Below are 56,900 nucleotides of genomic sequence, written 5' to 3' on the forward strand. Positions count from 1 at the left end.
CGATCGCGTCCGGGCCCGACGGGACCGTGGACCTGACGACTACCGACTGCCGGACGACGTGGCGCTGGCACACGTCGACACGTTCGAGGAGCCGACGTTCGACGAGTACCCAATGCGCATCGTGGCCGGGGACCTCGAGTACCGGCACGTCCGACCAGGCGAGACGAACCGCCTGCTGGAGTTCTGGGCGGACTCAGCAGAGAACGCCGCGCGCCCGCAGGACCCCGCGCACGCCGTGGACGCCCTGCTGGCGCGCGATCCGGCGTCGGTCGTCGTGGCCGAGCTGGCAGGGCAGATCGTCGGCACCGTGATCGCCGGCTGGGACGGCTGGCGTGCCCACCTGTACCGCCTCGCGGTGCATCCCCGAGCGCGGGGACGAGGCATCGCGCGGACCCTCCTGCGACATGCCGAGGAGCGGTTCGTCGCCCTCGGTGCGACGCGTCTCGACGCCATGGTGCTGGACGCGAACGCGTCGGGTGCCGCCGTGTGGCGGGCGGCGGGGTACCGGCCACAGGGGGGGGGGGGCCGGGGGGGCAAGCCGGGCAGCGACCGCTGAGGACGCAGAACTCGTTGCAGTCCGGGTCGCGCATGACGACCCAGCTGACCTTCCCCTGGCCGATGTCGGTGCGGGTCGCGCCGAGCGACTCGAGCCGGGCGACCTCCTCGAGCTGATCGCCGAGCGGCCGTAGGTCGAGGTGCCAGCGGTTCTTCGGCGGCTTGTCCATGACCGGGGGACCACCCCACGAGATCTTCGTGCCGCCGTGCGGCGACTGGATCGCGGTCTCGTCGCCCTCGTCCCAGACGAGGATCCAGTCCAGCGCCGCCTGCCAGAATTCGCCGGCGGCACGCGTCCCGTCGCACGCGAGCGCCCCGATCGTGCCGCAACCGGCCGTGAAGCGGTTGCCCGCCGGGAGGACGCAGAACTCGTTGCCCTCCGGGTCGGCGAGCACCTCCCAGGTGACGTCCGCACGGTCCTGACCCACGTCGACCCGACGGGCCCCGAGGGCGACCAGGCGGTCGATCTGCGCCTGGCGGTCGTCGCTGACGTGCGGGGCGAGGTCGATGTGGAGACGGTTCTTGACCTCTTTGCCCTCGGGCACCGGGACGAACACCAGCCCGGGCGGGGTGGAGGCCCAGCGGTCGGCCGCGATCGGATCCTCCGACATGTCCCGTGGGACTACGGCGACCTCGTGCTCGTCCTCGTAGACGATGTGCCAGTCGAGCACCTCGGCCCACCAGCGGGCCTGGGCGGCGATGTCGTGGCAGTCGATGACGATGGTGTACCAACGCAGGTTCATGCCCCCAGCCTCCCAGCGGATGCGGACGATCTGCGTCCTGCTCTGGGACGACCGCGCGCGCCGGCCCTGGAGGTCCAGGGCCTGCGCGCACGGCATACGGCAGGTCAGGCGGTGGCGTCGCTGTCCCCGACCGTGGCGCGGCCCGCCTCGAGCCGGGCGACCGGCACGCGGAACGGCGAGCAGGACACGTAGTCCAGCCCCACGGAGTCGAAGAAGTGGATCGACGCGGGGTCTCCACCGTGCTCGCCGCAGACGCCGAGGTGGATGCCGGGGTTGCCCGCGCGGCCGCCCTCGGCGCCGAGCTGGACCAGCCGACCCACGCCGGTGCGGTCGATCGTCTCGAACGGCGACACCGTGAAGACGCCCTTGTCCATGTAGTTGGTGAAGAACGCCGCCTCCACGTCGTCGCGCGAGAAGCCCCAGGTCGTCTGGGTCAGGTCGTTGGTCCCGAACGAGAAGAAGTCGGCGGACTCGGCGATGCGCTCGGCCGTGAGGGCGGCGCGCGGCAGCTCGATCATGGTGCCGATCGGCATCTGCAGCTCGACGCCCTGCTGCTCGGCGACCTCGGCGATGATGCGCTCGGCCTCGTCCCGGATCAGGTCCAGCTCGTTGATGGAGCCCACGAGCGGCACCATGACCTCGGGCCGGGGGTCGCCCCCCGCCTGCTTGCGGATGGCGGCGGCCTCGGCCAGCGCCCGCACCTGCAGCGCGAACAGACCCTTGACGGTCAGGCCGAGGCGGACGCCGCGCAGACCGAGCATCGGGTTGGACTCGTGTTGCTTGCGCACGGCCGTCAGCAGCTCGACGTCGCGCGCGTCGGGCTCGCCCTTGGCCTCGGCGACCGCGACCTTGACGGACAGCTCGGTCAGGTCGGGCAAGAACTCGTGCAGCGGCGGGTCGAGCAGGCGCACCGTCATGGGCAGCCCGTCCATCGCCTCCAGCATCTCGACGAAGTCCTGGCGCTGCAGCGGCAGCAGCGCGTCGAGCGCCGACTGCTTGTCCTCGTCGGACGTGGCGAGGATCATCCGCTCGATCAGCACGCGGCGGTCCCCGAGGAACATGTGCTCGGTCCGGCACAGGCCGATGCCCTGGGCGCCGAGCTGCCGGGCGCGGCGGGAGTCGTCGGCGGTGTCGGCGTTGGTCCGGACGTCGAGGCGGCGGACCTTGTCGGCGTGGGTGAGCAGCCGGTCGACCGCCTTGACGAGCTCCGTGGTCTCGTCGTCGAGACCCTCGACACCCCGCTCGATCCCCTCCTCGAGGTAGCGCATGACCGGGCTGGGGACGACCTCGAGCTCGCCCTCGAAGACCTCGCCGGTGGCGCCGTCGATGGAGAGCCAGTCGCCCTCGCCGAAGGTCCGGTCGCCGACCACCATGGTCTTGGCGTTGGCGTCGATCTGGAGCTCTTCGGCCCCGCACACGCAGGTGCGGCCCATGCCGCGCGCGACGACGGCGGCGTGGGAGGTCTTGCCGCCGCGGGCGGTGAGGATGCCGACGGAGGCGATCATGCCCGACAGGTCGTCGGGGTTGGTCTCACGGCGGACGAGCAGGACCTTCTCCCCCGCCTCGGCCTTGGCCACGGCGGCCGCCGAGTCGAAGACGATCGTGCCGACCGCTGCGCCCGGGGAGGCTGCCATGCCCCTGGTGAGCAGCGTGCGATCCCCGTCGGGGTCCAGCTGCGGGAACATCAGCTGGACGAGCTGCTCTCCGGTGACCCGCTCGAGGGCCTCGTTCATCGTGATGAGCTGCTCGTCGACCAGCTGACCCGCGATGCGGAAGGCCGCGTTGGCGGTGCGCTTGCCCACGCGGGTCTGCAGCATCCAGAGCTTGCCCCGCTCGACCGTGAACTCGACGTCGCACAGGTCGCGGTAGTGCGTCTCGAGCAGGTGGAGGTTCTGCTCGAGCTGCTTGAACGGCTCGGGGTGGTGGGTGCCCATGTCGGCCAGGGACATGGTGTTGCGGATGCCGGCGACGACGTCCTCGCCCTGGGCGTTGATCAGGTAGTCGCCGTAGTGGCCCGAGTGACCGGTGGAGGGGTCGCGGGTGAACGCCACGCCGGTGCCGGACGTGTCGCCCATGTTGCCGAACACCATGGTGCAGACGTTGACGGCGGTGCCGAGGTCGTGCGGGATGCGCTCGCGGCGGCGGTAGAGCCGGGCGCGCTCGGTGTTCCACGACTTGAACACCGCGATGATCGCCATGTCGAGCTGCTCGCGCGGCCACTGGGGGAAGTCCCGGCCGGTCTCGTCGCGGACGATCTGCTTGTACTCGTCGACCAGCTCACGGAGCGCGTCGACGCTGAGCTCGGGGTCGGTCTTGGCGCCGTGCTCGTCCTTCTTGGCGTCCAGGGCGTCGGCGAACCGGCTCGACTCGATGTGCATGACCGTGGCGCCGAACATCTGGATGAGCCGGCGGTAGGAGTCCCAGGCGAACCGCTCGTCGCCGCCGATGCGGCCGAGCCCCTCGACGGAGTCGTCGTTGAGACCGATGTTGAGGACCGTCTCCATCATCCCGGGCATGGAGAACTTGGCTCCGGACCGCACGGACACGAGGAGAGGGTCGTCGGCGTTGCCCAGCCGACGACCCATCTTCTGCTCCAGGAGGCGGAGCTCCTTGGTGACCTGGACCCCGAGCTCCGCGGGGGCCTGGCCCTGCTCCAGGTAGGCCCGGCAGGCCTCGGTGGTGATGGTGAAGCCGGGTGGCACCGGGAGGCCGAGCTTGGTCATCTCGGCGAGGTTGGCACCCTTGCCCCCGAGCAGGTCCTTCTGGTCCTTGTCACCGTGCTCGAAGTCGTATACGTACGTCGTCATCGATCGTCCCCTTTGACAACCTTCTGGTCACGAGCCGTCGGTGCTCGCCCTGGTGGCCCCAACCTAGCCCGGTCCTCGCAGGCACCCGAGCCGGGGGTCGGTGGTGCAGGTCACATCGCGTCAGAGGACGCCGGGACCGGGCTCGCCCTCGCGCCAGTGCCGTCGGCAGAGCACGCGGTAGGTCGCGCCCGCGCCCCCGCCCAGGTCGCCCACGGCCACCTGCGAGCCCGACCGGATGACCTCGCCGCCCTCGATGCGGGCGTTGACGCGGCCCGCCTGGCCGCACCAGCACAGCACCTCGACGAGGTCGAGGATGTCGTCGGCGAGCTCCACGAGCCGCTGCGAGCCGGGGAAGGTGTGCGAGTCGAAGGCCGTCAGCAGCCCGAAGCAGTCGACGTCGACGGCCATCTGGTCCACGAGCAGGGCGAGCTCGTCGACCTGGCCCGGGGTGAGGAACTGGGCCTCGTCGACGATGACGAAGCCGCGAGCAGGGAGGGCCTCGCCGACGGTCGCGACGAAGTCGGTCTCCTCGGTGAACTCCCGCGCAGACACCGACAGGCCGAGCCGGGACGAGAGGGTGCCGGACCCCGCGCGGTCGGCGGAGGTGAAGATGAGGCCGGGGCGGCCCGCCTGCCGTCGGTGGAAGCCGACCTGGATCGCGAGCGCCGACTTGCCCGCGCCCATCAGCCCCGCGTGGAAGCGCAGGCGACCGACGGCGGGCGCCAGGTGGCAGATGCCGAAGAGCGGGTTCTGGTCCGGGCTCGGGCGGACCGCATCCTCGTCGTCCATGTCCTCACCGTCGTCACCGTCGATCATCAGCTCTTCCTCGCGGGCCAGGTCAGCAGGGGTATGGCGGTCTCCTGCTCGGTCACGGACCCGTGCACGCCGAGCAGACCCATCAGCTCGGGACGCATGATGCGCGAGTCGACCACCGCCATCGACCCCGTCATGGCGACGACCACGTCACCGATGCGCGGCACGACCGCCGGGCCGACCACGCCGAACCAGCCCTCGTCGACGACCTGCTCACGCGTCCTGACGAGCGCGTCGTCACCGAGCCGGGCCGCCCAGCGCTCGACCATGGCGGCGACGGACGAGGCGCCGGGGTCCTCGGCATACAGCTGGAGGGAGCGCGGCTCGCCCCCGACGTGGCGCACGCCGGCGGCCAGGTCCGGCTCGGCCGCGACGTCGAGGCGACGGTCGAGGGGCACGTCGACCATGCCGTGGTCGGCGGTGACATGCAGGGCGCAGTCCTCGGGCAGCAGCCGGCGCAGGCGGGCGAGCTGGTCGTCGACGTGCTCGAGCTCGGCGGTCCACTCGGGCGACTCCCAGCCGTGGACGTGGCCGGTCTTGTCGAGCTCGCCCCAGTAGAGGTAGACGAGGGTGCGAGGCGCCGCCGCCGCGGTGCGCGCCGCGACCTCGACCCGCGCGTCCAGGTCCTTGGCACCGAGGAAGGCTCCGCCGCGCAGCGCCGCGTTGGTCAGCCCGGACCCGTCGAAGTAGTGCGGCCCGATGCGGGTCACCGCGACGCCGGCGCGCTCGCAGCGCTGCAGGACGGTGTCGTGCGGCTGCCACACGAAGGGGTCGACGCCCTCGTCCCAGGCCAGCTCGTTGAACGTGCGGTCCTCGCCCGGCACGAGCACCTGGTAGCCGACGAGGCCGTGGGCGCCCGGCGGCAGGCCGGTGCCGAAGGTCCCCATGCTCGTGGCCGTGGTGGAGGGGAATCCCGCCTGCAGCCCCGGCGAGCCGGTCATGGCGCCGCGCAGGAACGGCGCGTGCCCGCGGCGCGCCTCGAGCAGGTGGCGGCCGAGCCCGTCGACGAGCACCACCACGGCGCGCCGCGAGCGCGGGAGCGTCAGTCGCCCCACCTCGCGGGGACCCAGGTCCACCCCGAGGGACCGTGCCACCCCGGGCAGCACGTCGGCGAGCCCCAGGCCGGTGTAGGCGTCCGCCAGCCGGGCCACGACCTCCCGCCGCACGTCAGCGACCCGTGGCGAGGGACAGCGCGCGCGCGAACGCCCGGGCCTGCGCCACGGCCTCGGGGCCGTCGGCGTCCGAGCTCACGCGGAACGAGATGTCGTCGCTGGAGATCGTGCCCTCGTAGCCGTGGTCGGCGTCGCACTCCGGGTTGTCGCAGTCGGCGGGCATGAGGTCCACGCGGTTGACCGCGCCCCACCCGAGCGAGACGGTCACCTCTCCCCCGAGGCTGCCGGGCCGGTATGACGTCGCCGACGCCACGACGTGCGTGAGCATGACCCCGCGGACCGAGGACAGCGGCACCGACTCGGAGGTCGCCGTCACGACGGTGTCGACGGGGCGGTCGGCCGCGCGTCCGGTGCGGGGCACCCCGGCGGACGAGGCGGCGTCGACGTGGTCGTCCACGTGCCCCACCACGAGCCGCGAGGGCGTCAGCACGAGGACCGTGACGTGGCGCAGGATCCCGTCGTGGTCGAAGGTCGTCTCCTGGTGGACCAGGTGCTCGACGACCTCCTCGCCGCAGGCGGCCTCGGCGACGACGTCGGCCACGAGGGCCGGGTAGTAGCCGGCCCGCTCGATGTCACGCCGCAAGGAGTGCGGGAGCAGGTCGGCCGGGGTCTGCGAGGCGCGAGGCATGGCCGCCATTGTGGCACCTGCGAGCCGTCAACCCGTCATGGCTCGACGGTCGGAGTCCGTGCGCAGCCCGGGCCGGGCCAGCGTGATCTCGGCGCCCAGCACGTCGACGCCGCCGGGGCGGGCGTTGAGGGGGTTGAGCTCGAGGGCGGCGACCTCGGGGAAGTCGTCGGCGAGCACGGAGACGCGTCCGACGACGTCCTGCAGCGCCGCCAGGTCGACCGGCTCGGCGCCGCGGTGCCCGTCGAGCATCGGGAAGGCCTTGACCGTGGTGACGAGCTCCCTGGCGTCGCGGTCGGTCAGCGGGGGGATGCGGTGGCTGACGTCCCCGAGGAGCTCGGTGGGCGCGCCGGCGACGGAGAAGCTCACGACGGGTCCGAAGAGCGCGTCCTCGGTGGAACGGACCACGCAGGCCACCCCGGGCCCGGCCATCGCCTGGACGACGAGGGCGAGGTCGCCGAGGGAGCCGAAGCGCGTGACCAGGTGGCCGTAGGCCTCGCGCACCTCCTCCTCGTCGTCGAGGTCCAGCCGGAGCGCGCCGAGCCCCGGCGAGTGCCGCAGCACCTGGGAGACGGACTTGATCATGACGGGATAGCCCACGACGGCGGCGGCCGCGACCGCCTCGTCCGGCGACAAGACCCGCACGCGGCGCCATACGGGCACGCCGTAGGCCGCGAGGAGGTCGTGGGCCTCGTCGTCGGTGAGCGCCCGGCCTTGCGGCGCGTCCTGCAGGACGCCGTCGATCACGGCGAAGGCTGCGTGCCGGTCGATGTCGTCATAGCTCACCCGCTCGCCCTTGTCGGCCTCGCGCCAGGCGGCATACCGGACGGCCTGGTCGAGGGCGAGGACGGCGTCCTCGGGCATGGGGTATGCCGGGACCGACCCCACGTGTCCGGGACCCTCACCGGTCCGGGGGTCCGCGACGCCCCGCATGCCGAGAAAGGTGCCGAGGACCGGCTTGTCGCTGCCGGCGGCCACCTGCGCGACGGTGCTGACGATCGACTCGTCGGCGGTGACCAGCGGGGGGATGAAGCAGGTCAGCACGGCGTCGACGGCGGGGTCCTCGAGCGCGGAGCGCAGCGCCTGGGCGAAGGCCTCGGCCGTCGCCTCGGGAGCCAGCGACACCGGCCCGTGGGTGACCTCGAGCCCGCGGTCCAGGCAGGCGTCCCCGGTGAGGGCGCCCAGCGCGTGCGCGTTGCCGACGATCGCCACCCGACGCCCCCGGGGCAGCGGCTGGGAGGTCACCAGCGCGGCCACGTCGAAGAGCTGGTGGACGTTCTCGACGCGCATGACCCCGGCCTGGGTCATCATCGCGTCGAAGGCCTCGCGGGGCACCCGGGTGGGACGCACCGGGTGGCCGGGCGGGACCGAGTAGCCGGAGTACCCCGACTTGACCACGATGACGGGCTTGGAGGCCGCGAGCTGGCGGGCGATGCGGGAGAACTTGCGGGGGTTGCCCACCGACTCCAGGTGCATGCCGACCGCCTCGGTGCCCGGGTCGTCGATGAAGTACTGCATCAGGTCGTTGCCGGAGACGTCGGCGCGGTTGCCCGCGGACGCGAACACCGAGACGCCGAGGTTGCGCCTCTGCGCGGCGTCCAGGACCGCCACGCCGAGCGCCCCGCTCTGGGCGAACAGCCCCAGCGTGCCCGGCTTGGGGAGGCGGGGTGCGACGGTGGCGTTGAGGTGCAGGGCGTTGTTGGCGACGCCGATGGTGTTGGGTCCGACGACGCGCAGACCGTTGGCGTGGGCGTGCTGCAGGAGTGCGCGCTGCCGCTCCTGTCCCTCGGGGCCGGACTCCGCGAAGCCGGAGGACGCCACGACGAGGGACTTGACGCCCGCGGCGGCGCAGTCGTCGACGACGCCCAGCACCTCGGACGCCGGGACGGCCACCACGGCGAGGTCGACGGGCTCGCCGATCGCGCTCACCGAGGGGTGGCACGGGACGCCGAGCACCTCGGACGCCGTCGGGTGGACGGCGTGCAGGACCCCGGTGTAGCCGCCGCGCAGGAGGTTGTCGAGGATCAGGTGACCGAGTGCCTCGACGCGGGGGCTGGCCCCCACGACGACGACGGATGCCGGCTCGACGACGGTGCGGATGCTGGCCGCCTCGGAGCGGTGCTCGCGCGAGAGCCGGACGAGCTCGGAGCGCACGGTCGGCCGGATCTGGAAGGTGACGGCGATGACGCCGTCGTCGAAGTGGTGCTTGACCTCGTAGCCGGCGTCGGTGAAGACCTTCATCATCTTGCGGTTCTGCGGGAGGACGTCCGCCACGAACTCCTCGACGCCGAGCTCCTGGCCGATGGCTGCGAGGTGCTCCAGGAGCACCGAGCCGATCCCCTTGCCCTGGTAGTGGTCGGAGATGTTGAAGGCCACCTCGGCCACCCCCGGGCGGATGGTGTCGTAGCGCCCGATCCCGATGATGTCGTCGCGCACCGTGGCCACCAGGGCGACCCGGTCGACCTGGTCCACCTCGGTGAAGCGCGTCAGGTCCTTGGCGCTGATCTCCTTGATGGGCGCGAAGAACCGCAGGTAGATCGACTCGGCCGACTGGCGCGAGTGGAAGGCCTGCACCCGGTCCCGGTCGTCGGGGCGGATCGGGCGCAGGTGGCACACCGACCCGTCCCGCAGGACGACGTCCGCCTCCCACGAGCTGGGGTCCGAGACCCCGAGCCGACCGGGTCCGTGGCTGCCACGCTGCGCGCTCATGCGGTCAGGATCCCACGTCGCGCGTCAGGGCGCGCCGGCGACCTGGACCTTGCGCCACGTCAGGCCGTCGTGGCTGCCGAGGTAGTAGACGCCCCGCTCGCCGCGCGGGACGGCCAGGAAGCCGCCGGCCTCGTGGCGCAGGGCCACCCAGCCGTTGCGCGCGGCCGGAGGCTTCGTGGGTGCCGCGAACGTGGCGCCCCCGTCGCGGCTCGCCTGCAGCACGTATGACGTGGGGGACGCCGCGACGACGTGCTGGTCGTCGGACGGCGCCACCAGGGCGTTGGCCGGCACGCCCTTGGCCGGGTCCATCGCGGTGAAGTCCCAGGTCCGCCCACCGTCGGCACTCATGACGAGGCTGAGATCGGCCGAGCCGGCAGCAGACCCGATGGAGCAGCGGGCGTAGAGGTACTCACCGGCCGGGCGCGAGACCTGCAGGCCCATCGAGTTGGGGCAGCCCTCGTCGATGGCGGTGAGCGGCGTGGCCGCGCCGGTCGCGGACACGGAGGCGGCCTGCATGCCCTGCGGGCCTCGGTCGGTGCCCACGACGCCCGACACGAGCACGTTGCCGTCGTGCCAGCCGAGGTCGACGCGCTGCACCGGGGCATCGCCACGCGTCGTCGGCACCCGGACGTCCACCGGCACGGTGCCGTCGAGCTCGGCGCGGCGCACGAGCACCGCCTGGCCGCAGGCCCGGGCCCCGCACTCGTCGACGGCGGCCACCGCGACCTCGTCGTCGGTGGCCTCGACGGCGAGCACGATCGCGCCCGGGTGGGCGGCGGGGCTCCACGTGCGCCCGCCGTCGGTGGTGCGCAGCAGCGCCCCGCCGTAGACCCAGCCGTTGAGATCGTCGGCGAAGACGACCTCGGAGAGCGTGCGGGGGGTAGGCCGCGCGGAGGCGTCGGCCCGGTCGAGCACGGTGTGCTGGGGGAAGACAGCCGCCACGCGCCAGCTGCGCCCGCCGTCGGTGCTGGTCGCGAGGACCGGGCAGGTGGTCGCGCCGGCGCAGCTGCCGCTGCCCAGGGCGTGCAACGGTCCGGGGGCGGTCGTGCCCGGCTTGCGCGCCTGGGTCACGGCTCCGACGTCGAAGCCCGCCGGGACCCGTTGCCCCACCTGGGCGGTCGAGGCGTCGCTCGCCGGGGCCACCGAGGAGGACCGGTCAGGAAGGAGGCCGCCCTGCTGGGCGACCACCACACCGCCGACGACGGCCGCGGCGGCGGCGGTCGCGGCGATGGTCTGCCACCGCCCACGAGGGCGGCGAGCCCCCCGACCCTCGCGGGCGATGCGCTGCCAGCGCAGGTCGTCGGCCGTCAGCGGGGTGATGTCCTCGCGCTGGTCGCGGAAGAAGTCGGCGACGGGATCGTGCTGGTCGAGCCGGCCGTCCTCGTCACGGTAGGGCTCGTCGCGGTAGGGGTCGTCGCAGTAGGGGTCGTCGCGCTCGCCGAAGGACTCGCCGAAGGGATCACGACCGCGAGGGTCCCGGGTCGACGGGCTCATCGGACTCCCTCCAGGATCGGGGCGAGGCGGGCCCGCGCGTCGTACAGGTCGCGCTTGACCGCACCCTGGGACTTGCCGAGCTGTTCGGCGACCGTGGCCACCGGCAGGTCCGCGAAGTAGTGCAGCATGACCGCCATCCGCAGCCGGTCGGGCAACGACTGGACGGCGTCACGGACGGTGAGCGTCGTCGAGTGGTCATTGTCCACGGTGGTCGTCTCGTCGCCGACCTTGCCGTAGGCGATCGCCTCTCGACCGCGCTTGCGCCAGTGGTCCCGCACGAGATTACCCGTGGCGGTGTAGAGCCACGCGCGCGGCTCGTTGACGGTGTCGATGTGGCGCAGCAGCTAGACGAACGCCTCCGTGGCGAAGTCGTGCCCGAGGTCGGGGTCGCCGACGAGCTTGGTCGCCCAGCCTGCGAGCATGCCGTAGTGCGCGCGATAGATCTCGCGCACGGCGTCCTCGGTGGCCGTCTGCGGACGCGCCACGATCCTCCCTCCCCGCACCCGGGGCACGTCGAGGGCGATCGTTGCTGTGGTCATGCCCCTTCGACGTCCCTGTCCCCTCACGGGTTGGGTGCCGATCCAACGCGGTCACTATGTCACGCTCTGGTGATGGACCACGGCACCCTCGTCACCACGCGCCGGATGCGCCGTCGCTTCGATCCTGACCGTCCGGTCCCGCGCGAGGTGCTCGTCCGCGCGCTGACCGAGGCGACGCACGCGCCGAGCGCCGGCTGGGCCCAGGGCTGGGACTTCGTGGTCCTGGCGCGGCGGCCGGACGTCGACCGCTACTGGGAGGCGACCCGTCGACCCGGACCGCCCGACGCGTGGCTGCGCGGCCTGCTCACGGCGCCCTGCCTGGTCCTGGTGTGCAGCGACCCCGAGAGATACCTCGACCGCTACGCCGAGCCGGACAAGGGGTGGCAGGACCGGTCCGTCGACCGGTGGCCCATCCCCTACTGGGACGTCGACGCCGGGATGGCGGCCCTGCTGGCCCTGCTGGCGGTTCACGACGAGGGGCTCGGCGGACTGTTCTTCGGCGTGCCCGGCGACCGCCATGACGCCGTGCGGGAGGCGTTCGGCATACCGGCCGACCGGCGCCTGGTGGCGACGCTGGCCCTGGGACATCCCCACCCCGACGGCGACCGCGGGACGAGGGGCAGCGCGTCCCGGGCGCGTCGGCCCGTGTCCGAGGTGGCCCACGACGGCACCTTCGGGCGGCCGTTCCTCGCCGAGCGGCCCACGTCGACCGGGTATGCCGGGCCGAGCTGACCACCCACCACGGAGTCCGGTTGCCCCTGATCGGACATCGCTAGCGCCCGGTCGGACACGATCCTCGTGCTCGATCGCCGCAAAGCGCGCCAGCCTCCCGTGTTTGTTCGCGACATCTCTGGCAGAACAAACACAACCGGGTATACGGTTGCGGCATCCGGGAGCCACGGCCGTCTGGCCGGGTCCGCGGTGCTCCGCCCGTCGTCGACGACGAGCGGGCCTGGCCCGACGAAGGAGAGGCCGCCTGTGCACCAGCACGAGCGTCACCAGCTGATCGTGGAGCGATCACGCTCGCAGTCCCGCGTCGAGGTCGCCGTGCTGGCGGCCGAGCTCGACGTCACGCCCGAGACCATCCGGCGCGACCTGACGGTCCTGGAGCGCCACGGCCTCGTCCGTCGCGTCCACGGCGGGGCGATCGCCATCGAGAAGCTCGCGTTCGAGCCCACCACCCAGATGCGCTCGGAGCAGCGGACCGCCGAGAAGTCCGCCATCGCCCAGCGCGCCCGCGAGCTGGTCCCGGTCGACGGCAGCATCCTCCTGGACGCCGGCACGTCCACCCTGGCGCTCGCGCACCTGCTGCCCACCGGCGGCGAGCTGACCGTCGTCACGAACTCCCTGTCGATCGCCCAGGCGGTCAGCACGCGCGAGGACATCTCGCTCTATCTCCTCGGAGGTCGCGTCCGCGCCAAGACGCTCGCGTCCGTCGGCTCCTGGTCGGTCGACGCGCTGCGCGACATCCACGTGGACGTCGCCTTCATCGGCACCAACGGGCTCACCCCGGACGAGGGGCTCACCACGCCCGACCCGTCCGAGGCCACCGTCAAGCGCGCCATGGTCACCGTCGCCCAGCGTGTCGTCGTCCTGGCCGACCACAGCAAGATCGGCGTCGCCCACTTCTCGCGGTTCGGGCGGCTGAGCGACGTCGACACCATCGTCACCGACAGCGGCCTCGACCCCGAGACCGCCGCAGAGCTCGAAGCCCACGGCCCGGAGGTGGTCCGCGCGTGATCCTGACCCTGACACCCAACCCCAGCGTCGACCGCACCATCGCGGTGACGACGCTGCAGCGTGGCGCCGTGCAGCGCGCCACCGACTCGCGGCTCGACCCGGGAGGCAAGGGCATCAACGTGTCCCGGGCCCTCGCGGTCAACGGCACCGACACGATCGCCGTGCTCCCGGTCGGCGGCCCCCAGGGCCAGATCATGCAGACCCTGCTGCGCGAGATCGCCCTGCCCGTCGAGGCCGTCGAGATCGCGGGGAGCATCCGCGCCAACGTCGGCATCGTCGAGCCGGACGGCACCACCACCAAGGTCAACGAGCTCGGGCCGGCGCTGTCCGAGGACGAGGTGGCGGCGCTCCTGGCCGCCGTCGACCGCGCCGCCGGCCGGGGCCTCACCTGGCTCGTGGGCTGCGGCTCCCTGCCCCAGGGCCTGGACCCCGCCTTCTACGTCGACCTGGTCCGCCGCGGCCACGAGGCGGGTGCCAAGGTGGCCATCGACTCCAGCGGCCCACCGATGGCCGCGGCCGTCGCCGCCTCCCCCGACCTGATCAAGCCCAACGACGAGGAGCTCGAGGAGCTCGTCGGCCGCCCGCTGGCGACCGTGGGCGACGTCGTCGACGCGTGCCGCACCCTGATCGCCGGCGGCGTCGGCAGCGTCGTGGTCAGCCTGGGCAGCAAGGGCGCCCTCCTGGTCACCCCCGACGAGGTCGCGCACGCCGCCGCCACCATCACCAACCCGCTGTCCACCGTGGGCGCCGGGGACTCCCTGCTCGCGGGCTACCTGCACGCGCTGAGCCGTGGCGACACGCCGTCGGCGGCGCTGCGCACCGCCGTCGCGTTCGGGTCGGCCGCGGTCTGCCTGCCGGGCACCGAGGTGCCGACTCCCGAGGATGTTGCGAGGATCGACGTCAGGGTCAGCGACCCGGTCGACCTCAACCTGTCTCTCTGAGACGCCGCTCACCAGACCCCACCCCATCAAGGAGAGATCATGTCCCTCATCACCGATAAGCAGGTCGTGCTGGACCTCCGCGCCACCGACCGCACCGACGCCACCCGGACCCTGGGCGAGACCCTCGTCGCGGAGGGGCGGGTGACCGACCTCGAGGGCTTCCTCGACGACGTGCGCAAGCGCGAGGAGCAGATGGCGACCGGGCTGCCCGGCGGCATCGGCATCCCGCACTGCCGCTCCACGCACGTGACCGAGCCCTCGCTCGTCTTCGGGCGCTCCCGCGAGGGCATCGACTGGGGGTCCGAGGACGGGCCCGCCACCTTGATCTTCCTCATCGCGGCGCCCGAGGGCGGCGGCGAGGACCACCTCAAGATCCTGGCCATGCTCGCCCGCAAGCTCATGCGTGCCGAGTTCAAGGAGTCCCTGCGCAACGCCGTGACCCCGGCCGAGGTCGTCCAGATCGTCCGGTCCGAGGTCGAGCAGTGAGGCTGGTCGGCGTCACCAGCTGCCCCACGGGCATCGCGCACACCTACATGGCCGCCGAGGCCCTCGAGCAGGCGGCTCGCGAGGCCGGCCACGAGATGGTCGTCGAGACCCAGGGCTCGGCCGGCTCCGAGCCGCTGGACCAGGCCGTCATCGACGCCGCCGACGCCGTGATCTTCGCCCACGACCTCGAGGTCAGGGACGCCGGCCGGTTCGCCGGCAAGCCGACCGTCGACGTGGGCGTCAAGAAGGCCGTGTCCGGGGCCCCTGCCCTGGTCGCCCAGGCGGTCGAGGCCGCGGAGCAGGCTCGTACGGCGGCGCCCGCCGTCTCGGGTGGCTCGGCGTCCGGCGACACGTCGGGTGGCGCCCGCTCGCTCTCCCTGGTCGGCGTGACCAGCTGCCCCACCGGCATCGCCCACACCTACATGGCCGCCGAGGGCCTGGAGCAGGCGGCCAAGGAGGCCGGCCACACCATGGTGGTCGAGACCCAGGGCTCGGCCGGCTCGGAGCCGCTGGACCAGTCGGTCATCGACGCCGCCGACGGCGTGATCTTCGCCCACGACCTCGAGGTCAGGGACGCCGGCCGGTTCGCCGGCAAGCCGACCGTGGACGTGGGCGTCAAGAAGGCCGTGTCCGACTCCCCCGCCCTCATCGCCGAGGTCGAGCGGCTGGTCGCCGAGCGAGGGAGCTCGACGGCGTCGGCCACCCCGACGGCCGCTGCGAGCACCGCCGCGACGACGGGGGCGACGTCCGCCCGCGAGACCGAGCGCGTCGGCACCGGCACCAAGATCCGCCAGTGGCTGATGACCGGCGTGTCCTACATGATCCCGTTCGTCGCGGCGGGCGGCATCCTCATCGCCCTGGGCTTCATGCTGGCCCAGCTGTTCGGCGGCAAGCAGGGCGCCATCGACGTCACGTCGATGTACACCCTCAACCCGGCCGGGGCCACCGACAAGGTCACGGTCCTGCAGAACGCCTTCAACCCCGGCAACGGGATGCACTGGGCGGCGCTGCTGTTCCTGATCGGCGGGGCGGCCTTCAACTTCCTGGTGCCGATCCTGTCGGGCTTCATCGCCTACGGCATCGCCGACCGGCCGGGCCTGGTCCCGGGCATCGTCGGCGGCTTCATCGCCAACACCATGGGCGCCGGCTTCCTCGGCGGCATCGTCACCGGCTTCATCGCCGGCTTCGCGGCGCGCTGGATCGCCGGGTGGAAGGTCCACAAGGGCATCCGCGGCGTCATGCCGGTCGTCGTCATCCCGTTGCTGTCGACCCTGATCACCGCCGGCGCGATGATCCTGATCCTCGGCCGCCCGATCAAGGGCCTGATGGACTCCCTGAGCAGCGCGCTGACCGGCATGTCCGGCTCCAACGCGATCCTGCTCGGTCTCATCCTCGGCCTGATGATGGGCTTCGACCTGGGCGGTCCCGTCAACAAGGTGGCCTACACCTTCGGCACGACCGGCCTGTCCGCCGTGGCGGCCGGGGCGACCGACGCCCCACAGCTCAAGATCATGGCTGCGGTCATGGGCGCGGGCATGGTCGCACCGTGGGGCATGGCCCTGGCGACCGCCCTGCGACCCAAGCTGTTCACCAAGGCGGAGCAGGAGAACGGCAAGGCCTCGTGGCTGCTCGGCGCGTCCTTCATCTCCGAGGGCGCGATCCCGTTCGCGGCCGCCGACCCGTGGCGCGTCATCCTGTCGTCCATGGTGGGGTCGAGCATCACCGGCGCGCTGATCATGGCCTTCGGCTCGGGCAGCCGTGCGCCGCACGGCGGTCTGTGGGTCACCCCGCTGATCACCAACCCGCTGATGTTCCTCCTCGCGGTCATCGTCGGATCCGTCGTCACCGGGCTGCTCGTCGTCGCGCTCAAGGGCGCCGACAAGAGTCGCCGGGCCGTGGCGGACACCCCCGCGGCGCGGGACGCCGTCGCCGCCTGATCCGCCCGCACCACCCGCACCGCCACCACCGCACCGCTGCACCACCCTCACTGGTGCACCAGCTCCACCAGCTGCACGAGCCCGGTATGACGGGGACCACGTTCCCGGCATACCGTGAGTCCCACGACCTGACCCCCGCACAACTCAGAAGGATTGATCCTCATGGCATCTCGCAACGTCACCATCGCCTCCTCCGTCGGCCTGCACGCCCGCCCGGCCTCGATGTTCGTCCAGGCCGCCACGGCCACGGGCCTGCCCGTCACGATCGCCAAGGAGGGCCAGACCCCGGTCGACGCCCGCAGCATCCTGGCCGTCATGGCCCTGGGCGCCAAGCACGGCGACGTCGTCACCCTGTCCGCCGAGGGCGACGGCGCGGAGGACAAGCTCGGCGAGCTCGTTGCCCTGCTCGAGCGCGACCTCGACAACGAGTGATCTCGCGATGACCGACGCCCCCCACCGCCAGCTGAGCGGCATCGGCGTGAGCGTGGGCACGTCGGCCGGACCTGTCGTCCAGGTCCGGCCGGCGCCCACGGCCCCCGCCAACGAGCCGGCCGCAGCCGACCCTGCCGCCGCCAAGGCCCAGGTCCGCGAGACCATGGAGCAGGTCGCGGCCGGGCTCGAGGCCCGCGCCGCCAAGGCCGACCCCAAGGCCGCCACGATCCTGCAGGCCACCGTCATGATGGCCCGCGACCCCGGCCTCGCCGGCGGGATCGACACCCAGCTCGACGCCGGCAAGGGCCCCGCGACCGCCGTGACCGCGGCCGTCGAGGAGTTCTGCACGATGTTCGAGTCGCTCGGCGGCTACATGGCCGAGCGCGTCACCGACCTGCGCGACGTCCGTGACCGCACGGTCGCCCGCCTGCTGGGCGAGCCGGAGCCGGGAGTCCCCCAGTTCGACGAGCCGAGCGTGCTGGTCGCCCACGACCTGGCTCCCGCCGAGACCGCGACCCTCGACATCGACAAGGTGCGCGGGATCGTCACCGAGGCCGGCGGGCCGACCAGCCACACCGCGATCCTCGCGGCCCAGCTGGGCATCCCCGCCGTCGTCCGGGTGCAGGGCGCCCTGCAGATCCCGGCCGGCACCGTCGTGGCACTGGACGGCGGGGTGGGCGAGGTCATCGTCAACCCCACCGACGACGAGCAGGAGCAGCTCGCCGAGCGGTCCCGCCGCCGGGCGGCCGCCCTGTCCAACGTGAGCGGCGTCGGGGTCACGCGCGACGGCACCAAGGTCGCGCTCCTCGCCAACATCGGCACCGCCGAGGACGCCGAGAAGGCCGGCAAGATGGACTGCGAGGGTGTGGGCCTGTTCCGCACCGAGTTCCTCTTCCTGGACCGCGACGACGCGCCCACGCTGGAGGAGCAGACCGCGACCTACACCCGCGTCTTCGAGGCCTTCCCCGAGCGCCGCGTCGTCGTGCGCACGCTCGACGCGGGGGCCGACAAGCCGCTGGCCTTCGCCGACCTCGGCGAGGAGGAGAACCCCGCCCTCGGCGTGCGCGGCCTCCGGCTGCAGCGCGAGCGCCAGGACCTGCTGGACACCCAGCTCCAGGCTCTCGCCGCGGCCTACCAGGCCACCGGGGCGGACGTGCGCGTCATGGCCCCGATGGTGGCCACCCGCGAGGAGGCCCGCTGGTTCGCCCAGCAGGTCAAGGCCGTCGGGCTGCCCAAGGGCGGCACGATGATCGAGGTCCCGGGTGCGGCGATCCGCGCCAAGGACATCCTCGAGGTCTGCGACTTCGCGTCCCTCGGGACCAACGACCTGTCGCAGTACACCATGGCCGCCGACCGCATGCAGGGCGCCCTGGCTCCCCTGCTGAGCCCGTGGCAGCCCCCGCTGCTCGACCTGGTCAAGATGGCCTGCGAGGGTGGCCGCGCGACCGGCAAGCCGATCGGCGTGTGCGGCGAGGCCGGCGGCGACCCGCTGCTGGCGCTCGTGCTCGTCGGTCTCGGGGTCTCGTCCCTGTCCATGGCCACGCCCAAGCTGGCGGCCGTGCGCACCGCGCTCAGCCTCCACGAGCTCGGGACCTGCCAGCGGATGGCGACGGCGGCCCTCAAGGCTCGCTCGGCGCGCAAGGCCCGCCAGGCCGTCCTCGACCTGGCCGACCCGATCATGATCGACCTGCTCTGACGGTCTGATCAGCCGGCCCTGCCGGTGCGAGGCCCGGTGCGCTACCCCCTTGGCGCACCGGGCCTCGTGCTGCCGGCGTCCCCCTCGTCCATCGTGTCGGCCGGGTCCACCTGCTGCACAACGTCCGCGGCGTCCGTCGGGTATCGGTAGACCGCCAGGCTGTCGGTGCGGTGGTAGCCCAGGCTCTCGTAGAGGCGCAGCGCCCCCGTGGGGTTCTCGGCGTCGACCCCGAGCCCGGCGGACGCCATGCCGGAGCCTGCGAACCTGCGCATCGATTCCTGCAGCAGCGCGGACGCCACGCCTCTCCCCCGGTGGCTGCGCAGCACCGTCAGCTGCTCGGTCCACCCCTCGGTGTAGCCCTGGGCGGCCCAGTCCTGCTCGTAGGCCGAGCTCATCGCCAGGCCCACCATGGCCCCCGTGGCGTCGTCCACCGCCAGCACCGACCAGTCCGGGCGGAAGCTCGCCGACGTCAGCTGCTCCTGCCACATGTCGGGGGTCGTGCCGGCATAGGCCCAGTGGTCGCGGAAGCCCTCGTCCAGCACCGCCAGCGCCTCGTCCGAGCGAGACGGGTCCCAGTCGAGCAGGCGCACTCCTCGGGCCGACCCGACCGACCCGACCGGCACGACCGGCACAACCGGCACAACCGGCACGACCGGCACGACCGGCACGGGAGTGTCCAGCCACCGCCCCATGCCGAAGAAGTACCGCACCGCCTCCAGCCCCGCGCGCTCCGCCAGGTCGCGCAGCTCGGTCTGGTGGACGGGGGCCGACAGGCGCATCTGGAGCGGTCCGTGGCCCTCCCTGCGGGCGGCGCGGTCCCAGGCCACGCCGTGCGCCAGCTCCCACCGGAGCAGGGCCGTGCCGATGCCCTCGCCGCGCCGGCTCGGGTCCACCACTCCCCCGAGGTGCACCCGGCGGACCTCCGTGATCGACCGGTTGCACCCCGACCACCCGACGGCCACGAGGGCACCGCCGCCGTCGTGCCCGAGGATCAGGTCCTCGTCCGGGACCGACCGTGGGGAGTCCCAGTACTCTTCGATGTCGCTCAGAGACATACGCTCGGGATTGCGGTCGTGGGCCTCGGCCTCGGCATAGAGCCGTGCGATCGCCGGCACGTCGGCGCGATCACCACGACGCCAGGTGATGCCGGGCAGGGCATCCAGGTCCGCCAGGGCGGTCTGCTCGGCAGGGATGGCAGTCATGCCTCGATCCTGCGCCGCGGCCCGGGACCGCACAACCGCCTTTCCTCGGCGCCCGATCCGGCGGGCCCGGCGCGCCATACGGCCCGTCACCCGACCCCCGGGGCAGGATGGGGCGGATCCGCTCGCGAAGGAGATTGCACCTGATGGCGCGTCGCACGACCGCACCGACCCTGGACGACGACTTCGTCGAGAACATCATCGACATCGACGTCTCCGACGAGATGCAGCAGGCGTTCCTGGAGTACTCCTACTCGGTCATCTTCAGCCGGGCGCTGCCCGACGCGCGCGACGGCCTCAAGCCGGTGCAGCGACGCATCCTCTACGGCATGCACGAGCTGGGGCTGCGCCCCGACCGCGGCCACGTCAAGTCCTCCCGCATCGTCGGCGAGGTCATGGGCAAGTACCACCCCCACGGGGACACCGCGATCTACGACGCCCTCGTGCGCCAGGCGCAGCCGTTCACGATGCGGCTGCCCCTGGTCGACGGGCACGGCAACTTCGGCTCCCTCGACGACGGTCCGGCGGCCAGCCGCTACACCGAGGCGCGCATGGCCCCGTCCGCGCTGGCCATGCTCGCCAGCCTGGACGAGGACACGGTCGACTTCGTCCCCAACTACGACGAGCAGCTCACCCAGCCCGGGGTGCTGCCGGCGGCCTTCCCCAACCTCCTCGTCAACGGTGCCTCGGGCATCGCGGTCGGTATGGCGACCCAGATGCCGCCGCACAACCTCGTCGAGGTCATCGGCGCGGCCTGCCACCTCATCGCCCACCCGGACTGCTCGCTCGACGACCTGATGAAGTTCGTGCCGGGTCCGGACCTGCCCTGCGGGGGCCGGATCATCGGCCTCGAGGGCATCCGCGACGCCTACCTGACCGGACGCGGCAGCTTCAAGACGCGCGCCACCTGCCGCGTCGAGAGCATCACCGCCCGCAAGAAGGGCATCGTCGTCACCGAGCTGCCCTATCTCGTCGGCCCGGAGAAGGTGCGCGACAAGATCAAGGACCTCGTCCAGTCCAAGAAGCTGCAGGGCATCAGCGACTTCAAGGACCTCACCGACCGCAAGCACGGGCTGCGGCTGGTCATCGAGATCAAGAACGGCTTCAACCCCGACGCGGTCCTGGAGCAGCTCTACAAGCTGACGCCGATGGAGGACTCCTTCGGCATCAACAACGTCGCCCTCGTCAACGGGCAGCCCCAGACCCTCGGGCTCAAGGACCTGCTGCGGGTCTACGTCGACTTCCGCACCGACGTGGTGCGTCGCCGCTCGCAGTTCCGCCTCGGCAAGAAGGAGGACCGCCTGCACCTCGTCGAGGGGCTGCTGATCGCGATCCTCGACATCGACGAGGTCATCCAGGTCATCCGCACCTCCGACGACGCGGGCATCGCGCGGGCGCGGCTCATGGACGTCTTCGAGCTCTCCGAGCCTCAGGCGACCTACATCCTCGACCTGCAGCTGCGCCGCCTCACCAAGTTCTCCCGCATCGAGCTGGAGAACGAGCGCGACGAGCTCCTGCGCGAGATCGCCGAGCTGCGCGAGCTCCTCGGCGACGAGGCGCTGCTGCTCCGGCTGGTGTCCACCGAGCTGGCCGACGTCGCCAAGCAGCACGGCACGCCGCGCCGCACGGTCCTGCTCGAGTCCGCCGGCACCCCGGCGACCTCGGCCACGCCGCTCGAGGTCGCCGACGACCCCTGCTACGTCCTGATGTCGTCCACCGGGCTGCTGGCCCGGACGTCGGACGCCGGTGGCCTGTCCAACGAGGGCGGTCGGTCCAAGCACGACGCCGTGGTGGCGGCCGTGGCGACGACCGCGCGCGGCGAGGTGGGCCTGGTCACCTCGACCGGTCGGGTGGTCCGACTGTCCGCCCTCGAGCTGCCGACCCTGCCACCGACCAACGGCGCCCCGTCGCTGTCGGGCGGTGCGCCCCTCGCGGCCTACGTCGAGCTGGGCAAGGACGAGGTTCCCCTCACGATCATGTCGCTCGCCCCGGAGTCCCGCGGCCTGGCCCTCGGCACCGCCCAGGGCGTGGTCAAGCGGGTGACGACGGACTACCCCGGCAACCGCAAGGAGTGGGAGGCCGTCTCGCTCAAGCCGGGCGACCGCGTCGTCGGCGCGGTCGAGCTGCGCACCGGGGACGAGCACCTGTGCTTCGTGACGACGGACGCGCAGCTGCTGCACTTCCCGGCCTCGGTGGTCCGGCCCCAGGGCCGCACCGCAGGCGGTATGGCGGGAATCCGCCTGTCCCCCAAGGCGTCCGCGCTATGGTTCGGCGCCATCGACCCGTCCGCCGAGACGGTCGTCGTGACCGGGGCGGGATCCGCCGGAGCCCTTCCGGGCACGGAGACCCCATCGATCAAGGTCACCCCTCTCGGCGAGTACCCCGCCAAGGGCCGCGCCACCGGCGGGGTCCGCTGCCAGCGCTTCCTGCACGGCCAGGATCAGCTGGTCCTCGCCTGGGTCGGCGCCCTGCCCGCGCGGGCCTCCGGGCCCAACGGCGTGGCGGTGCCGCTCCCCGAGGCGACCGGCAAGCGGGACGGCTCCGGGCTCCCGGCCAAGGGGCCCATCGCCGGGATCGGCGGGCCGCTGCCGACCGAGTCGCCCGTGAGCGCCGGGGCCGCCGCCGCGTCGTCGCCGACGAGCTCGGACGCCGCCGGCACGGCCGAGGGTGGCGAGGGGCTCTTCGACCTGCCGCCCAACACCGGGCCGACCCGCGAGCGGGTCGTCGTGGACCGGGACGACTACGACCCCGACAGCCTCGACGACGTGGTGCAGACCTCCACGGAGTGACCCGCCGGCTCGCCGGTGGTCATCGATCCGACCTTGCGACCTTGCGACTCTGCGACCTTGCAACGCCGCGACGCGCGCAGCGGTCAGCCGTATGGAGCACGCGCGGCCGGCGAGGAGCAGCGACACCAGGATCGCGATGATCACGGTGTTGAACGCGAAGGCCACGAGCGCGTGGACCATCATGGCGCGGCGCATCTGCCTCGTCGTGACCGAGACGTCGGTCGTCCCGAAGGTCACCTGCCCGTTGAGCGAGTGGTAGAGGTAGTCGCTGAAGGCTCGCTCCTCGGTGCCCGGGAACTCCAGGCCGCCCTCCGTGAGGTCCAGCCGCGCGTAGTGCAGGGCGTAGGACAGCACGACGTTGCACCAGGACACGACCACCGCCACGATGCACCCCACGAGGGCCCAGGGGATCGCGCGCGCGTGCGGGTTGGTCGCGAGGACGAGGCACACCCCGAGCGCGAACACCGAGAGCTGGATCGACCACGACGGAGCGGACCCCACCCCGAAGGACCGACGCATCAGTCGACGCGCCACCCCTCGCGTCGCTCCGCGTGCACCGAGGCCAGGACCTCCCGCCGCAGGTCGGCGCCGCCCAGCCCGTGGAAGGCCCGCCAGGTGAGCCAGGTGTAGACGAGGATGAAGGCGATCATGGCGCTCAGCGGCATCATGATCACGAACTCGTCCACCTCGATCCCCAGCCGGCCTCTCGTCAACGGGCCGACCACCACGAAGGGTGCGAACGCGCCCATCGCGATCAGGCTGCGGGTGGTGTCCGAGGACAGGCGGGCGGGTCGGGACGGCGCGCTCATGGCTCACGACCCTAGCGCGCTGGTCACACCTGCTCGTCGACGTAGAACCGGTGCGCCGGGGCGGGGTCGTTGCCGCAGGAGTCGTAGAGGCGCTCGCCCGTGGGCTCCTTGTGGACCCGCAGCCGCCACGCGCGACCGTCCTCGTGCGCGACCCTGACCTGCGCGTCCCACTCGTCGCCGCTCTCGATCCGGCTCGTCAGGGCCCTCAGCGTCGTCTCCTGGGTGCGCGCCCGGACCCAGGCCTCGGCGGCCTGGACGGGCAGGTCGAGGTGGCTGCGGCCACGGTCGTGCGCGGCGTCGAGGGCGGCGGGGCACAGCTCGCGCCGCGCCTCGGCGTCGACGACCTGGACGGCGAGCTCGCCGGTCAGCCGGGCGATCGTGTGTCCGCTGGGCAGCGCGATGCCGGTGGCGGCGAACCGGTGGCCGCCGGTGTGGGTGCACTCCCACACCTGGCCGGGGCGGTGCCGCGCACCCTCGAGCACCACCGGCCTGCCCCGCACGGCGCAGCACACGTCCCGCTTGCCGTTGGTGCAGACCAGGAGGATCCCGGCGTCGGTGCGGTGCAGCCCGGGCAGGGCCTGCAGCACCGCGTCCGGTCCCTGGTCGACCAGGGCACCGAGGTCCAGGCCGAGCAGGTCGGCGGGGTCGACGATCGCCCCGGCGAGCAGCCAGGGGCCACCGGACGCGCCCCGCAGGTCACCGGCGACGAAGACCTGGCGCGGTGCCCCGTCGGCCTGGGACCGGCGGTCGGACACCGAGCGGATGAGCACCAGACGCCCACCGGCCAGGGCACAGGCACCCTCCAGCCGGTCCCCCAGCGCGGGGTCGAGCCAGGACTCGGTGAACGCATCCCTGCCCCACGGGCCGGGCTGCTCGAGGGCGATCCAGAAGTCCGCCATCGCGGCGGTCCCGCCCACCGGGTGCCCGGCCCCCTCCCAGGACAGCGAGCAGGCCGTCTCCGGCAGCTTGGAGGTCGGGTCAGGGCGCTCTGAGGTCACCCGCCCACCCTATGACGGAGAGCGCGGTCGTCGGCCGCCGTCACGACGCGCGTACCTCGGGCAGGGCGGCCATCGACCCCCGCAGGTGGGCGTCGAGGTCGGGGTCGTCCGCCGCCGACGAGCGCAGCCTTCCCGCCGTGTGGTCGCCGTAGGCCGGCAGCTCCAGGTGCCCGTGGCCCGAGAGCCCCACGACCACGACCTTCTCCTCGCCCGACTCCGCGCAGCGACGCCCCTCGGCGACGAGCTCCGCGATCGCGTGGGTCGACTCCGGCGCCGGGATGATCCCCTCGCACCGGGCGAACAACGCGCCGGCGTCGAAGCACTCGGCCTGCTCCTTGGCCACCGCCTCGAGGTGCCCGTGGTGGTAGAGGTGGCTGACCAGCGGCGCCATCCCGTGGTAGCGCAGCCCGCCCGCGTGGATCGCGCTCGGCATGAAGCCCGACCCGAGCGTGTGCATCTTCATCAGCGGCGTCATCCCCGCGACGTCGCCGGAGTCGTAGGCGTAGGTCCCGCGCGTGAGGCTCGGGCACGCCGCGGGCTCCACGGCCCGCAGCGCGGGCGTCATACGGCCGGCCCAGGTCTCCCGCAGGAAGGGGAAGGCCAGACCGGCGAAGTTGGACCCGCCCCCGGTGCAGCCGATCAGCAGGTCGGGGGTCTCCCCGACCTTGGCCAGCTGCAGGAGGGTCTCCTCGCCGATGATCGTCTGGTGCAGCAGCACGTGGTTGAGCACGGACCCGAGGGCATAGCTGGTCGTGGGGCTCTGGACCGCGGCCTCCACGGCCTCGGAGATCGCGATGCCCAACGATCCGGTCGTGCCCGGGTGCGAGGCCTGTATGACGCGCCCCGCCTCGGTCAGGTCGCTCGGGCTGCGGTGGACCTGCGCCCCGAAGGTCTCCATCATCAGCCGCCGGTAGGGCTTGGAGTCGAAGCTGCCCGCGACCTGCCAGACCTCGCACTCCATGGCGTACTGCGCGCAGGCGAACGCCAGGCTGGCGCCCCACTGGCCCGCGCCGGTCTCGGTGGTGAGCCGGGTGATGCCTGCCTGGTGGTTGTAATAGGCCTGAGGCACGGCGGAGTTGGGCTTGTGGGAGCCGGCGGGCGAGACGCCTTCGTACTTGACGTAGAGCCGGGCAGGGGTGCCGAGCTCGCGCTCGAGACGGGTCGCCCGGATCAGCGGGCTCGGCCGCCACAGACGATAGACCTCCTGGACCTCCTCCGGGATGTCGTAGTAGCGCTCGGTGCCGAGCTCCTGCTCGATCAGGGCCGGCGGGAAGAGCGGCGCGAGGTCCTCGGGGCCGACCGGTTCGTGGGTGCCGGGGTGCAGCATCGGTGGCAGCGGCTCCGGGAGGTCGGCGACGATGTTGTACCACCTCGTCGGCATCTCGGACTCGGCGAGGGTGATCCGGTGCTGCGGTGCGTCCATGACCGCAATCTAGCGACGACCGCGCCCGCCCGCGAGACATGTCTCGGTCGGGCGGGCGTGGTCGCTTCGTCGTGGTGGACGAGGCGATCAGGTCCAGGGACGGCCCTCGCGCTGGCGGTTGAGCTCGTCGTGATGGATGCCGAGCTCCTCGATGTGCTCGGGCTTGTTGGTGCGACCGGTGCCGATGAACCGCGTCGACAGCCAGTGCAGCAGCCAGAGCACGACACCGACGACCAGCAGCACCGCCGCGACCTGGTAGTCCTTGGGGTCGCGCTTGGACAGCGGGGAGGCGAGGAAGCCGCACAGGACCGCGCCGATGACGGGGATGACCGTCGGCGCCTTGAAGTGCCGGTGCTCGACCTTGTCGCGCCGCAGCACGAGCACGGCGATGTTGGTGATGGTGAACACGATCAGCAGCAGGAAGGACGTCGTGCCGCCGAGCGCCTTGAGGTCGGCGAACCAGACCAGGCCGAAGGCCAGCACCGTGGTGAACAGGATGGCCACCCACGGCGTGCGCCGCTTGGGCAGGATCCGCCCGAGGGTGACGGGCAGCACGCCCTCGTGCGCCATGCCGTAGAGGAGGCGCGAGGCCATCAGCATGTTGATCAGCGCGGAGTTGGCGACGGCGAACATCGTGATGACGGCGAAGATCGCGATCGGGAAGGCCGGCGCTCCCGCCTGGACGACCTTGAGGAGCGGGGTCTCGCCCTCGCCGAGCTCGGCGGGCTTGACCAGCGTGACCGAGGCGATGGCCACCAGCACGTAGATCACGCCCGTGATCGACAGGCCGATGAGCATCATCTTGGGGAAAGTCTTGACGGGGTCCTTGGTCTCCTCGGCCATGTTGACCGAGTCCTCGAAGCCCACCATGGCGAAGAACGCGAGGGCCGTGGCGGAGGCGACCGCCGTGAAGAGGTTCGAGCCCTCCTTGACGTTGAACTGGGTGAGGGTCGCGGCGTCGCCCTTGCCCTGCATGATCGCCCACACGCCGATGGCGATGATGATGAGCAGGCCCGACAGCTCGACGATGGTCAGGACGACGTTGACCTTGACGCTCTCCCCCACGCCCCGCAGGTTGATGATCGCGACGAGGGCCATGAAGCCGAGGGCGGCGAGCAGGAGCATGGTGCCCCCGGACTCCCAGCCGAAGTGGGCCGCCTTGTTGAGGTTGCCGGCGAAGGCCTGGGCTGCGCTGGAGGCCGAGGTGAGACCCGAGCACATGACGGTGAAGCAGACCAGGAAGGTCAGGAAGTGCACCCCGAAGGCCTTGTGGGCGTAGACCGCGGCTCCACCGGCGCGGGGGTACTTCGTAACGAGCTCGAGATAGCTGAAGGCGGTCAGCATCGCGACGATGAAGGCGCACAGGAATGGAAGCCAGACCGCCCCGCCGACCTCCTTGGCCACCTTGCCGGTCAGCGCGTAGACGCCGGTGCCGAGGATGTCGCCCACGATGAAGAGCAGCAGCAGACCGGGTCCGATCGCGCGGTTCAGCTCGGGCTTGCCCTCGCCGGCGCTGGGTTCGGCCGTGCCGGTCATCGGCGACGTGTCGTTGTCACTCATGGCGGACACGATCACTGACGAAACAGGTTTCGTCCAGCCAGGATCGCCCCGGATGCCCAGATCGTGACCGTATGACGGCTCAGGCGTCGATGCGCTCGGCGTCGAGGGAGTGCGCGGAGTCCACGATGAAGTCCTTGCGCGGCGCGACCTCGTTGCCCATGAGGAGCTCGAAGACGCGCTCGGCCGCCTCGGCGTCCGCGAGGGTCACGCGGCGCAGGGTGCGCTGGCGTGGGTCCATCGTGGTCTCGGCCAGCTGGTCGGCGTCCATCTCGCCGAGGCCCTTGTAGCGCTGCATCGGCTGCTTGATCCGGCGTCCCTTGCGCTCGAGCTGACGCACCGTGGTGCGCATCTGCTGCTCGTTGTAGGTGTAGATCAGCTCGTTCTTGCGCGAGCCCGCCCCGACGACCTCGATGCGGTGCAGCGGCGGGACCGCGGCATACACCCGGCCTGCCTCGACCAGCGGACGCATGTAGCGGAAGAAGAGCGTCAGCAGCAGCGTCCGGATGTGGGCGCCGTCGACGTCGGCGTCGGTCATCACGATGACCTTGCCGTAGCGCGCCGCGTCGAGGTCGAAGCTGCGGCCGCTGCCGGCGCCGATGACCTGGATGATGGCCGCGCACTCGGCGTTCTTGAGCATGTCGCCGACCGAGGCCTTCTGGACGTTCAGGATCTTGCCGCGGATCGGGAGCAGGGCCTGGTGGTCGGAGTCGCGCGCGAGCTTGGCCGTGCCCAGGGCGCTGTCACCCTCGACGATGAACAGCTCCGAGCGCTCCACGTCGCTGCTGCGGCAGTCCGCCAGCTTGCTCGGCAGGGTGCTGGTCTCGAGGGCGTTCTTGCGGCGCTGCGTCTCCTTGTGCTGACGGGCCGAGATGCGGGACTTCATCTCGGAGACGACCTTCTCCAGCAGAAGGCTGGCCTGGGCCTTCTCCCCCCGCTTGGACGAGGTCAGCAGGGCGGTCAGCTCGCGCTCGACGACCCGGGCGACGATGGCGCGCACCGCGCTGGTCCCCAGGACCTCCTTGGTCTGCCCCTCGAACTGCGGCTCGGCGAGGCGCACCGTCACGACGGCCGTGAGGCCGGCGAGGATGTCGTCCTTGTCGACCTTGTCGGTGCCGACCTTGAGCCGCCGGGCGTTGACCTCGAGCTGCTTGCGGAACACCTTCATCAGGGCCTGCTCGAAGCCGCTGACGTGGGTGCCGCCCTTGTGCGTGTGGATGATGTTGACGAAGGACTCGGCGCGCGTCTCGTAGCCGGTCCCCCAGCGCACCGCCACGTCGACGGTGCACTCGCGGGTCATCTCCGTGCTGACCATGTGGCCGCGGGCGTCGAGCTGCGGCACCGTCTCGGTGAACTCGCCGCTGCCCTGCAGCCGCCAGACGTCGGTCAGCGCCGGGTCCGAGGCGAGGAACTCCGCGAACTCGCTGATGCCGCCCTCGTTCTGGAAGGTCTCCTCGTAGACACCCTCGCCGTCGAGGTCGCGCTCGTCGCGCACCGCGATGGCGAGCCCTGGGACGAGGAAGGCCGTCTGCCGAGCCCGCGAGACGAGGTCGGCGCGGTCCAGGCCGGCGTTCTTGAGGAAGATCTGGTGGTCCGCCCAGTAGCGGACCCGGCTGCCCGTCACGCCCCGCTTGGCCTTGCCGACGACCTGCAGCTCCGAGGTCTGCTCGAACGGCGTGAAGGTGTTGTCCGGACCCGGCGCACCAGCGTCGTCGAAGGTGCCGGGCTCGCCCCGCCGGAAGCTCATCTGGTAGGTCTTGCCGCCGCGGTCCACCTGCACGTCCAGCCGACTGGACAGGGCGTTGACCACGCTGGCGCCCACGCCGTGCAAACCGCCCGAGGCGGCATACGACCCGCCACCGAACTTGCCGCCCGCGTGCAGCTTGGTGAAGATCACCTCGACGCCGGACAGGCCGGTGCGGGGCTCCTTGTCGACGGGCATGCCGCGTCCGTTGTCGCGCACCACGACCGAGCCGTCGCGCCCGAGGACGACCTCGATGTGGTCGCAGTGGCCGCCCAACGCCTCGTCCACGGCGTTGTCGATGATCTCCCACAGGCAGTGCGTCAGGCCGCGGCTGTCCGTCGACCCGATGTACATGCCCGGCCGCTTGCGGACGGCCTCGAGGCCCTCCAGGACCTGGAGGTGGCGGGCGGAGTAGGTGTCGCTGCTCGTGCCGACCGTGCTGGCTGCGCTGGCTGCGCTGGCTCGGCCTGCTCGGCTCGCTGGGCTGGCTGGGCTTGCTGTGGTCGTGGCGTCTGGCACGCTCGGCAGGGTACCCGCCGGGTATGACACCCCCGTGAAGACTCGCCATGCACCGCTCGTCCGGGGAGGTCGGGCCACGGCTGGCGCTCCGCCCAGCGAGAAATGCGCGGGTGGGAACGAATGCACGTGCTTGACTGTTGTCACCGCCGTAGAGGCCGCACCCACAGCCGTCCGGGAGCGACCCCCACTGACGTGAAAGAGAGGCCCATCGTGACCACCGCACTGGCACCGACCGAACTCACCGCAGCCGACCGCTGCGACCGTTGTGGCGCGCAGGCCTACATCCGAGCCCGTCTCGCGTCCGGAGGTGAGCTGCTCTTCTGCGCCCACCATGGTCGCGAGCACCTGGATCGCCTGCGTCCCCTGGCTACCGACATCGACGACCAGACCGACCGGCTCCACGCGTCGTCGACCAGCTGACGGCGCCGCACCACCGTCCGCGAGGACGGCACGACGAGACCCCCGACCGACGACGGCGGGGGTCTCGTCGCGCTGCCCCTAGGCTGGGCACGTGACCACCACCCTGACCGTCCTGCTCGCCGTCTGCGTCGTGATCGGGCTGCTGGGGATCGTGATCCCCGTGCTGCCCGGCCTGCTGCTCGTGTGGGGCGCCGTCCTGGTGTGGGCCGTCGTGACCCAGACGTGGTGGCTCGCCGTGCTGGTGACGGTGCTGTATGCCGTGGGCCTGGCCCTGCAGTACGTCCTGCCCGGGCGCCGGTTGCGCACCGGCGGGGTCCCGACCCGGTCGCTGGCCGCGGGCGTCCTCGTGGCGGTCGTGGGCTTCTTCGTCATCCCGGTCGTGGGGGCCGTCGCCGGCTTCGTGCTCGGCGTCTTCCTGTCCGAGCTGCAGCGCCTCGGCTCGACGGGCGCGGCCTGGCCGTCGACCGTGCACGCGCTCAAGGCGGTGGGCCTGTCGATGCTGATCGAGCTGACGGCCGGCCTGCTGATCAGCGCGTCCTGGGCCGCAGCGCTCATCTGGGCCTAGCAGAGGCCTCGTTCAGAGCTCCCCGCGGTCTAGAACTCGCCGCGCTGACGACGCTCGTCCCACCGCTGCTCCAGCCGCTGCATGAAGGTCCCCGACCGGGGGGTCCGGTCTCGGGGCAGGCGCCCGGCGGCACCCGGTGCCCGGTCGGCACGCCTCATCTTGGTGGCGCCACCGGCTCGACCGACGCCCGGGCGACCGAAGCGCCTGCTGGTGCGCTGCTGCACCGTGCCGTCCTCGCCCACCGCTCCGAGCTTGCGCCTCGGTGAGGCCAGGGCGTAGAAGCCGGCCGCCACCATGATCAGGAACCCGATCACGCCGATCCATACCTGCTGCTGCGTCACGCCGAGGAGGACGACCCCGAGACCGGCGAGGACGCCGATCGCGCCGAGGATGTAGCGCCGACGGCGCCCTGGCGTCGAGCTGGCGCTCGCGAGCTGGGCCGCGAAGCGCGGGTCCTCGGCATACAGCGCCTGCTCCATCTGCTCGAGCAGCGCCTGCTCACGCTCTGAGAGCGGCATCTCGCTCCCCTCCCTCGGGGTCGTGCGGTCGTGAGGTCCTCGAGGCCGGGTCGCGCGGCGCGGGTGCGCCGTCAGAGCGGTCTCCGTAGGACTCAACGAAGATGATCTCAGGATAGATCCCGGCGAGGGGTTGTGGTAGATCCGTCCCCAGGTCGGACCAGACTCGCCGGACGCACCGCACCGGCCCCGAACCTCGCGCTCGCCCGGTCGACCGCACGCTCGGCGTCCCGCCACCCGTGCTCTCGCTCGTCCAGCAGGCCCTGGCGCGGCACCAGGCCGGCGTCCTGGAGCCCCTCGAGCCGGACCCCGACGAGGCGGATGCGGGCGCGCTGCAGCCCCAGCGCGTCGAACAGGTCGCGGGCGGTGCGATAGACGTCCTGCCCGACGTCGGTGTGCTCGCGCAGGGTCTTGGAGCGGGTGATCGTGGTGAAGTCGGCGAACCGGACCTTGATCGAGACGGTGCGCGCCATCATCCCCTGGGACCGCAGCCGGGCGGTGGAGCGGTCGGCGAGCTTGAGCAGGTGCCGGTGGATCTCGACCGGGTCGTCGATGTCGTGGCCGAAGGTCTCGTCGGCGCCGACGCTCTTGTCGACGTGGACCGGGGTGACGCTGCGGGGATCGCGCCCCCATGCCAGCTCGTGCAGCGAGGCGCCCATCGCTGGGCCGAGGGCCCGTTGCAGCGTCGCGACCGGGGTGTGCGCGATGTCGGCCACCGAGCGCAGCCCCAGCCGCAGCAGGGTCTCCTCGGTGCGGTCGCCGACCCCCCAGAGCGCGGCGACCGGCAGCTGGTGCAGCGTCGCCACGACCTGGTCGACCGGCACGACGCGCAGGCCGTCGGGCTTGGCGAGGCCCGACGCGAGCTTGGCGACGAACTTCGTGGGGGCGACGCCGACCGAGCAGGTGATGCCCTGCTCGTCGGTCACGGCGTCACGGATGTGGTGGGCGATCTGCGTCGGGCGTCCGTGGGTGTGGACCGACCCCGACACGTCGAGGAAGGCCTCGTCGACGGACAGCGGCTCGACGACGGGGGTGACCGAGCGGAAGACGGCCATGACGCCGCGCGAGACCTCGGCGTAGCGCTGGTGGTCGGGCCGCAGGACGGTCGCCCGGGGGCACAGCCGACGGGCGCGGGCCATCGGCATCGCCGAGGCGACGCCGTAGCGTCGCGCCTCGTAGGTCGCCGAGAGCACCACCCCTCGCGTGCCGCCACCGATGATGACGGGCGTGCCGACGAGGTCGGGATGCTCGAGCAGGGTGACGGAGGCGTAGAACGCGTCCATGTCGACGTGCAGGACGTGGCACCCGGTGTCGTCGAGGGCCCCGGCCTGCGCCTCCTGGTCCTCGAGGCGGAACTGCCGCCGGCTCACGGCGTGCCCGTCTCAGTGCCGCGCGGCGATGACGTGCAGGGCCGCGCCGAGCTGGGCGAGGATCGCGAAGTCCGGGTGGCTCGCGGCCGCGCGCTCGAGGTCCAGCAGCGCCATGCGGTCGGCCTCGGAGTCCACCAGGGCGGAGGGGACGAGGTCGCTGAAGATGCGGACGCCGTGGGTGTCGGTGATCTCCAGGCCGGCGGCCTCGACGAGCGCCGAGACCGAGGACAGGTCGAACCGGCGGGGCAGCGGGTCGGGCGCTCCCCACGTGCCCTCGGGCGTGGTGAGGGCGTGCTGGGCCTGACCGAACTGCCCGGCGATCGCCCGGGCGAGCACCACGGCGAGCCGCTGGGCGACGACCAGGCTGAGCACGCCGTGGGGCGCGAGGGCGGCGCTGATCTGCGCGAGGGAGTCGCTCGGGTCGTCGACGAACTCCAGGACGCCGTGGCAGCAGACCAGGTCCGCGGTGCCGACATCGTGCACCTCGCGGAGCGTGCCGGCGTCGCCCTGGACCCCACGGACGCGGTCGTCGACGCCGGCCTCGCGGGCGCGCCGGCCGAGTGCGGCGAGAGCGTCCGGGCTGGGGTCGACGACGGTGACCTCGTGCCCGAGCCCGCCGAGCGCGACGGCGACCCCGCCGGTGCCGCCACCGAGGTCGAGGACCCGCAGCGGCCGGTCGAGCTGGGCGGACAGGTCGTCGGCGACGGACTGGACGGCCTCCCACACGGCGGCGGTGCGCAGGTTGGTCTCGACACCGGTGCCGCGGGAGCGGCGGGCCGCGGGTCGGTCCGCGTGGTCGGGCATCGCTGGGCTCCTTCGGGGCGGGGTGCGCGCGGACGCGCCGTCTCGTCCACCCTAGTGCCCCGAGCTGCCCGGGCTGGAGTGCCACAGCTTGCGCGGCGGCGTGCGGTGGGCCTCGCCCTGGTCGCCCCCCGCGGGCTTGATGTCGGCATAGGGCGACTGCTCGAACCCCGAGGCGTGGCGCAGGACCCGACGCGTGCGCTGTCCCTCGGTGCCGGTCGCCCGCTCGGCCTCGGCCGCCAGCTCGCGGGCCTCGGCGTCGACCTGGGCCAGCAGGTCGTGCACGCCGCGCGGCCCGTCGCGCAGCCACGCGTCCCACAGCGCTCCGAGCTCCCACGCGCCGGTCGCGCGCAGGGAGATCCCCCGGGGGCCGGTGCGGCGCACCTCGCCGCGGACGAGCAGCATCCAGGAGTGGAAGACGGTGGAGGCGTAGGGACCCTGGACGTCCTCGAAGAAGGTCGCGTCGACCGGTCCGGTCGTGTCGTCGAGGGTGAGGAAGACGACGCGCCGTCCCGAGCGGACCGGCGGGGTCTGGGTGGCGACCTTGACCCCGGCGACGTGCACGACGGCGCGGCTGCGGCAGCCCAGGAGGTCCGCCGACCGCACCACGCCGAGGGCCTGCAGCATCGGGGCGTAGGGCTCGAGGACGTGCGCGGTCGCGTCGAGGCCCAGCACGTCGAGCTCGGCGCGCACCCGCTCGGTCTGGGTCATCTCGGGCAGCCCGCTGCCCGCGGTGAGCGTGGGCTCGTCCCCGAGGTCGAGGGCCAGCTGGACGGGCTGCTCCCCGGCGGGCGCCACGGGGGCGTGCTGCCGGGACTGACGCGCGGCGGCGGCGCGCACGTCCGGCGCGGCGGGCCTCAGGTCCGCGCGCTGCCGGTCGAGGTCATGCAGCCCACCGGCCGATGACGCGGCGGGTCGGTCGATGGCGGCGGGTGCGCTCCCCCGGCGGCCACGTGGTGCCCTGCGCGCGGTGGCGCGGCTGTAGCGCTCGAGCTCGGCCACGTGCAGGAGCAGGTCGCGGCGGGTGACCTTGCCGCGACGTCCGAGCCCGGCGACCGCGCGATGGCCCGACAGGCCGTAGAGGGAGTCGAGCGCCCCGGCCATCACCAGCCGCTCGAGGACCGGGCGCGAGGGCTGGGCGCGGTTCCACACGTCGGCCAGGGTGACGTAGGGCCGGCCGGCGACGAGGCGCTGCACCTCGGCCTCGCGGATGCCCTTGACGTCCGAGAGGGAGAGCCGGATGCCGTAGACCCGCCCGTCGGGCAGGTCGGGGTGCGCGGGCCGGGACCGGGACTGCTGGTCGAGGATCTGCGGCGGCGGCTCGTCCCACGGCGCGACCTTCTCGACGCGATAGGTGTCGTCGGAGGCGTTGACGTCCAGGCCGAGGACCGCGATGCCGAGGTTGCGGGCGTCGTCGAGGATGAGCCGTTTGGGATACATCCCCGGGTCGTGGGTGAGCACGCCGGCGAGGAAGGCCGCCGGGTGGTGGGTCTTGAGCCACGCGGACTGGTAGGTCGGCAGGGCGAACGCCGCCGCGTGCGCCTTGCAGAAGCCGAACGACGCGAAGGCCTTGAGGACGGCCCAGATGCGGTCGACGTCCTCCGGGGCGTAGCCGCGTGCCGTGGCTGCCGGGCGCCACCACGCCTCGACCTCGACCTGACCCTCAGGTGATCCCATGGCGCGACGGACCTCGTCCGCCTCGGCGAGGGTCACCCCGGCCGTCTCGGCGACGATGCGCAGCACCTGCTCGTGGAAGACCACCACCCCGGCCGTCTCGCGCAGCGCGGGCACGAGGGTCTCGTGCAGGTGGTCGGGCTCGGACCAGCCCTGCCTGGCTCGCAGGAAGGGGGTGATCATGTCGGACTTGACCGGGCCGGGGCGGAACAGCGAGATGTCGATGATGATGTCGTCGAAGCTCTCGGGCCCGAACTTGCCGATGAGCTCGCGCTGCCCGGGCGACTCGATCTGGAAGCAGCCGAGGGTGTGGGTGCTGCGGATCAGGCGGAAGGTCGCCTCGTCGTCCAGCGGCACCTGACGCTGGTCGTCGAGCTGGATCCGGACGCCGTCGACCCGCTCGACCTCGGCCACCGCGTGGGCCATGGAGGACTGCATGCGGATGCCGAGGACGTCGAGCTTGAGCAGCCCCATCGCCTCGACGTCGTCCTTGTCGAAGTGGCTCATCGGGAAGCCCAGCCAGCTGGCCTCGACCGGCGTGCGGTCGAGCAGCCCCGAGTTGGACAGCACCACCCCGCACGGGTGCAGCGCGATGTGGCGGGGCAGCCCGTCGACCCGCTCCACGAGGTCGAAGAAGGTCTGCAGCCGCGGCGCGTCCAGGCCGCTCGCCCGCAGCTCGGGCAGGTCGGCGATGGCCGACCGGGCGTCCCGGGCCCGGATGTGGGGAAAGGCCTTGGCGATCGCGTCGACCTCGTTGGGCGGCATGCCGAGCGCTCCCCCGACGTCCCGGACGGCGTGGCGCACGCGGTAGGTGTCCATCATCGACACGCAGGTCACCCGGTCGCCGCCGAAGCGGTCCAGGATGCGCTCGTAGATCGCGGTGCGCCGGTCGGACTCCACGTCGATGTCGATGTCGGGCAGCTGGGCGCGCAGCGGCGAGCAGAAGCGCTCCATCAGCAGGTCGTGGCGGATCGGGTCGACGCCGCTGATCCCGAGCAGGTAGTTGACCAGGCTGCCGGCGCCGGACCCGCGCGCCGCGACCCGGCCGTCCATGTCGCGGATCAGGTCGCACACGGTCGCGACGGTGAGGAAGTAGGTCGGGTAGCCGAGGCCGGCGACGACCCCCAGCTCGTCGTCGAGCCTCGCCTCGATCGCCCGCCGCCCGCTGTCGCTCGCGTCGGGATAGCGGGTCAGCAGCGCGCCTCGGCAGCGCTCGGCCAGGACCGCCTGGGGGGACTGCCCGGGCCGTATGCCGAGGATGCCGGGCTCGGGCAGCTGGACCGATCCGATCCCGAGGTCGCCGCGCGGGTCGAGCCGGCAGTCGTCGGCGACCCGCAGCGTGGTGCGCACGAGCTCGTCGGCGCGGGCGCGATCCCCGCCGCACGCCTGGCGGGCGAGGGCGAGCATGTCCGGGGTCGAGGCGAGGTGACCCAGCGTGGTCACCCGGTCGAGGTGCCGGGTGTCGAGGGCGACGAGCCGGCGGGCCGCGTCGAGCACGTCGGCCGTGACCGCGTCCTCGGCGCGGCCGTGGCGCACGGCGGCGGTCAGCACGGCGGGGACCCCGACGTCGTCGGCCAGCGCGAGCAGCGCGGCGGCCTGGCGGCGGCTGCCGACGGATCCCGGCGGCCCCTCGTGCAGGACGACCTCGACGACGAGGGCGTCCCCGGGCAGCGCGTGCCGCCACTGCTCCAGCAGGTGCCGGGCCTGGTCGGGCCGGCCGCGCAGGACCGCCCGGCCCACGTCGGAGTCGGGGCCGACCAGCACCGTGAGGGCGTCGGCGTGCTCGGCCACGAGCGCCCGGCTCGTCACCGGCTCTCCCCGCTCGCCCGCGAGGTGGGTCGCCGACACCAGCCGGCACAGCCGCGCCCAGCCGTGGCCCTGCTCGACCCGGGAGCGTCCCCGGGCGAGCACGGTGACCCGGGGCAGCCGTGGGTCGACGACCGCACCACCGCGCACGGGGGTGCGTCCGGCCGGCCTGGCCCGCTGCCCGGCGACCTCGCCCAGCGCGAGGTCCGCCCCCAGGATCGGGTCGATGCCCCGGGCCAGGCAGGACTGGGCGAACTTCACCGCGCCGTAGAGGCCGTCGCGGTCGGTCAGCGCCAGCGCAGCCTGGCCGTGCCCCACGGCGAGATCGACCAGGTCGGCCGGTGGGGTGGTGCCGTAGCGCAGGGAGCAGCCCGACGCCACGTGCAGGTGGACGAAGTCATCGGCCACCGGTGGCCACCTGCAGGGACGGCAGCGGTGCGTGCGGCGGGGCCCCGAGGGCGGACTCGACCAGGGCGAGGAAGGTCTCGGAGGCCCGCACCAGGTCGTCCGCCTCGCGCGCCGAGACGGGTCCACCCCGCTCGGCCACGGAGCGGCGGGTCGCCGAGGCGGCGTAGAACGCGGCCCACTCCCCCAGCTCCGGCGCGGCGGCCGGCAGCAGCTCCCAGACGCTGCGGGGCCGTCCCCGGCCCGAGACCGGTCCCCGGGTGGCGAGCAGCGCCGCCCCGGCGCGCAGCCCCGACAGGTGCGCCGCGACGTAGCGGTCGGCGGTCGTGCCCGCGCAGGTCGCCTCGGCGAGGGCGGCGTAGGCGCGGTCGAGCAGGTCGAGCGTCGCCGTGGTCAGCGGCGGACGCGTGATGGTGGCGATCGTGGCGGTCATGGTGCACCTGCTTTCGTCATACGGTCCGGTCGGGAGAGCCGGAAGAAGAACGAGAGGGAGATAGAGGGAGATAGAGGGGAGAGAGGGGAGAGAGGGGAGAGAAAGGGCCGGGAGGAAGGCCGGAGAAAGAGCCGGAGGGGAGTCCTAGTCGGAGAGCCGGACGAGCTGCCAGCGCGAGCCGCGCACCGCCAGGTCGTAGACGCCGAGGGAGCCGGAGCGGCCGGGGGCCGCCTCGACCCGCCAGACCTCCTCCTCGAGGTCGGCGGGGGTGATGGACCGCGTGTCGGGCACCTCGCGCCACCACGGGCGGCGCTCGCGCCAGTGGTCGACGACCGCGCGCACGTCGTAGAGGCGCCCTCGCCAGATGAACTGCAACGGTCGGCCCTCGTGCCTGACCTCGATGACGTCCTCGCACCGCCTCATCGCCGTCCTCCTTCGAACAACCGACCCGTGAACCGAACATGTGTTCGATGGAGAGAACTCTAGGCCCGACCACCGACAGACCCCACCCCCACGTCACCCGCTTGCGCATCGGCGCAGGTCAGTCGATCCCTGACCGAGGGGCCCCGACCGGATACCGTGAGGCGTCGTCGTCGGACGCCCTTGGCTCGAGCCAGGCCGCCGGCCCGGCGAGACCCGAGCACGAGCACGAGCACGAGCACACGATCACTGAGGAGGACCCATGGGGACCGAGCTGCTACCGATGGTCTTCACGAGCGGCTGGGCGAGCGGCATCAACGCCTACGCCGTGGTGCTCGTCATGGGCCTGGCCGGGCGGTTCTTCTCGATCGACCTGGTCCCGCACGTGCTGACCCGCACGGACGTGCTGATCGCCGCCGCGGTGCTGTTCCTGCTGGAGATGTTCGCCGACAAGATCCCCTACCTCGACTCGATGTGGGACAGCGTCCACACCGTCGTCCGGCCGGCCGTCGGCGCGACCCTGGGCTATCTCCTGGCCGGCCACGAGGGGTCCGGGCTGGAGCAGGCCTTCGCCGCCGCGACCGGTGGCTTCAGCGCCCTGGCCAGCCACGGGGTCAAGGCCGGGATCCGCGCGGGGGTCAACGCCTCGCCGGAGCCGGTCAGCAACGTCGCCATCTCGTCCGCGGAGGACGTCGCCGTGATCGGCGTGATGACCCTCGCCACCGAGCATCCCTGGGCGGCCGCCACGGTGGCCGGGATCCTGCTGCTCGCCGGCATCGTCGCCGTGGTCTGGCTGCTGCGGCGCATCGTCCGGCTCAAGCGCAGGTATGACGACTGGGGCACCCGCACCGGCTGAGGGTCAGTGCCCCAGGTTGGCGAAGACCTCGAGCGTCGCGGTCGAGCGGTTCATCGTGTAGAAGTGCAGCCCCGGCGCGCCCTCGGCCATGAGGCGGGACGCGTGCTCGGTCGCGATCTCGACCCCCACCTCGCGCACGGCGTCGGCGTCGTCCCCCACCGCCTCCAGCCGCGACGTCACGGCGACGGGCAGGGCGGCCCCGGACAGCTCGGCCATGCGCGTGATCTGCTTGGCCGAGGTGATCGGCATCAGCCCCGGGATGATCGGCAGGGTCCCGCCACGCGCCGCCACCATGTCCCGCAGGCGCAGGTAGTTGTCGACGTCGAAGACCATCTGCGTCACCGCGAAGTCCGCCCCGGCCCGCTGCTTGGCGACCAGCACGTCGGCGTCCTGCTCCAGCGAGGCCGACTCGGGGTGCTTGTCGGGGAACGCCGCCACCCCCACCGTGAAGCCGCCCAGGGCGCGCACCAGGGACACGAGCTGGTCGGCGTGGTCGAGCCCCTCGGGGTGGGCCACCCAGGGGCTGCCGAGGCCGCCGGCGGGGTCGCCGCGCAGCACCATGACGTTGCGGATCCCGGCGTCGGCATACGCCCCGACCACGCTGCGCAGCTCGGCCCGCGAGGAGGCGACGCAGGTCAGGTGGGCCATGGGCAGCAGGGTCGTCTCCTCGGCGATGCGCCGGGTGACGCGGACCGTGCGGTCGCGCGTGGACCCGCCGGCGCCGTAGGTCACCGACACGAACGACGGGCGCTTCTTCTCCAGGTGGCGGATCGCCTCCCACAGCACCTGCTCCGACTCGTCGTTCTTGGGCGGGAAGAACTCGAAGCTGAAGCTCGTCCCCTCGGACCGCAGCATGTCCGGGATGGAGATGCCGGAGAGGTCGCGGGGAGCGAGGAAGGACGTGCCCGATGCCATGGCCGCGACTCTAGGTGACCCGACCGCGTAGGCTCGGTCTGCACCGACATGTGGGCACTCCCGTGTCGCCGTACCCACAGTGCCGCAGGGCCGCACCGACGGAGGATGCCGGGATGACCACCGCAGGGACCGAGATCGTCGACCTGGCGCAGCTGCGTCACCGGGTCCAGGCCGAGATCGACGAGGAGATCGCCCTGCGCACGTCCCAGCTCGCGCCCGTGGGGCGCGACACCCGCCTGCTCGTCGACGCGATCGCCGACCTGCTGCGCGGGGGCAAGCGGCTGCGCGCCGCCTTCTGCTACTGGGGCTACCGCGCCGCCGGGGGCGACGACAACGAAGCCATCGTGCGGGCCGCCGCCGCGATGGAGCTCTTCCAGGCCGCGGCGCTCATCCACGACGACGTCATGGACGACAGCGACACCCGACGCGGCCTGCCCGCCGCGCACCGCCGCCTCGCCGCGCACCACGCGGAGCAGCAGTGGGAGGGGCTGTCGGAGCGGTTCGGCGTCGCGGGGGCCATCCTCGCCGGCAACCTCTGCCTGACCTGGACCGACTCGATGTTCGCCGGCTCCGGGCTGAGCCGGCACGAGCTGCACGGCGCGCGGCCGGTGTTCGACGAGATGCGGACCCAGCTCATGGGCGGGCAGTTCCTCGACGTGCTCGAGGCCGCGCGCGGCTGGGACGACCTCACGACCGAGCAGCGCCTGCGGCTGGCGCACCGCGTCATCACCTACAAGAGCGCGAAGTACTCCATCGAGCACCCCCTCGTCATCGGGGCCGCGGCGGCGGGTGCCAAGCAGGGCGACCTCAAGAAGCTCGGCGAGTTCGGGCTGGCCGTCGGCCAGGCCTTCCAGCTGCGCGACGACCTGCTCGGGGTGTTCGGCGACCCCGAGGCGACGGGCAAGCCCGCCGGCGACGACCTGCGCGAGGGCAAGCACACCGTCCTGGTGGCGCACACCCTGTCCACCCTCGACGACGAGCGCGCCGCGCGCTTCAGCCGCCACCTCGGCGACCCCGACGTGGACGACGAGACGGTGGACTGGATGCGCGAGACGATCGTCGCGTCCGGAGCCGTCGACGCGGTCGAGCGCGACATCGAGCGCCTCGTGGCCCAGGGTCTGGAGCGGCTGCACGACACGCGGGCGCTCCTCGACGACGGCCGTCAGGTCCTCGTCGACCTCGCGACCTACGCCACGAGCCGCACCACCTGAGCGGCGTCAGCCGCCGGGCCGACGGCTGACGAGACCCCGGCCGTATGCCGGGAGGCGCCACCGCCTCGCGGGGTCACCCTCAGAAGGCCAGCTCCTGCGCACGGCGGCGGATCTCGGTGCGGTGCCCCGCACGCAGGTCGCCGACCGGGGTGCCGGTGCGCAGCGTGTCGTCCGGCTCGTGCAGCCAGGCGATCGCCTCGGCGTCGCTGAGGCCGGAGTCGTGCAGGACCGACAGGGTCCCGCGCAGCAGGTGCAGCGGCGCCCCGTCCTGGACGAAGGTCGCGGGGATGCTCACGACCTTGCGCTCGCCGCGGCGCACGGACGCGATCTCACCCTCCGCGAGCCACGACCGGACGGTCGCCAGGGGGACGGCGCACGCCTCGGCGACGTCGGGCACGGTGATCCACTCGGGCACGAGCTCGTCGAGACGGGCGAGGAGGACCTGGTCAGGGGCTGAGGAGCGGCTCACGGCCCCTAGCCTGCCATGCGCGCCGGTCGACGCGCACGGATGCGCCATCCGGGTGAGCGTGCTTCACTGGACGGGCTGGATCGTTCAAGGTCGCCCGACGCGCTCGGGCCCTGACCTCCCACCGGACGGACCACGCTCCCCGACACCGACCACAAGGACCCACGATGCCCCTCGTCGCCGGAATCGCCGCCGTCTCGATCGCCGTCGCGATCACCCCCACCGCCACCTCCCCGTCCACCACGTCGCACCCGTCCACGTCCTCCGCAGCGTCCGCCACGTCCGCAGCGTCCGCAGCGTCGGCGCTGTCTGCGCTGTCGGTGCTGTCCGCCGTCCAGGGGGACTACACCGTGCGCCGCGGAGACTCGACCTACACCATCGCCCGGCGCGCCGGCACGACCGTGCAGGCCGTCGTCGCGGCCAACGGCCTGCAGGGCGGGGGACGTCGCATCCACCCCGGCCAGCGGCTCGTGATCCCCGCGGCCGGCACCGACGCCCAGGCCGGACGTCGCCAGGCTCCCGCGACCACGGCCCCCACGCGCACGGCACCCCCGTCCAAGGCCCCCACGAGCAAGGCACCCGTCGCCAGGGCCACCGCCCGCACGTCCCCACCTGCCGCTGCCGGGACGCAGAAGGCCCAGGTCCGCGCCCTCATCGAGCAGGTGGCCGACGAGCACGGCGTCGACCGGCGGCTCGCGCTCGCCGTCGGGCTCCAGGAGTCCGGGTGGCGCCAGGACGTCACGTCCCACGTCGGCGCGAGGGGCACCATGCAGGTGATGCCCGCCAACGCCCGCTGGGCCTCGTCGCTCGCAGGCCGCCGACTCGACCTCGGCGACGCCCGCGACAACGTCACGGCCGGGGTCGTCATCCTCAAGCAGCTCCAGGCGACCGCCGGCAGCGAGGACGCGGCCATCGGCGCCTACTACCAGGGGCTCCCCTCGGTCAAGAAGCGCGGGATGTACCGCGAGACCCACCGCTACGTCGCCTCCGTCAAGGCACACCGGTCCCGGATGTGAGGTCGGGGAGGCTCCCCCGCCTAGGATCGAACGGTGCCTCGACCCACCGACGTGACCGCGCCCGGGCGTGTGCTGGACGGGCGTTATCGCCTGGTCCGGCACATCGCCGACGGCGGTATGGCGTCCGTGTGGGAGGGCCTGGACGAGCGCCTCGACCGTGAGGTCGCCGTCAAGATCCTGCGGCGTGGGCTGACCGACGACGAGTCGTTCACCTCGAGGTTCCAGCGCGAGGCGAGGTCCGCGGCCCGCCTCAACGACCCGCGCATCGTGGCGGTGTTCGACCAGGGCATCGACCATGACGACATGTTCCTCGTCATGGAGCTGGTGCCGGGTCGCACCCTGCGCGAGGTCGTCCACGCCGAGGCTCCCCTCACGGTTCGTGCCGCCCTCGACCTGGTCGTGCCCCTGGCCGAGGCGCTCGGCGTGGCCCACCGGGCCGGGATCATCCACCGCGACGTCAAGCCCGAGAACGTCATCATCCGTGACGACGGCCGCGTCAAGGTGGCCGACTTCGGCCTGGCCCGTGCCGTCACCGCTCAGACCGTCACCGCCGCCAGCAGCACGATCCTCGGCACGGTGTCCTACCTGTCCCCCGAGCAGGTCGAGCGGGGCATCGCCGACGCGCGCAGCGACGTCTACGCGACCGGCCTGATCCTCTACGAGCTCTTGACCGGTCAGAAGGCCTACGAGGGCGAGTCCCCGATCCACGTCGCCTACCAGCACGTGCACGGCAGCATCACGGCCCCGAGCGACGTCGTCCCCAGCGTGCCCGCCGCGCTCGACGAGGTGGTCGCCTGGGCCACGCACCGCGACGCCGGGGAGCGTCCCGCTGACGGCGCCGCCCTGGCCGAGCGGCTGCGCGAGGTGCGGGCGGAGCTCTCCCCCGACGACCTCGACGCCCGGCCCCGCGAGCCGGAGGCCTCCGCGGCCAGGGCGACCCCGACGGTCGCCATACCGCGCTCCGGCGCAACCGGGTCCGCCCGACCGATCCCCACCCCGGTGCAGCACCGCGACCCCGTCGGCGCCACGCGCGGCGCCGCCTCTCCGTCAGCAGCCCCCCGCCGGCGCCGGCTGCGCCTGCTCCTCCCCCTGCTGGCGTTCCTGGTCCTGCTGGGGGGCGGTGGCGCGTGGTACCTCACCCAGGGCCCCGGTGCCTCCACCACCGTGCCTGCCCTGCAGGGCCTCGCCCTCGCCGACGCCCAGTCGAGGCTCGCGGCCGCCCACCTGGACGCCGCCATCGAGGAGACCTACGACGAGCGGGTCCCGCGCGGGTCGGTCATCCAGGCGTCGCCGGGCGAGGGCACGGCCCTGCACCGCACCGACGACGTCACCCTCGTCGTGAGCCGCGGGCCCGAGCGCTACCAGGTGCCGCAGGTCCGGGGCACCCCGGTGGACGCGGCGCGGCAGGCCCTCAAGGACACCCGCCTGTCCGTCGGCGCGGTCACCGAGGCCCACGACAAGCAGGTGCCGGCCGGCCAGGTCGTCTCCACGGACCCCGCGGCCGGCGCCTCGCTGAAGCCGCTCACCAAGGTCGCCCTCGTCGTCAGCAAGGGTCGTCAGCCCATCCCCGTCCCCGCCCTCGCCGGACGCACCTCCGCCGAGGCGCGCACCGCCCTCACGGCGGCGGGCCTGACCTATGCCGAGGCGCCCGACCGCGTCTACTCCACCACGGTGCCCGAGGGGTCCGTGACGCAGCACAGCCCCGCGAGCGGCACGCTCTTCAAGGGCGACACCGTCACGGTGACGCTGTCCAAGGGCCCGGAGCTGGTGGCCGTGCCGTCGGTGCGGGGACGGAGCAAGGACGACGCGGTCGCCGCGCTCAAGGCCGCCGGCTTCCAGGTCCGGGTGTCCGCCCCGCTGGGCGAGGTGTTCGGGCTGGTGTCCCAGCAGCGCCCCTCCGGCGGTCGCGCGCCCAAGGGAAGCACCGTCACGGTCGTCGTGGTCTGAGTGGCCGTGGCTCCCCCGCGGCCCTCGGTCGCACCGCGCTCGGGCCTCGCCACGCTCGCCCTCGTGGCGGTCACCGCCGTCTGGGGCTCGACGTTCTACCTCATCCACGACCTGCTCGACTCCATGGACGCCGTGGACTTCCTGGCCGTCCGGTTCACCATCGCCGCCGTCTGCCTGCTCCTGCTCTTCGGCCGCAGCCTGCGGGCCCTGGACCGACGCGCCTGGATGGCCGGCGGGCTGCTCGGCCTCGTCTACGCCCTGGCGCAGGTCCTGCAGACCGTGGGGCTCGCCCACACCGCCGCGTCGCGGTCCGGCTTCATCACCGGTCTGTACGTCGTCCTCACCCCCGTTCTCGGAGCGATCCTGCTGCGCGAGCGGGTCGGACGACCCACCTGGGTCGCCGTCGTGCTCTCCGTCGCCGGTCTCGCCGTCCTGTCCCTCGGTGACGTGGCGTCTGCGGTCGGTCTCGGCGAGGCCCTGACGCTGGCGTGCGCCGCGGTCTACGCCATCCACATCCTCGGGGTGGCGAGGTACTCCACCGCCGAGCTCGCCACGGCACTGGCGACCGTCCAGATGATCGCCCTCGCCGTGGGGTGCACCGTCACGGCGGCCGTCGACGGCGTGCGCCTGCCCCCGACCCCCGCCGCGTGGTGGGCCGTGGTCTACATGGCGGTCGTCGCCGGCGCCGGCGCGCTGTGGGCGCAGACCTGGGCCCAGGCGCACCTGAGCGCCAGCCGCGCCGCGATCGTCATGACGCTCGAGCCCGTGTTCGCCGCGGGCTTCGCGGTCACGCTCGGCGGCGAGTCGGCCACCTCGCGCATGGTCCTCGGCGGCGGGCTGGTCCTGGCCGCGATGTATGTCGTCGAGCTCGCGGGTCGCCGTGGTCGCTCGGCGGACGACCCGCCGCTGGAGGCACTGCACCACGAGCCGTGACGCGACCCGCACAGCCGCCCGGTCAGGCAGCGACTCGGTCCTTCAGCTGCTCGGTCGTGCAGCTGCTCGGTCATGGGGCGACACGGTCTGGCGGTCACGCGGTCACACTCATTCTTGGTAGGCGTACCGCTCCTGGCGCCATACGTCGCCCACCAGGTGATAGCCGCGCTGCTCCCAGAAGCCGCGGCCCGGCTCGCGAAGGTAGGCGATCTCGCCGATCCACTTGGGGCCCTTGTAGCCGTAGAGGTGCGGCACGACCAGGCGCACCGGCCCCCCGCGCTCGGCGGACAGGGGCTCACCGTTGCGGTGCGTGGCGAGGAGCGAGCGCGGCGACACGAGGTCGTCGAGCGGCAGGCTGGCGCTGTAGCCGTAGGTCGCCGAGACGAGGACGTGCCCGACCCCATCGGCCGGGGGTGCGAGGTCGACGACGTGGCGCACCAGCACGCCCTCCCAGACGACGTCCTGGCTGGTCAGCTTGGACACGCAGTGCTGGTCGGCCACGATCGCGTCGCGCGGCAGCTGCTGCAGGTCGTCCCAGGTCAGGACCCGCTCGGGCCCGGCCGTCTCGCCGACGACGGACAACGTCCATGTCTCGGGCGAGAGCGCCGGGACGCGCCCGTAGTGCTGCACCGGGAGCTCGGCGACGAGCCGTTGCCCGGGGGGCACGGTGCGCGGCTCGGTCCGAGGCATGGGACGAACTCTCTCACATCACCCAGGTGGGGCTCAGGACCGCTGGGCGAGCATCTCGGCGACGAGAAAGGCCAGCTCCAGGCTCTGCTGGTGGTTGAGCCGGGGGTCGCACACGGTCTCGTAGCGCGAGGACAGGTCGGCGTCCTCGATGCGGATCGAGCCGCCGGTGCACTCGGTGACGTCGTTGCCCGTGAGCTCGACGTGCATGCCGCCGGGGATGGTGCCGAGGTCGGCGTGGACCTCGAAGAAGCCCCGCACCTCGTCGACCACGTCGTCGAAGTCACGCGTCTTGTAGCCGCTCGCGCTCGTGTGGGTGTTGCCGTGCATGGGGTCGGTCACCCAGGTGACCTGGACGCCCTCCTGCTTAACCCGCTCGACGATCGGGGGGAGCGCCTCGCGGATCGTGCCGGCGCCCATCCGCGTGATGAAGGTCAGGCGGCCGGGACGGCGCTCGGCGTCGACCTTGTCGACGATCGCCATGACGTCGTCGCCGGTCGTCGTCGGCCCGAGCTTGACCCCGATCGGGTTGCGGATGTGCGAGACGAAGTCCAGGTGGGCGCCGTCGAGCTGGCGGGTGCGCTCGCCGATCCACACCATGTGGCCGCTGGTGTCGTAGGCCACGCCCGTGCGGTGGTCGATGCGCGTGAGGGCGCGTTCGTACTCCAGCAGCAGGGCCTCGTGGCTGGCGAAGAACTCCACGGACCGCATGGCGTCGAAGTCGGCGCCGCAGGCCAGCATGAACCGCATCGCCTTGTCGATGTCGCGCGCCATGGACTCGTAGCGGGCGTACTCGGCGTTGGCGGAGAACCCGCGGTTCCACGCGTGGACGTGACGCAGGTCGGCGAACCCGCCGGTGGTGAAGGCCCGCACGAGGTTCAGCGTCGCAGCGCTGGCGTGGTAGCCCCGGACCATGCGCTGCGGGTCGGGCCGCCGCGAGTCCGGCGTGAACTCGAAGTCGTTGACCATGTCACCGCGGTAGGCCGGGAGCGTGACGTCACCCCGCGTCTCGGAGTCCGAGGACCGGGGCTTGGTGTACTGCCCCGCCATACGGCCGATCTTGACGACCGGCACGCTGGCGCCGTAGGTGAGGACCGCGGCCATCTGCAGGAGGGTCTTGACCCGGTCCCGGATGTTGTCCGCCGTGGCGTAGGCGAAGGTCTCGGCGCAGTCGCCGCCCTGGAGCACGAAGGCCTCGCCACGGGCGGCCGACGCCAGCCGGTCGGTCAGCTGGTCGCACTCGCCGGCGAACACCAGCGGCGGCATCGAGCGGAGCGTGTCGACCGCCGCGTCCAGGCCGGACCCCTCGGGCCACGACGGCTGCTGGGCGGCGGGCAGGTCGCGCCACGCGTCGAGGGCAGTCAGGAGCTCGGGAGCGGGTTCGGTACTCACGCGCCCCAGCCTAGGGCCCGCGACGTCCCCGCCCGGACGCGTCCGCATCACGGGCGCCGCGCCGCTGACTCCCCCAGCCGTTAGGGTCGACGCATGACATTCTCGATCGTGGCCAACGTCGGAGATGCCTACGGCGTCGCCGTCGCGAGCAGGTTCCTCGCCGCCAGCGGACCGGTGGCGATGGTGCGCCCGGGTGTCGGCGCCGTCGCCAGCCAGGCGCTGGCCAACGCCGGCTACCGCGTGGCGGCGCTGGACCGGCTCGAGGAGGGGCGCACCGCCGACGAGGCCCTGACGGCCATCACCGGGGAGGATTCCCAGACGTCCACCCGCCAGGTCGGCATCGTGGGCTCGGCCAGCCAGGTCACCTTCACCGGCGCGGACTGCGTCCCCTGGTGCGGCGGCGTCGCCGGGCGCGACGCGGACGGCGGCTACGCGATCCAGGGCAACATCCTCACGGGCGAGGAGGTCATCACCTCGATGGAGCGCACCTGGCTCGAGGGTGCGCACCTGCCCTTCGTCGACCGGCTGGTCGAGACCCTCCTCGCGGGCGACCGCGCCGGCGGGGACCGTCGGGGCCGCCAGAGCGCCGGCGTCTACGCGACCTACCCCGGCGCGGGCTACGACGCCTGCGGCGTCCTGGCCGACCTGCGGGTCGACGACCACCCGCAGCCCGTCCAGGAGCTGCACCGCCTCGTGGCGCTCAACGAGCTGCACTTCGGCCGACCCACCAAGGTCCTGCCCCTCGAGGGACCGCTGCTCGAGGACGTGCGCGAGCGGCTGGAGCGTCTCGGCTACGCCGGCGACGTCCCCACCGCGCTGGACGCGTGGGGCGCCATGGAGAACCTCGAGATGCGCCTGACGCCCGAGGGCATCGACGCCCGCGTGCTCCAGGTGCTGCGCGAGCAGACCCTGCCCCCGGAGCAGACGAGCGAGCGCTTCCCGACCTTCTGACCTGATCTTCTGACCCGGCCTTCTGACCTGATCTTCAGGCTCGACCTCCTGAGGCGAGTCAGGCCGGGCCGTCGAGCCCCTGGTCGATGGCGTAGCGCACCAGCTGCACCCGGTTGTGCAGCTGCAGCTTGGTCAGGGTGTTCTGGACGTGGTTCTGCACCGTGCGGTGGCTGATCGTCAGCTCGGCCGCGATGTCCTTGTAGGACATGCCCGTCGCGACCAGGCGCAGCACCTCGACCTCTCGCGCGGTCAGCTCGGGCACCGGCGCCGATCCCGGCTCGGGGTCTCGCTCGGAGCGGGTGGCGAGGCGGCGGTACTCCCCCAGCACCAGGCCGGCGAGCCCGGGTGTGAAGCTGGCCCTGCCCTGCGCCGTCGCCTGGACCGCGGCGAGGAACTCCGTGCGGCCGGTGGACTTCAGCAGGTAGCCCGTGGCCCCGGCCTTGATGGCGTCGAGGACGTCCTGCTGCTCACCGCTGGCGGTGAGGATGAGCACGCGGGTCGCGATGCCGGCCTCAGCGAGCCGGGCACAGACCTCCTGCCCGCTCAGCCCCGGCATGTTGAGGTCGAGGACGAGGACGTCGGGTCGTGTCGCCAGGGTGCGACGCACGGCGGCGGCCCCGTCGTTGGCCGTGCCCACGACCTCGTAGCCCGCGTCGTCGAGATCGCGCACCACCGCGTCCAGCCACATCGGGTGGTCGTCGGCCACGAGCACCGAGGTCCGGCGGCCGTCCTCACGGGTGTCCGTCTGCTGAGCCATGTCACTCCTCCTGGGCGGGCAGGCACAGCCGCACGGTCGTGCCCCGCCCCACGGTCGATCGGATGGTCGTCTCTCCCCCGAGGTCGCGCAGCCGCCCTCGCACCGACGACGCGACGCCGAGCCGGCCGTCGCGCTCCGCCTGGTCCAGCCGACCGGGCGGTATGCCGCAGCCGTCGTCCCGCACCGTGACCTCGATGGCCGGGCCGAGGTCGTCGAGCAGGACCCAGGCGCGGGCGCCGGGCCCGGCGTGACGCGCGACGTTGTCGAGGCAGGCGGCGACGGCGGCGACCAGCTCGTGGCCACGCTGCGACGGGACCGGCACGGCTTCGGCCGGCGCCACGACCTCGACCCCCGGCCCGGCCAGGGCCAGCAGGGCGGCCCGCACGTCGATGCTCGTCGCCGTGTCGGGGCGCTCGCGTGGGCGGGCCGCCGTCACGAGCGAGCGCAGGTCACGCTCCGACTCGGCCGCGAGCGCCCCGAGGGCGGCGGCCTCGCCACCGGCCTGGGCACCGCGCCGGTGGATGAGGGCGAGCGTCTGCAGGACACCGTCGTGGACGACGCGGGCGATGCGCTCCCGCTCGGCGGCCTCGGCCTGCAGGCGCAGCCCCTCGTCGATCGCGGCCTGGCTGCGGCGGGCCAGCTCCATGCAGATGCCGAGGCAGGCGGCCACGACGACCAGCAGCAGGGTGTTGTAGATCGTGGCTCCCGTCGGTCGGCCGACCTCCACGAGGTTGGCCACCGTCACGAGCCCGGACGAGCCCAGCGCGCCCCGCAGGCCCCAGCGGACGGCCGAGGCGGCGACGGGCGCGGCGGCATACATCGACGGGATGGTCGTCGCCCCTCCCGCGATCTCGGCGGGTGGGTGCACGGCGAGCGTGGCGAGGATCGCGCCGCAGGCCAGGGCCACGTCGACCACCAGGGCGGGCGCGCTGCGGTCCTGACGCGTCGCCAGCCAGCAGGACCACGCGGCCAGGGCGAGCAGCACCGCCCACGCCAACCACGGGCGGGTCATGACGTCCTGCTCCATCCACACCATGCTGGCGGCGTAGCACAGCGCCAGGAGGCGGAAGACGTCGATGCCGCGCCAGATCCCCCGCTCCAGCCCGGCCATCGTCGAGCGCAGCGCCGCCACGTCTCAGTCCTTGTGAGTGCGTCGGTCCTTGGCCTTGGCGATGGCCTCCTCGGCCCGCGCCAGGGTCTGGTCCCCCAGCTCCTTGAGGGCCGCCGGGTCGCCGAGCTCCTTGGCCCGGGTCAACGCCTCGTCGGCCTTGACCCGCGTCTGGTCCTGCAGCTCGCGCGCCCTGACCTTGGCCTCCTCGGCCTTGGCCCGGGCGGAGTCCACCATCCGCTGCTTGCGGGTCGCGGCGTACTCGTCGACGTACTCCTGGCCGGACAGCTCCATCAGGGCGTACATGATCTCGTCCGTCATGGCGCGCAGGACGTGGCGGTCGCCCTCCATCCCGGCATACCGCGAGAAGTCGATCGGCTCGCCGAAGCGCACCCCGATCCGCATGACCTTGGGGATGATCTTGCCGGTGGGCTGGGCCTTGTCCGTGCCGATCATGGCCACGGGTATGACGGGCACGCCCGCCTCGAGGGCCAGCCGGGCCACCCCGGTCTTGCCCCGGTAGAGCCGTCCGTCAGGAGAGCGCGTCCCCTCGGGATAGATGCCGAAGAGCTCGCCGCGGTCCAGGACCTCGAGACCGGACTTCAGGGCGGCGGCGCTGGCCGAGCCTCCCGAGCGGTCGATGGGGATCTGGCCGACCCCGCGGAAGAACGCCGCCGTCAGCCGGCCCTTGATCCCCCGGCCGGTGAAGTACTCCATCTTGGCCGGGAAGGTGATGCGCCGGCTCAGGACCAGCGGCAGGAAGAACGAGTCCGAGAAGGACAGGTGGTTGCTCGCCAGGATCGCTCCGCCACGGGTGGGGACGTGCTCGGACCCCTCGACCCAGGGTCGGAAGAGCAGCTTCAGCAGCGGGCCGAGGGCCAGCGACTTGACGAACCAGTACAGCACCGTGGCCACCTCGATCTGTGCGCGTGATCAGCACTCTAACCCAGCCCCGGTTACCCTGGGACGGCCGTGTCGGACGGCTCAGCCACCAGGAGGTCGACGTGCAGGTCATGCCAGGTGCCGAGGCGTTCAGCAGCCCCGGCCGGCCCGAGGGGGGCGGGGTCGGCGTCCTGGTCAGCCACGGCTTCACCGGCAGCCCGCAGTCCCTGCGGCCCTGGGCCCAGCACCTCGCCGACCAGGGGTATGCCGTGCGACTCCCCCGCCTCCCGGGGCACGGGACGACCTGGCAGTCGCTCAACCGCACCCAGTGGCAGGACTGGATCGCCGTGCTCGAGCGCGAGCTGCTGCGGCTGCTCGACGAGTGCGACACCGTCTTCGTCGCCGGCCTGAGCCTGGGCGGCGCGCTCGTCACGCGCCTGGCCGAGGAGCACGGCCCGAGCATCGCCGGCCTGATGCTCGTCAACCCCGCCTATCGCAGCGACGACCCCCGCATGCGGGCCCTGCCCGTCCTGCGCCGGCTGGCCCCCTCGATCGCCGGGATCGCCAGCGACATCCGCCTCGCCGGCGTGACCGAGCTGGCCTACGACCGCACGCCGCTGCACGCGCTGTCGTCCATGCTGCAGCTGTGGGCGCTGACGGTCCGGGACCTGCCGGAGATCACCCAGCCGGTCCTGCTGATGCAGTCGGACGAGGACCACGTCGTCCCGGCGTCCAGCTCCGAGCTGCTGCTGAGCCGCATCTCGAGCACCGACGTCACCCACGTGCGCCTGGCCGACAGCTACCACGTCGCCACCCTCGACCACGACGCGCACGTGATCCACGACCGCTCGGTGGAGTTCGTCGAGCGCGTGCGGCGAGGCTGAGGGCATGGGCACCCACGAGCCGGACGACATCGACGCTCGCTTCGAGGAGATCGTGGCGCGCTGGGACGACGAGCAGCGCGCGCAGGACGGGTCCGAGCCGGGCGGGGAGGGTGGACCCGATCCTGCGGGGCGGCCGGACCGGACGGGTCGGGAGACGCCGCAGCACGAGAGCGCGCCCGGACGTCCGACGCACCCCTCGGCGATCAATCCCCCGCCCGGGCGTCGCGCGTCCCCACCGGCGGCCGACCCCTCGCCCGGCTCGCCGCCCGGCTCCCCGCCCGGCTCCCCGCCCGGCTCCCCGCCCGGCTCCCCGCCCGCTCCCCCAACCGCTCCCCCAGCGTCGCCGCAGCAGCGCCGCGCCCTCGACCCCCGCCTCGTCTACCGCGACCCCGGCTCCGGCCTCTCGATGGGGACGGACCACCGGTCGTGGACCCCTCCCGTCGACCCGGACGACCCGGACGACGACTACGTGCCGCCACCGCCCACCCCGATGCCGTCGTGGCGCGCGGACCCGGTCTGGTGGGCGATCCTGGTCGGCCTGGTGGCCGGGCCGATCGTCCTGCTCACGATGGTCCTGACGGGCCACACCAGCCCCCGCATCTACCTGTGGCTCGCCGGTCTCGCCACCGTCGCGGCCTTCGTCGGGCTGGTGCTCCGGCTGCCCAGCACGCACGACGAGGACGACGACGGCGCCCGGGTGTGACCCTCACCCGACGCTGGTGCTCCGCGGTCGGCCGATCGGCCAGATCGCCTCTGGTCCGCGTCAGGACCCCAGCACGTCCACGTCGACCCACACCGGCAGGTGGTCCGAGGCGCGGCGCACGTCCCTGCCTCGTCGGTCCAGCTCCGGCGGTGGCGTGCCGTCCACGCGCCGCACACCCCTGCCCCAGACCACGTCGAGCATCTCGACCGGCGCCCAGGACGGATAGGTCGGCTCCTCCACCGACAGCACGTCGAGCAGGCCGGCGAAGGTCTGCCAGCTGGGCCCGCCCGGGCCCTCGTTGAGATCCCCCGCGACCACCAGCGGCCCCTCGACCGGCAGGTCCCGGAGGATCTGGTGCGTATGCCGCAGCCGCTGCCCCTCGAACAGCCCCAGGTGCACGCTCGCCGCCGTCAGCAGCGACCCCTCGGGGAGCCGGGCGCGCAGCACGGCATACCCGCGGGTCCGCTGCCCCAGGGGCACCGGGAGACCACGGTGCACGCAGTCCACCAGGGTGAGCCGGTCCGAGAGCATCACGGTGGTGCCTCCCGAGCCGCGGTGCCCACCCGGCCAGCGCAGGCCCGTCTCGCGCGCGAAGTCCCGCACCAGGGGACCGGGCCAGAAGCGGCGGGGTGCCTCCTGCAGCAGCAGGACGTCCGGCGCCAGCGCACGCACGACGCGAGCCGCGGCCCGTCGGTCGTCGAGGAAGTCGCGCGTGTTGTAGCTCGCGACGCGCACGGTCATGACGTGCTGAGCACCTCGGTGCGGGCGAGGTCGGCCGCACCGATGAGTCCGGCCTCGTTGCCGAGGCTGGCCTGCAGGATCTGCGCCATCGGGCGGTAGCCGCGTCCGGTCAGCTCGCGGGCGAAGGTCTCGCGGGCGGGACCGAGCAGCAGGTCTCCGGCCGCGCTGACCCCGCCGCCGATGACGAAGCTGCCGGGGTCGAACGCCGCCGCGAGGTTGGCCAGTCCCGTCCCGAGCCAGCGGCCGATGTCGGCGATGAGCTCGACGCAGGTCTGGTCACCGTCCTGCGCGGCTTCGGTGATGACCGGTCCGGTGAGGCTCTGGTCCTCGCCCCCGAGCCGCTCGAGCAGGTCGTGGGCCACCGGGGAGTTGGCGAGCAGGAGGCTGCGCGCCTCGCGGACCAGGGCGTTGCCGGAGGCGTACTGCTCCCAGCAGCCGCGGTTGCCGCACTCGCACCGGTGGCCGCCGGGCACGACCATCATGTGGCCGTACTCCCCCGCCACGCCGTAGCGACCGCGCTGGACCTGGCCGTCCATCACGAGCGCCCCACCGATGCCGGTGCCGAGCGTGATCATCATGAGGTGGGTCTCGCCGCGCCCGGCGCCGAACCGGTGCTCGGCCCACCCGGCGGCGTTGGCGTCGTTGTCGACGTAGACCGGGACGGGCACCCGGGTCGACAGCCGCTCCTGGAGGGGCTCGTTGCGCCAGGACAGGTGGGGCGCGAACAGGATGGTGGCCCGGTCGGCCGAGACCCAGCCCGCCGCGCCGACCCCCACCGCCACCACGTCCTCGCGGGCCGTCTGGCCCAGCAGGTCCTCGATGACCCCGACGATGGTGTCCTCGACGACGTCCGGGCTCTTGCTGCGGTGCGGGGTGTCGCGGCGCGCTCGGGCCACGATGGCGCCCTGCTCGTCGAGCACGCCCCCGGCGACCTTGGTCCCGCCGATGTCGATCCCGATGGCGAGATCGCTCACGCGTCCGCCCCCGCACCGTCGTAGACCTCGGCGGCGATCGCGGCGGCACCGATCATGCCGGCGTCGTTGCCCAGGGCCGCGGGGACGAACCTGGCCACCGGGCGGTGACCCCGCGCGGTCAGCTGACGGCCGTAGGCATGACGGGCCGGGTCGAGCAGGAGGTCGCCCGCCTCGACGACGCCGCCACCGATCACGATCATGTCGGGGTCGAGGATCGCCGTCATGCTCGCGCAGCCCTCGCCCAGCCAGTGGCCCAGGTCCTCGAGCAGCTCGATGCAGGCCAGGTCGCCCTTCTTGGCGAGCTCGGTGATCGCCTGGCCCTTGAGGTCCTTGGGCCGTCCTCCGCACGCCTCGCGCAGGCGGGCCGCGTGGGGGGTGCCCGAGGACACGAGCTCCTTCGCCGAGCGGAGCAGGGCGCTGCCGCTGGCGTACATCTCCCAGCAGCCGCGGTTGCCGCACCCGCACTGCGGTCCGTCGACCACCACCCGCATGTGGCCGATCTCCGCCGCGAAGCCGTAGGCCCCCCGCAGCAGCCGCTGGTCGACCACGATGCCGCCGCCGATGCCCGTGCCGACGGTGACCAGCAGCATGTCGTCGCTGTCCCGCCCCGCGCCGAACTGGAACTCCCCCCACGCCGCCGCGTTGGCGTCGTTGTCCAGGATGACCGGGTAGTCGATGAGCGACTCCATGCGCTGCTTCATCGGCTCGTCCTGCATGCCCAGGTTGGTGCCGTAGACGACGTGCGCCCCGGACTTGTCCACGACCCCGGCCACCGCCATGCCCACACCCTTGACGTCCTGGTGCTGGGCCAGCTCGCGGACGAGGTCCGCCGACGCGCTCGCGACGGACTCGGCGCTCGGGATCCCCGTCTCGCGGCGGGCTCGAGCGAGGACCTTGCCGTCCTCGTCCACCAGGGCGCCGGCGATCTTGGTGCCGCCGACGTCCAGACCGATCGTGGTCATGCTCGCTCCTCGTCCGTCCGTGCCTGCAGATGCTCGTCAGTATGCCGTCTGGCCGCCGCCGCGACCCCCCGGAGCGATCGCCCCAGCGCCTCCATCCCGCGCCCCACCTCGTCGATCAGCTCCGGCGCCAGGGTGTGGGCGAGGCGGCTGGCCCGGCATACGGGGCAGGTGTCCGCCGCGTGCTGGGGCGAGGTGGTCCGGTGCGGGTGCTCGCCCTCGTCCGCCGGGTCGTCATCGGGGTCGCCGTCGTGCGACCGGTCCCCTTCGCCTTCTCGCTCGTCGTCCCCCGGGTCGTCGTCCGCGTGATCCTGGTCCGCATGGTCGGTCCACTCTGGCTCCGGCCTGGTCGGCGCGCGACCGAGATCCAGGGTGTCCTGCAGCAGCGCCTTGAGCCGCCGCGACTCCTCGTCGACGGAACCGGCGACCTCGTCGGTCACCCCCATCAGCCGCGGACGCGGGCGGCGAGACCCTGCAGCGCGCCCTCGACGATGCGCTTCTCGGCGGCCCGCTTCATGGCGCCCAGCATCGGCACCTTGACGTCCACGCCGAGGGCGTAGGTCACCCTGGTGCCACCGTCCACGGGCTCGAGGACGTAGGACCCGTCCATCGCCTTGAGCACCCCGCCCTCGACGAGGTGCCACGAGACCGTCCCGGCGCCCTCCTCGTCGACGTCCCAGTCGTAGGCGAGGGTGTAGGTGTCCTTGACCGGCCCGGCCTCCAGCGCGAACCGCACCTGCTCGGCCCAGCCGTCGTCCTCGGACAGGATCTGCACCGACCGGATCTCGGGCGTCCACGCGGGATAGGACGCGACGTCGGCGACGACGTCGAGGACGGCTGCCGGCGAGGCGGCGATGACGGTGCTGGACTCGGTGCGCTGGGCCATGCGCCCACCCTAGCCAGGGCCGAGGCGGGATGACGATCGGTGACGACCGCCGTCGGTCGAGGGACTGGCCCCTCCTGCTGAAAGCCGCTGGGACGGCGGTGGGTGCCACGAGCTGGACGTGTGGGTCCGGCCACATCCCGCGCCCCGAGACCGGCACGGTGACTACTCTCCGGTAGGTCCGGCCGCCTGTAGCCTGCATCCGGTCCGACCCGAGCCAAGGAGCAGCACGTGGACGCCACCAGCACGCCCATCATCGTCCCCGCGCCCACCGAGGGGAACCTCGCGGGCCTCGTGACGCGCAACGCGGCGCGGCACCCCGACCGCGTGGTGTTCGGGCGCCAGGTCGGCGATGCCTGGCAGGACGTCACGTCCGCGCAGTGGCGCGACGAGGTCTGGGCGCTCGCCAAGGGCTTCGTGGCCGCGGGCGTCGAGCCGGGCGAGCGGGTCGGGATCCTGTCCAGCACGCGCTACGAGTGGACGCTGACGGACTTCGCGC

52 protein-coding genes and 2 pseudogenes (1 of these 54 running past the window's edge) are annotated in these 56,900 nt (G+C 72.9%); 20 read left to right on the plus strand and 34 right to left on the minus strand.

The window, feature by feature from the left end; genetic code table 11:
* On the plus strand, nt 1-556 hold a 556-nt coding region (locus B2P18_RS08305), incomplete at its 5' end, for a GNAT family N-acetyltransferase (RefSeq protein ID WP_286958004.1).
* 10 nt (nt 557-566) lie between these two features.
* Here B2P18_RS08305 and B2P18_RS08310 read toward each other — a convergent pair.
* The 9 genes and pseudogenes from B2P18_RS08310 to B2P18_RS08350 all read right to left on the minus strand — a co-directional run.
* Nucleotides 567-1,394 (minus strand): annotated as a pseudogene (locus B2P18_RS08310) (VOC family protein); the annotation flags it as partial.
* A gap of 8 nt (nt 1,395-1,402) precedes the next feature.
* A complete protein-coding gene (gene ppdK, locus B2P18_RS08315) occupies nt 1,403-4,105 on the minus strand; it encodes a pyruvate, phosphate dikinase (RefSeq protein WP_029210016.1) in 2,703 nt (900 codons plus the stop codon).
* A gap of 120 nt (nt 4,106-4,225) precedes the next feature.
* Nucleotides 4,226-4,921, minus strand: coding sequence for a thymidine kinase (locus tag B2P18_RS08320; protein WP_286958005.1), 696 nt, complete (start codon nt 4,919-4,921; stop codon nt 4,226-4,228).
* Nucleotides 4,921-6,084, minus strand: coding sequence for an alkaline phosphatase family protein (locus tag B2P18_RS08325; protein ID WP_240483909.1), 1,164 nt, complete (start codon nt 6,082-6,084; stop codon nt 4,921-4,923). Before B2P18_RS08325 ends, B2P18_RS08320 begins: the two co-directional genes overlap by 1 nt.
* Nucleotide 6,085: 1 nt before the next feature.
* On the minus strand, nt 6,086-6,727 hold the full coding sequence (locus tag B2P18_RS08330; RefSeq protein WP_019284742.1) for a DUF5998 family protein: 642 nt from the start codon (nt 6,725-6,727) through the stop codon (nt 6,086-6,088).
* 18 nt (nt 6,728-6,745) lie between these two features.
* Entirely contained in the window at nt 6,746-9,424 is a 2,679-nt protein-coding gene (locus tag B2P18_RS08335; protein WP_286958006.1) for a GNAT family N-acetyltransferase, read from the minus strand.
* Between the two features lie 24 nt (nt 9,425-9,448).
* Entirely contained in the window at nt 9,449-10,918 is a 1,470-nt protein-coding gene (locus B2P18_RS08340; RefSeq protein ID WP_286958007.1) for a hypothetical protein, read from the minus strand.
* Nucleotides 10,915-11,262, minus strand: a complete 348-nt coding sequence (locus B2P18_RS08345) for an RNA polymerase sigma factor (RefSeq protein WP_313534837.1) — start codon at nt 11,260-11,262, stop codon at nt 10,915-10,917. Before B2P18_RS08345 ends, B2P18_RS08340 begins: the two co-directional genes overlap by 4 nt.
* On the minus strand, nt 11,263-11,457 hold the full coding sequence (locus B2P18_RS08350; RefSeq protein ID WP_286958008.1) for a hypothetical protein: 195 nt from the start codon (nt 11,455-11,457) through the stop codon (nt 11,263-11,265).
* A gap of 72 nt (nt 11,458-11,529) precedes the next feature.
* Between B2P18_RS08350 and B2P18_RS08355 the strand changes: the two genes are divergently transcribed.
* The 7 genes from B2P18_RS08355 (at nt 11,530) to ptsP (ending at nt 18,689) form a co-directional block, all read left to right on the plus strand.
* Entirely contained in the window at nt 11,530-12,189 is a 660-nt protein-coding gene (locus B2P18_RS08355) for a nitroreductase family protein (RefSeq protein ID WP_286958009.1), read from the plus strand.
* A 246-nt stretch (nt 12,190-12,435) separates the two neighbouring features.
* Nucleotides 12,436-13,197 (plus strand): DeoR/GlpR family DNA-binding transcription regulator, encoded by a 762-nt coding sequence (locus B2P18_RS08360; RefSeq protein ID WP_019284737.1) that lies wholly within the window; start codon nt 12,436-12,438, stop codon nt 13,195-13,197.
* Complete coding sequence (pfkB, locus tag B2P18_RS08365; RefSeq protein ID WP_286958010.1) at nt 13,194-14,138, plus strand: 1-phosphofructokinase; 945 nt, start codon at nt 13,194-13,196, stop codon at nt 14,136-14,138. Before B2P18_RS08360 ends, pfkB begins: the two co-directional genes overlap by 4 nt.
* Nucleotides 14,139-14,177: 39 nt before the next feature.
* Entirely contained in the window at nt 14,178-14,624 is a 447-nt protein-coding gene (locus tag B2P18_RS08370) for a PTS sugar transporter subunit IIA (protein ID WP_286958011.1), read from the plus strand.
* A complete protein-coding gene (locus B2P18_RS08375; RefSeq protein ID WP_239262811.1) occupies nt 14,621-16,561 on the plus strand; it encodes a PTS fructose-like transporter subunit IIB in 1,941 nt (646 codons plus the stop codon). Before B2P18_RS08370 ends, B2P18_RS08375 begins: the two co-directional genes overlap by 4 nt.
* Nucleotides 16,562-16,723: 162 nt before the next feature.
* Entirely contained in the window at nt 16,724-16,993 is a 270-nt protein-coding gene (locus tag B2P18_RS08380) for an HPr family phosphocarrier protein (RefSeq protein WP_019284733.1), read from the plus strand.
* A gap of 7 nt (nt 16,994-17,000) precedes the next feature.
* The gene (gene ptsP / locus B2P18_RS08385; RefSeq protein ID WP_239262809.1) at nt 17,001-18,689 is read left to right on the plus strand and encodes a phosphoenolpyruvate--protein phosphotransferase; all 1,689 of its coding nucleotides are present in this window, start codon (nt 17,001-17,003) and stop codon (nt 18,687-18,689) included.
* 41 nt (nt 18,690-18,730) lie between these two features.
* Here ptsP and B2P18_RS08390 read toward each other — a convergent pair whose 3' ends face one another.
* Nucleotides 18,731-19,891 carry a GNAT family N-acetyltransferase gene (locus B2P18_RS08390; protein WP_286958012.1) on the minus strand — a complete coding sequence of 387 codons (1,161 nt, stop codon included), beginning with the start codon at nt 19,889-19,891 and terminating at the stop codon, nt 18,731-18,733.
* Nucleotides 19,892-20,034: 143 nt separating this feature from the next.
* Between B2P18_RS08390 and B2P18_RS08395 the strand changes: the two genes are divergently transcribed.
* Entirely contained in the window at nt 20,035-22,677 is a 2,643-nt protein-coding gene (locus B2P18_RS08395) for a DNA gyrase/topoisomerase IV subunit A (protein ID WP_286958013.1), read from the plus strand.
* Nucleotides 22,678-22,866: 189 nt separating this feature from the next.
* Here the strand turns inward: B2P18_RS08395 and B2P18_RS18890 are convergent.
* The 6 genes and pseudogenes from B2P18_RS18890 to B2P18_RS08425 form a co-directional block, all read right to left on the minus strand.
* Nucleotides 22,867-23,196 (minus strand): annotated as a pseudogene (locus B2P18_RS18890) (DUF1345 domain-containing protein); the annotation flags it as partial.
* Nucleotides 23,196-23,486, minus strand: coding sequence for a hypothetical protein (locus tag B2P18_RS08405; RefSeq protein ID WP_286958016.1), 291 nt, complete (start codon nt 23,484-23,486; stop codon nt 23,196-23,198). The gene B2P18_RS08405 and the pseudogene B2P18_RS18890, both read right to left, overlap by 1 nt.
* Nucleotides 23,487-23,509: 23 nt before the next feature.
* Nucleotides 23,510-24,484, minus strand: a complete 975-nt coding sequence (locus B2P18_RS08410) for a sucrase ferredoxin (RefSeq protein WP_286958017.1) — start codon at nt 24,482-24,484, stop codon at nt 23,510-23,512.
* A gap of 40 nt (nt 24,485-24,524) precedes the next feature.
* Nucleotides 24,525-25,907, minus strand: coding sequence for a TrpB-like pyridoxal phosphate-dependent enzyme (locus B2P18_RS08415; RefSeq protein WP_286958018.1), 1,383 nt, complete (start codon nt 25,905-25,907; stop codon nt 24,525-24,527).
* Between the two features lie 87 nt (nt 25,908-25,994).
* On the minus strand, nt 25,995-27,467 hold the full coding sequence (locus B2P18_RS08420; RefSeq protein ID WP_029210000.1) for an APC family permease: 1,473 nt from the start codon (nt 27,465-27,467) through the stop codon (nt 25,995-25,997).
* A gap of 79 nt (nt 27,468-27,546) precedes the next feature.
* Nucleotides 27,547-29,727 (minus strand): DNA gyrase/topoisomerase IV subunit B, encoded by a 2,181-nt coding sequence (locus B2P18_RS08425; protein WP_286958019.1) that lies wholly within the window; start codon nt 29,725-29,727, stop codon nt 27,547-27,549.
* Nucleotides 29,728-29,937: 210 nt separating this feature from the next.
* Here B2P18_RS08425 and B2P18_RS08430 point away from each other — a divergent pair, with 210 nt between their 5' ends.
* Together B2P18_RS08430 and B2P18_RS08435 are read left to right on the plus strand one after the other, a co-directional pair.
* On the plus strand, nt 29,938-30,147 hold the full coding sequence (locus B2P18_RS08430; protein ID WP_029209998.1) for a DUF7455 domain-containing protein: 210 nt from the start codon (nt 29,938-29,940) through the stop codon (nt 30,145-30,147).
* 91 nt (nt 30,148-30,238) lie between these two features.
* Nucleotides 30,239-30,712: a DUF456 domain-containing protein gene (locus tag B2P18_RS08435; RefSeq protein WP_019287066.1), complete on the plus strand. Its 474-nt coding sequence runs from the start codon at nt 30,239-30,241 to the stop codon at nt 30,710-30,712.
* A gap of 29 nt (nt 30,713-30,741) precedes the next feature.
* Here the strand turns inward: B2P18_RS08435 and B2P18_RS08440 are convergent, their stop codons facing one another.
* From B2P18_RS08440 to B2P18_RS08465, 6 genes are all read right to left on the minus strand, one after another.
* Nucleotides 30,742-31,230 carry a DUF3040 domain-containing protein gene (locus tag B2P18_RS08440; RefSeq protein WP_019287065.1) on the minus strand — a complete coding sequence of 163 codons (489 nt, stop codon included), beginning with the start codon at nt 31,228-31,230 and terminating at the stop codon, nt 30,742-30,744.
* A gap of 107 nt (nt 31,231-31,337) precedes the next feature.
* Complete coding sequence (dinB, locus tag B2P18_RS08445; RefSeq protein ID WP_029209997.1) at nt 31,338-32,597, minus strand: DNA polymerase IV; 1,260 nt, start codon at nt 32,595-32,597, stop codon at nt 31,338-31,340.
* Nucleotides 32,598-32,609: 12 nt separating this feature from the next.
* Nucleotides 32,610-33,401, minus strand: coding sequence for a methyltransferase domain-containing protein (locus B2P18_RS08450; protein ID WP_286958020.1), 792 nt, complete (start codon nt 33,399-33,401; stop codon nt 32,610-32,612).
* A 51-nt stretch (nt 33,402-33,452) separates the two neighbouring features.
* The gene (locus B2P18_RS08455) at nt 33,453-37,286 is read right to left on the minus strand and encodes a DNA polymerase III subunit alpha (protein WP_286958021.1); all 3,834 of its coding nucleotides are present in this window, start codon (nt 37,284-37,286) and stop codon (nt 33,453-33,455) included.
* Nucleotides 37,276-37,716, minus strand: a complete 441-nt coding sequence (locus tag B2P18_RS08460) for an SAV_6107 family HEPN domain-containing protein (protein ID WP_286958022.1) — start codon at nt 37,714-37,716, stop codon at nt 37,276-37,278. The genes B2P18_RS08455 and B2P18_RS08460 overlap by 11 nt, the downstream gene beginning before the upstream one ends.
* Nucleotides 37,717-37,860: 144 nt before the next feature.
* Nucleotides 37,861-38,139: a DUF6504 family protein gene (locus B2P18_RS08465; protein WP_019287061.1), complete on the minus strand. Its 279-nt coding sequence runs from the start codon at nt 38,137-38,139 to the stop codon at nt 37,861-37,863.
* Nucleotides 38,140-38,398: 259 nt separating this feature from the next.
* Here B2P18_RS08465 and B2P18_RS08470 point away from each other — a divergent pair, with 259 nt between their 5' ends.
* Nucleotides 38,399-38,992 carry a DUF4126 domain-containing protein gene (locus B2P18_RS08470; RefSeq protein WP_019287060.1) on the plus strand — a complete coding sequence of 198 codons (594 nt, stop codon included), beginning with the start codon at nt 38,399-38,401 and terminating at the stop codon, nt 38,990-38,992.
* Nucleotides 38,993-38,995: 3 nt separating this feature from the next.
* Here B2P18_RS08470 and metF read toward each other — a convergent pair whose 3' ends face one another.
* Nucleotides 38,996-39,907, minus strand: a complete 912-nt coding sequence (gene metF / locus B2P18_RS08475; protein ID WP_019287059.1) for a methylenetetrahydrofolate reductase [NAD(P)H] — start codon at nt 39,905-39,907, stop codon at nt 38,996-38,998.
* Nucleotides 39,908-40,020: 113 nt separating this feature from the next.
* Here metF and B2P18_RS08480 point away from each other — a divergent pair, with 113 nt between their 5' ends.
* Nucleotides 40,021-41,118, plus strand: a complete 1,098-nt coding sequence (locus B2P18_RS08480) for a polyprenyl synthetase family protein (protein WP_286958023.1) — start codon at nt 40,021-40,023, stop codon at nt 41,116-41,118.
* Between the two features lie 79 nt (nt 41,119-41,197).
* On the opposite strand, the gene B2P18_RS08485 is transcribed toward B2P18_RS08480, so the two are convergent.
* Entirely contained in the window at nt 41,198-41,587 is a 390-nt protein-coding gene (locus tag B2P18_RS08485) for an Rv2175c family DNA-binding protein (protein WP_019287057.1), read from the minus strand.
* Between the two features lie 164 nt (nt 41,588-41,751).
* Here B2P18_RS08485 and B2P18_RS08490 point away from each other — a divergent pair, with 164 nt between their 5' ends.
* From B2P18_RS08490 to B2P18_RS08500, 3 genes are all read left to right on the plus strand, one after another.
* Nucleotides 41,752-42,600, plus strand: a complete 849-nt coding sequence (locus B2P18_RS08490; protein WP_029209994.1) for a LysM peptidoglycan-binding domain-containing protein — start codon at nt 41,752-41,754, stop codon at nt 42,598-42,600.
* Between the two features lie 33 nt (nt 42,601-42,633).
* Nucleotides 42,634-44,547 (plus strand): Stk1 family PASTA domain-containing Ser/Thr kinase, encoded by a 1,914-nt coding sequence (gene pknB / locus B2P18_RS08495; RefSeq protein WP_286958024.1) that lies wholly within the window; start codon nt 42,634-42,636, stop codon nt 44,545-44,547.
* Between the two features lie 63 nt (nt 44,548-44,610).
* On the plus strand, nt 44,611-45,480 hold the full coding sequence (locus tag B2P18_RS08500; protein WP_286958025.1) for a DMT family transporter: 870 nt from the start codon (nt 44,611-44,613) through the stop codon (nt 45,478-45,480).
* Nucleotides 45,481-45,588: 108 nt separating this feature from the next.
* Here the strand turns inward: B2P18_RS08500 and B2P18_RS08505 are convergent, their stop codons facing one another.
* Nucleotides 45,589-46,170 carry a molybdopterin-dependent oxidoreductase gene (locus tag B2P18_RS08505; protein ID WP_029209991.1) on the minus strand — a complete coding sequence of 194 codons (582 nt, stop codon included), beginning with the start codon at nt 46,168-46,170 and terminating at the stop codon, nt 45,589-45,591.
* 33 nt (nt 46,171-46,203) lie between these two features.
* Nucleotides 46,204-47,607: a class II 3-deoxy-7-phosphoheptulonate synthase gene (locus tag B2P18_RS08510; protein ID WP_084412315.1), complete on the minus strand. Its 1,404-nt coding sequence runs from the start codon at nt 47,605-47,607 to the stop codon at nt 46,204-46,206.
* A 45-nt stretch (nt 47,608-47,652) separates the two neighbouring features.
* Between B2P18_RS08510 and B2P18_RS08515 the strand changes: the two genes are divergently transcribed.
* Complete coding sequence (locus B2P18_RS08515) at nt 47,653-48,510, plus strand: DUF1028 domain-containing protein (protein WP_029209989.1); 858 nt, start codon at nt 47,653-47,655, stop codon at nt 48,508-48,510.
* A gap of 58 nt (nt 48,511-48,568) precedes the next feature.
* Here B2P18_RS08515 and B2P18_RS08520 read toward each other — a convergent pair whose 3' ends face one another.
* Genes B2P18_RS08520 through B2P18_RS08530 form a run of 3 tightly spaced genes read right to left on the minus strand, consistent with a single transcriptional unit; the run spans nt 48,569 to nt 51,281 of the window.
* A complete protein-coding gene (locus tag B2P18_RS08520; protein ID WP_019287049.1) occupies nt 48,569-49,267 on the minus strand; it encodes a response regulator in 699 nt (232 codons plus the stop codon).
* A gap of 1 nt (nt 49,268) precedes the next feature.
* A complete protein-coding gene (macS, locus tag B2P18_RS08525) occupies nt 49,269-50,399 on the minus strand; it encodes a MacS family sensor histidine kinase (protein WP_029209988.1) in 1,131 nt (376 codons plus the stop codon).
* Nucleotides 50,400-50,402: 3 nt separating this feature from the next.
* Entirely contained in the window at nt 50,403-51,281 is an 879-nt protein-coding gene (locus B2P18_RS08530) for a lysophospholipid acyltransferase family protein (RefSeq protein WP_156911079.1), read from the minus strand.
* A 107-nt stretch (nt 51,282-51,388) separates the two neighbouring features.
* Here B2P18_RS08530 and B2P18_RS08535 point away from each other — a divergent pair, with 107 nt between their 5' ends.
* The gene (locus B2P18_RS08535) at nt 51,389-52,141 is read left to right on the plus strand and encodes an alpha/beta hydrolase (protein WP_240483913.1); all 753 of its coding nucleotides are present in this window, start codon (nt 51,389-51,391) and stop codon (nt 52,139-52,141) included.
* Between the two features lie 4 nt (nt 52,142-52,145).
* Nucleotides 52,146-52,844: a hypothetical protein gene (locus tag B2P18_RS08540; protein WP_286958026.1), complete on the plus strand. Its 699-nt coding sequence runs from the start codon at nt 52,146-52,148 to the stop codon at nt 52,842-52,844.
* A gap of 60 nt (nt 52,845-52,904) precedes the next feature.
* On the opposite strand, the gene B2P18_RS08545 is transcribed toward B2P18_RS08540, so the two are convergent.
* Genes B2P18_RS08545 through B2P18_RS08565 form a run of 5 tightly spaced genes read right to left on the minus strand, consistent with a single transcriptional unit; the run spans nt 52,905 to nt 56,404 of the window.
* Entirely contained in the window at nt 52,905-53,585 is a 681-nt protein-coding gene (locus tag B2P18_RS08545; RefSeq protein WP_239266496.1) for an endonuclease/exonuclease/phosphatase family protein, read from the minus strand.
* On the minus strand, nt 53,582-54,559 hold the full coding sequence (locus tag B2P18_RS08550; protein WP_239266498.1) for an ROK family glucokinase: 978 nt from the start codon (nt 54,557-54,559) through the stop codon (nt 53,582-53,584). The genes B2P18_RS08545 and B2P18_RS08550 overlap by 4 nt, the downstream gene beginning before the upstream one ends.
* The gene (locus tag B2P18_RS08555; protein WP_286958027.1) at nt 54,556-55,521 is read right to left on the minus strand and encodes an ROK family glucokinase; all 966 of its coding nucleotides are present in this window, start codon (nt 55,519-55,521) and stop codon (nt 54,556-54,558) included. Before B2P18_RS08555 ends, B2P18_RS08550 begins: the two co-directional genes overlap by 4 nt.
* Complete coding sequence (locus B2P18_RS08560; protein ID WP_156911078.1) at nt 55,518-55,958, minus strand: hypothetical protein; 441 nt, start codon at nt 55,956-55,958, stop codon at nt 55,518-55,520. Before B2P18_RS08560 ends, B2P18_RS08555 begins: the two co-directional genes overlap by 4 nt.
* 5 nt (nt 55,959-55,963) lie before the next feature.
* A complete protein-coding gene (locus B2P18_RS08565) occupies nt 55,964-56,404 on the minus strand; it encodes an SRPBCC family protein (protein WP_029209982.1) in 441 nt (146 codons plus the stop codon).
* A gap of 228 nt (nt 56,405-56,632) precedes the next feature.
* Here B2P18_RS08565 and B2P18_RS08570 point away from each other — a divergent pair, with 228 nt between their 5' ends.
* Nucleotides 56,633-56,900, plus strand: partial view of an AMP-dependent synthetase/ligase gene (locus tag B2P18_RS08570; RefSeq protein WP_029209981.1) — the start only. It continues 1,535 nt past the right edge of the window; the window shows 268 of its 1,803 coding nt (coding positions 1-268); the start codon lies at nt 56,633-56,635; the stop codon falls past the right edge of the window.

The organism is Arsenicicoccus sp. UBA2120, from assembly GCF_002330965.1.
GTDB lineage: Bacteria > Actinomycetota > Actinomycetes > Actinomycetales > Dermatophilaceae > Arsenicicoccus > Arsenicicoccus bolidensis.

What these genes read in the sequence shown, in the direction of transcription:
- ppdK (WP_029210016.1), bottom strand. Translation starts at nt 4,105, where the DNA reads ATGACGACGTACGTATACGACTTCGAGCACGGTGACAAGGACCAGAAG.
- B2P18_RS08320 (WP_286958005.1), bottom strand. Translation starts at nt 4,921, where the DNA reads ATGATCGACGGTGACGACGGTGAGGACATGGACGACGAGGATGCGGTC.
- B2P18_RS08330 (WP_019284742.1), bottom strand. Translation starts at nt 6,727, where the DNA reads ATGGCGGCCATGCCTCGCGCCTCGCAGACCCCGGCCGACCTGCTCCCG.
- B2P18_RS08335 (WP_286958006.1), bottom strand. Translation starts at nt 9,424, where the DNA reads ATGAGCGCGCAGCGTGGCAGCCACGGACCCGGTCGGCTCGGGGTCTCG.
- B2P18_RS08340 (WP_286958007.1), bottom strand. Translation starts at nt 10,918, where the DNA reads ATGAGCCCGTCGACCCGGGACCCTCGCGGTCGTGATCCCTTCGGCGAG.
- B2P18_RS08350 (WP_286958008.1), bottom strand. Translation starts at nt 11,457, where the DNA reads ATGACCACAGCAACGATCGCCCTCGACGTGCCCCGGGTGCGGGGAGGG.
- B2P18_RS08355 (WP_286958009.1), top strand. Translation starts at nt 11,530, where the DNA reads ATGGACCACGGCACCCTCGTCACCACGCGCCGGATGCGCCGTCGCTTC.
- B2P18_RS08370 (WP_286958011.1), top strand. Translation starts at nt 14,178, where the DNA reads ATGTCCCTCATCACCGATAAGCAGGTCGTGCTGGACCTCCGCGCCACC.
- B2P18_RS08380 (WP_019284733.1), top strand. Translation starts at nt 16,724, where the DNA reads ATGGCATCTCGCAACGTCACCATCGCCTCCTCCGTCGGCCTGCACGCC.
- ptsP (WP_239262809.1), top strand. Translation starts at nt 17,001, where the DNA reads ATGACCGACGCCCCCCACCGCCAGCTGAGCGGCATCGGCGTGAGCGTG.
- B2P18_RS08390 (WP_286958012.1), bottom strand. Translation starts at nt 19,891, where the DNA reads ATGACTGCCATCCCTGCCGAGCAGACCGCCCTGGCGGACCTGGATGCC.
- B2P18_RS08395 (WP_286958013.1), top strand. Translation starts at nt 20,035, where the DNA reads ATGGCGCGTCGCACGACCGCACCGACCCTGGACGACGACTTCGTCGAG.
- B2P18_RS08405 (WP_286958016.1), bottom strand. Translation starts at nt 23,486, where the DNA reads ATGAGCGCGCCGTCCCGACCCGCCCGCCTGTCCTCGGACACCACCCGC.
- B2P18_RS08415 (WP_286958018.1), bottom strand. Translation starts at nt 25,907, where the DNA reads ATGGACGCACCGCAGCACCGGATCACCCTCGCCGAGTCCGAGATGCCG.
- B2P18_RS08420 (WP_029210000.1), bottom strand. Translation starts at nt 27,467, where the DNA reads ATGAGTGACAACGACACGTCGCCGATGACCGGCACGGCCGAACCCAGC.
- B2P18_RS08440 (WP_019287065.1), bottom strand. Translation starts at nt 31,230, where the DNA reads ATGCCGCTCTCAGAGCGTGAGCAGGCGCTGCTCGAGCAGATGGAGCAG.
- B2P18_RS08450 (WP_286958020.1), bottom strand. Translation starts at nt 33,401, where the DNA reads ATGCCCGACCACGCGGACCGACCCGCGGCCCGCCGCTCCCGCGGCACC.
- B2P18_RS08460 (WP_286958022.1), bottom strand. Translation starts at nt 37,716, where the DNA reads ATGACCGCCACGATCGCCACCATCACGCGTCCGCCGCTGACCACGGCG.
- B2P18_RS08465 (WP_019287061.1), bottom strand. Translation starts at nt 38,139, where the DNA reads ATGAGGCGGTGCGAGGACGTCATCGAGGTCAGGCACGAGGGCCGACCG.
- B2P18_RS08470 (WP_019287060.1), top strand. Translation starts at nt 38,399, where the DNA reads ATGGGGACCGAGCTGCTACCGATGGTCTTCACGAGCGGCTGGGCGAGC.
- metF (WP_019287059.1), bottom strand. Translation starts at nt 39,907, where the DNA reads ATGGCATCGGGCACGTCCTTCCTCGCTCCCCGCGACCTCTCCGGCATC.
- B2P18_RS08480 (WP_286958023.1), top strand. Translation starts at nt 40,021, where the DNA reads ATGACCACCGCAGGGACCGAGATCGTCGACCTGGCGCAGCTGCGTCAC.
- B2P18_RS08490 (WP_029209994.1), top strand. Translation starts at nt 41,752, where the DNA reads ATGCCCCTCGTCGCCGGAATCGCCGCCGTCTCGATCGCCGTCGCGATC.
- B2P18_RS08505 (WP_029209991.1), bottom strand. Translation starts at nt 46,170, where the DNA reads ATGCCTCGGACCGAGCCGCGCACCGTGCCCCCCGGGCAACGGCTCGTC.
- B2P18_RS08510 (WP_084412315.1), bottom strand. Translation starts at nt 47,607, where the DNA reads ATGCGGACGCGTCCGGGCGGGGACGTCGCGGGCCCTAGGCTGGGGCGC.
- B2P18_RS08515 (WP_029209989.1), top strand. Translation starts at nt 47,653, where the DNA reads ATGACATTCTCGATCGTGGCCAACGTCGGAGATGCCTACGGCGTCGCC.
- B2P18_RS08520 (WP_019287049.1), bottom strand. Translation starts at nt 49,267, where the DNA reads ATGGCTCAGCAGACGGACACCCGTGAGGACGGCCGCCGGACCTCGGTG.
- B2P18_RS08535 (WP_240483913.1), top strand. Translation starts at nt 51,389, where the DNA reads ATGCCAGGTGCCGAGGCGTTCAGCAGCCCCGGCCGGCCCGAGGGGGGC.
- B2P18_RS08540 (WP_286958026.1), top strand. Translation starts at nt 52,146, where the DNA reads ATGGGCACCCACGAGCCGGACGACATCGACGCTCGCTTCGAGGAGATC.
- B2P18_RS08545 (WP_239266496.1), bottom strand. Translation starts at nt 53,585, where the DNA reads ATGACCGTGCGCGTCGCGAGCTACAACACGCGCGACTTCCTCGACGAC.
- B2P18_RS08555 (WP_286958027.1), bottom strand. Translation starts at nt 55,521, where the DNA reads ATGACCACGATCGGTCTGGACGTCGGCGGCACCAAGATCGCCGGCGCC.
- B2P18_RS08565 (WP_029209982.1), bottom strand. Translation starts at nt 56,404, where the DNA reads ATGGCCCAGCGCACCGAGTCCAGCACCGTCATCGCCGCCTCGCCGGCA.